Source organism: Nonomuraea turkmeniaca (genome assembly GCF_005889735.1).
Classification (GTDB): domain Bacteria; phylum Actinomycetota; class Actinomycetes; order Streptosporangiales; family Streptosporangiaceae; genus Nonomuraea; species Nonomuraea turkmeniaca.
This window is the reverse complement of record NZ_VCKY01000006.1, coordinates 1-57671: the sequence shown is the minus strand read 5'-3', so window position 1 is coordinate 57671 and position 57671 is coordinate 1. Positions and strand designations below refer to the sequence as shown.

Here is a 57671-nt window from a genome sequence, read left to right as displayed (position 1 = left end):
CACACGGCGATCAGCACCAGTGATGGCAGACCCCACGTCTCGGAGACCAGCCAGGCCGGTGGGGCGTCGATGCCGATCGCCCGCAGCCCGGCGTTGACCGGACCGCTGTCGGGGTTGAGGAGCAGCAGCCACACCAGGCCGATCGCGACCGAGGACACCACGTGCGGCAGGAAGAACACCACCCGCAGGAGGGTGCGGCCGGCGATGTCGCGGTTGAGCAGCATGGCCAGGCCGAGCCCGCCCATCATCGTCGCCGGAACCCCGATGCCCGCGTAGAGGAGGGTGCGGCCGACGGCCGCCCACAGCGCGCCGTCCCCGAGTGCCTCCGCGAAGTTCGCAAGACCGACGAAGGTGATGCCGGAGTAGCCGGACACCACGTTCCAACTGGTGAACGCGATGGCGATCGCCGCCAGCAGCGGCAGCAGCGTGAAGGCCAGGAAGCCGACCAGGTTCGGGGTGATGAACAGCCAGCCGACGCGGCCGGCCGCACTCAGCGACTCGCGGGTGTCACCACCCTGCCCGCCGGTGCTTGCCACGGCTCGCGCCACGGGTGCCTGGGTTGTGCTGGAGCTCACCCTGCCGCCTTTATGGCCTCGTCGGCCTCCTTGGTCGCCTGCGCCAGCATCTGGTCGACCGTGATCTGGCCGAGCAGCACCTGGTCATGGAGCTTCTTGTAGATGGTGTCGACCTGGTTGGACGCCGTGGTGATGGTGTCGACGGGGAATTTGTACTCAGTCCCGAAGATCACCTTCTCGAACGACGCGACGTCGTACAGCTTGTCGCGCTCCGGGCCGAGCAGATCCGCGATCGTCTGGGACTGCTTGCTCGGGTCGAGGATCGACGGCAGCCTGCCGCCCTTGGTCATGAGGTGGCTGTTGTTCATCCAGAACGACACGAACGACCACGCCGCGTCCTGCTGCTTGGACTTGGCGCTGATCGAGATGTGGTCACCGATCGGTCCGTCGTTCCAGAACTCCTGGCCCTTGACGGGCGCGGGGTTCGGCAGGGCGCGGACCTTGAAGTCGTGCGGGAACTCCTCCAGGTCGCTGATGTAGCGCAGGACGAAAACCTGCCCCGGCAGCATCGCCACCCGGCCTGTCAGCAGCGGTCCGTGGCTGAAGGTCTGCAGCTTCTCGGCAATGATCGTCCGCCGCGGCAGCACACTGCCTTCCTCTTGCATCGCCAGGGCGAGTTCGAGGTATTGCCGCCACGCCGGATCGCTGAACGACGAGGACTTGCCATCCTCGCTGTAGTAGTAGTCCGGGCCCAGGGTGTACCGGTGGATCGGCGGCGTGCTGAACGTCCCGAACACCTTGCCGGCCTTGCTGAGCTTCTTCGCCACGTCGCGATAGTCGTTGATGTCCCAGCCGTCGGGGATGGTGATGCCGGCCTCCGACAACATCGTGTCGTTGGCGAAGATCAACGTGGGCGCCTTCTGCGCCGGCACAGAGTAGATCTTGCCGTCGTACACGAGGTTCGCCGTCGGGGACGCGTCCGGCCCGAACTGCGCCAGGCCGGAGTCGTTCTTCACCCGGCCGGTGAGGTCGGCGGTCAGCCCCGCCTGGACTCGCTTGCCGAGGGTGGGGTTGTCGTACGAGAAGAACACGTCGATCGGCACGCCACCCTGCAGCGACGTGTCGAGCTTGAGTTTGCCCTGGTCGTCGTTGACGTACCGGGTGTAGGTGACCGTGATGCCGGGGTGTTGCTTCTGGAAGGCCTCGATCATGGCGTTCGGGCCGCTCTCGGGCGGGACGCCGCCCCACACGTTGAGGGCCCCGCCGGTTGTGGAGGTGCTGCCGCCGTCCTTGCCGCAGGCGGCAAGGACAGCGATCCCGGCGGCACCGGCGGCCGCTTTCAGGACGGTACGCCGGGAGAGGGGTGTGCCGATCACATCAGGCTCCTTTGTGGGACGCGCGATTCGTGGGAGGGGATGGGGCGGGCCTCGGGATGCCATCGCGCGTGCTTCAACGCGCGGCCAGGCTGGCTTCGACGACACGGCGGGCATCGTGCAGCCACAGTCGCAGGGTCGGTGGGTCGGCGATGCCGACGTCGCCGGTGAGCGCCAGGGCCACCGGGTGGTCCTCGTCGGTCTTGATGGGGATCGCGGCGCCGACCATGCCGGCGAAACCCCACTCCGACACCACGAGCACGTCGTACTCGACGTTGGCGCGGGCGAAGGCGAGGACTTCCTCCTCGGTCGCCGGCACCGCCGCGGTGCCGGACCAACCGTAGCGGTTTCGAGATTGCCGGAGGATCTCCAGCGCCTCGTTTTCGGGCAGGTCGACCAGCATCCGCAGCCCGGGGGCCGAGAGGTGGACCGGGAAGCCCGCCCCGAAGTCGACGGTGCCGATGGTGCTGCCGGTCCGCAGGAAGTAGATCATCTCGCCACGCCACAGGACACACAGCGTGACGTCGAGCCCGGGGTGGGCGGAGGAGATCGCCTCCATCGCCGCCCGCGGCTTGCGGATCAGCGGGAACCAGGTGGTCGCGGACATCAGCGACAGCACCCCGAAGTCCGGCGCGAACCGCCGATCCGGGGTCTTGCGGACGTACCCCACCTCCGTCAGCGTCGCGAGGATCCGGGACACCGAGCTCTGGTGCACCCCGATCCGCCGGGCGATCTCCGTGGCGGTCAGCGGTGATCCCTCGTCCACGAGCTCCCGTAGCACGTGCAGCCCTCGGGCGAGTGCGGAGGTGTTGGACGTATTGACAAGCGTACGACGCATGGAAGGGAACGTAGCGTGCGTCAGGCGCATGAACAATAGGTCACAGCCGTGTTATTGAACTGCTAGCAGCTAGCTGCTAGCTTACAGGCCATGCGGCCAGTTCACGGGGAAACGTTCCGGGTGGCGCAGCAACGGCTGCGCCAGTACATCGATGATCACAACCTGCGTCCGGGCGACCCGCTGCCGTCGGAGGCGAAGCTTGCGGAGAGTCTCGGGATCAGCCGGATCTCGTTGCGCGAAGCGACGCGCAGCCTGCAGGCGCTTGGCGTGATCAATGCGATTTCCGGGCGGGGACTGTTCGTGAGTGAGTTCTCGTTCCGGCCGATCCTGGAGCAGCTTCCCTACCGGGTCGCCATCGGTGGCGCATCGTTGTACGAGGTGCTTGTCGTGCGCGAGGCGCTCGAAGTCGGCCTCATCGAGATGGTCTCCAAGTGCCTGACGCCGGCCGACCTCGACGACCTGACGGGCCTCGCCGACGAGATGGAGCGCAGGGAGCTGGCCGGCGAGCCCCTCGGCGACCTCGACAAGGCGTTCCACGAGCGGCTCTATCAGCCACTCGGCAACGGGTTGGTGTCGTCGCTCATCGACCTCTTCTGGGAGCTCTTCACCAGGCTGTTCGACTCGCTACCCGGCGAACCCGGCCATCCCGCACGCGTGCACAAGGACATCGTCGCGGCGCTCGGCGCCGGTGAGGGGATGTCCGATGCGATGGTCGCCCACTTCAGCTACATCCGTCATCGGCTCGAGCCGCTGGCGTCCTCCCGTCATGACGAGAACGGTGACCCCGGCTAACCGTCTCCAGCCCTTGGGATCAGGTGCAACTCACCCCGCAGCCGGAACGGGCCGAGAGGCGGGAGTTCAGCGACGACCACTCGTGGGGTGACCACTTGATGCCAATGACCAAGCGCCCGAACATTCTCTGGCTCTGCGCCGACCAGCAGCGCTTCGACACCGTGGGCTGCTACGGCAATCCGTTCGTCGAGACGCCGAACCTGGACCGGTTGGCCGCCGGGGGAGTGATGTTCGATCACGCCTATGCGCAGAGTCCCGTGTGCACCCCGTCGCGGGCGAGCTTCCTGACCGGCCGCTACCCGCGCACCACCCGCGCCCGCCAGAACGGAGGGTCCATCCCGGCCGGCGAGAGGCTGATCCCCCGGATCCTGGCCGATGCCGGCTACACCTGCGGCCTGGTCGGGAAGCTGCACATCCGGGCCGCCCACCCTCGCCCGCATCGTCCGGTGGAAAGCCGCATCGACGACGGTTACAGCTGGTTCAGCTGGTCGCACCAGCCGCCGCCGAACGCCGCGCAGGCGGCGATGGACTGGCCGACCAATGCGTACAGCAACTGGCTGCGCGCCCGCGGCATCACGTTCGAGCGGCAGGCCCATCCGGACACCGAGCACGTCCAGATCGGTGTGGAAGAGCAGCACCAGCACACGACCTGGTGCGCGGAGACCGCCACGGAGTTCGTCGAGACGATGGCCGGCTTCCCGCAGCCGTGGCTGCTGTCGGTCAACTTCTACGACCCGCACCACCCGTTCGACCCGCCCAAGGAGCTGCTCGAGCGATATCTCGACCGGCTGGACGACATTCCGCTACCACGGTTCCGGCCTGGCGAGCTCGACAACAAGCCACTGCTCCAGCAGGAGCACTACGCCGGCGGACACAGCGCCGCGCGCACCTTCGTCCATTCCGAAATGAGCGAACGAGAGCACCGGGTGATCCGCGCCGCGTACTGGGCGATGATCGACATGCTCGACCGGCAGATCGGCCGCATCCTCGACGCGCTGGAGCGCACGGGCCAGCGCGAGGACACGATCGTCATTTTCCACGCCGACCACGGCGAGATGCTCGGTGACCACGGCATCTACCTCAAGGGCGCGTACTTCTACGACCCGGCCGTGCGCGTCCCGCTCATCCTGAACTGGCCACGTCGACTGGCGTCCGGGCGACGGGTAAGCGGCTTGGTCGAGCTCGTCGACGTGGCCCCGACCGTGCTGGAGGCGGTGGGCGCGGACCTGGAGCCCGGCATCCAGGGCCGGTCACTGATGCCGTTGATCGACGGCAGGGTCGCCGAGCACCGCGACGACGTCTACTGCGAGTTCTACAACGCCGGCGGTCCGCACCGCGGCCAGGGGACGTACGCGACCATGGTCCGTTCGGAAAGGCACAAGATCGTCGTATATCACGGTAGCGGCGACGGTGTCCGCGGCGAGCTGTACGACCTCGACGACGACCCAGGCGAGCACGTCAACCGGTGGGACGACCCGGCGTACCTGGCGGCCAAGACAGACATGCTGCAACGGATGACCGACCGCATGGCGATGACCGCCGACCCCCTGCCGGTACGAGACGACGTCTGGTGACCGCAGCCACGGGACTGAGGGTGCACTGTCGTTCGCCCCCGCAGCACGCTGCGGTCGACCAGGCAACGGTGAGAGAGATGAGCAACGATATGGCCGCATCGGTGATGGATGTCGACGGGCTGGTGCACTTATGCGCCGGTGGCGTCTCGATTGGGACGGTGGCCTGCCACGGATCGTGTACTGGGGCGCGGACCTCGGTGACCTCGACCGGACCGACCGCGTCTGGGCCGGCGACCGCATCGACGCACTCGAACGGCAGCAGATCGAGCCGTGGACCAGGCTGCTGCTGCCCCCCGAGCTGATCGGCTCGCACGTCGGTCCCCGTCCGTGCACACCACCAGGCGTACCCCAGTCCTCGCCTTCCGCGCCGGCACCGCGCTCTTCGGCCATCTCGGCATCGAGTGGGATCTGCGGTCCGCTTCACCCGCCGACCGGGCCGCCCTCGCCGAGCGGGTACGGCTGTACCAGCGGCACCAGGTGCTGCTCCACACCGGACGGATCGTTCGGTTCGACCCTCCCACCCGCCGTCCACGTGCACGGCGTCGTCGCCCCCCGACCGGTCCGAGGCGCTGTTCACCGTGGTCGCCGTCGCCACTTCGGAACTCACCCGCACGGGGCCCGTCCGCATCCGGGGCTCGACCTGGACGCGGGCTACCGGATCACGCCGCCGGACCTCACCGCGGATGTCGCGGCATTCGCCGGGCGTGCCTGCCCGCCATGGTGGACCGGCGGCACCACGCTGCCCGGCCGGGTGCTCGCCGAGCACGGAGTGCAGTTCCCGCCGCTCTTCCCTGAGCGGCTCACCCTCGTCCACCTCATTCAGCAAGCACAGTGACCGTCCACAGAGGACCGGCCGGCCGGGGCTCTGTTCGTGGGGTAAAGGAGGCGCTCGCCAGCACGCGCTTCGGGGATGTGACGAAGCTCGATCCGCCGTCCCGTCGACCAGTAGGAGGTATCGCACGTGAAACCGAGACAAGGATCCGGCCGGAGTCACCGACGGTTGTCGTCCGCCGTGGCTTCCGCGCCTTTCGAGATCGCCAGGGAGCAGATATGGTAACCCGCCGACTACTGTCCGCCGTGATTCGACCGATGGTGGTCGCGCTGATGGCCGCCACCGCCTTGGTGACCACCGGCTCCGCCGCCACGGCGGCCGAGCCGGTGGCCACCGACGACGTCCTGTTTAGCCGCGGAGAGGCGGGGTACTTCTGCTACCGCATCCCCACCCTGGTGAAAGCCACCAACGGTGACCTGCTGGCGATCGTGGAGGGGCGGGAGCGATCCTGCAACGACGACGCCGACATCGACCTCGTGCTGAAGCGCTCCACCGATGGCGGCGTCACGTGGGGGCCGGTGCAACTGATCGCGGAGGCCGGCGGGGACACCCTCGGCAACCCGGTACCGGTCGTGGACGAACGCACCGGCCGCATCGTGATCCTGGCCAACCGCAACGCCTACGGTGCATGCCCTCCCTGCGACCGGGACGTGTACCTGCTGACCAGCGACGACCACGGGGCGACGTGGACCGCCCCACGAGAGATGCCGCACCTCAAGCGGCCGGAGTGGGACCGGTTCATCGCCAACGGGCCGGTGCACGGCATCCAGCTCAAACGCGGCCCGCACGCCGGCCGGCTGATCGTCAGCTCCATGCACGAGATGAGCGACGGCGACGAGCTGCCGATCTTCGGCGCCCACCTGTACTACAGCGACGACGGTGGCGTCACCTGGCAGATCGGTGCCACCATCGCCGACGTGGAGGGACGGACCAAACCCACCGAGACCACGGTGGTCGAGCTGACCGACGGCCGGCTCTACGTCAGCGCCCGCGAGGTCGCCTCCGCGTCGGACGGGGTGCGGGCGTACGCCCACTCCAGCGACGGCGGCGAGAGCTTCGACGGCTACTTCCAGACGTTGCCGACCTTCTCCACGGTGCAGGTGCAGGCGTCGCTGCTGCGACTGACCGCCACCGACGAAGGTGACGCCCGCAACCGCATCATGATCTCCACAGTCGCGCATCCGGGCGCTCGCGAAGTCATGGCGATCCGGTCGTCGTTCGACGAGGCGCAGACGTGGCAGACCTGGGACCAGGGCAAGGTCTTCTGGTGGGGGCCGACGGCCTACTCCGACATGGTCGAGATCGGCACCGACGCCACCCACGGGATCATGGCGGGACTGCTCTACGAGGCCGGTGCCACCACCCCGTACGAGACCATCCGCTGGGCCCGGTTCAACGAGGCGCACCTCGGCACCCCGAACGGCACCCCGGCGGGCTTCCCACCGCCGCCGGTGCCGGGCCCGACGACCCCGGACGTGTCACCGCGGCACGACAACACCGCGTACGTGCGGGGCGACGCGAGGCTGACCGGCGGCCGGTACGGCAAGGGCCTGGCGCTGGACAAGGTCGACGACGGCGTCGAGGTGCCGTACACGCCCGCCGTGGACGTGGAGGACGGCGACTTCACGGCCATGACGTGGTTCCGGTACAACGCGGCCACCGGCTCGCACACCATCCTGTCGGCGTACCGGATCAATGCGGCGCCGCAGATGTGGCTGCTGGCCGAACCGGCGAGCAACCGCATCCGGGCGTTCCTCGGCACCGGCCTGGGCACCGCAGTGACGCTGGCGTCGCCGGCGGCATACAACGACGGGGCCTGGCACCACATCGCGCTACAGCGGATCGACCGCCGGCTCACGATGTACGTCGACGGTGTCCCGGTCGCGACGGGCACCACGCCGCCCGGCTCCGTCACCAACGGCCGCGAGTTCGGCGTCCACGGCCTGTCCGTCGGCCAGCGGCTCGACGGCGCCAACCGGTTCCTCGGCACGCTCGACGAGTTCCGGTTGTACGGTCGCGCGTTGACGGCCGAGGAGCTTTCCGAGATCCGTACCCACAATGTGCCCATCGCTGGCCAGCTGCGGCTGCGGCTGCCATTCGAAACGATCGATGCGAGTTGACGTGATGACACATCGGCGACTGTCCGTCCTGACAGTCGCCGAGGTGGCGACCAGCCTACTCATCAATCCTCGGCACGAAACATGATCTCGGGTGACCAGGATCAGCCACTCGGCGCCCTCGGCTCTGCCGCCCGGAACGAGGGTCTCTGCGCTGGAAGTGATTCGTGTCCCGCTCGGAAACACGGTTTCGTGCTGTGAGCTGGAGTTCTGCTGCGCGATCAGAGCGGCGGCCATCGCGGGGTGGTGCTGTCGCTTGTCTACCGGTTGGTGAGGGGCTTGTTCGGCCTGCTGGCGGTGCTGGTCCGGGCTGATCTCGGCTGGTTCACCGCCGGTGGGCGGAGGTGTTCCCGGTTCCCCCGGCGGCGATCTTGCTTGGCATCGTGACCTTGTGGTGCGTAAGTGGACCCTCACCGACAGGCGCCGCCCGGGACGGTCCGGCACCCGCTGGCAGGTCAAGGCGCTGATCGTTCGGATGGCGCGGGAGAATCCGATCTGGGGGCAATGGAGAATTCAGGGTGAGTTGGCGTGCCTGGGGCACACGATCGCGGCCTCTACGGTGTGGGAGATCCTGCATGCGGCCTGTATCGATCCGGTGCCTCGCCGGGCCGGGCCGACCTGGCGGCAGTTCCTGGCCGCCCAGGCGCACGCGATCATCGCGTGTGACTTCCTGGTGGTCGAGACGACACTGCTCAAACGGCTGTATGTGCTGATCTTCATCGAGCGTGGTACCCGGCGACTGCACCTGGCCGGAGTGGCCGCACACCCGACCGGAGCATGGACGGTGCAGCAGGCCCGCAACCTGGTGATGGACTGGGGGGAGCGTATCGCCGGGCTGCGGTTCCTGATTCACGATCGGGATCCGCTCTTCACCTCCGCCTTTGTACAGATGGACGTCGTAAAACGATTCATGTATAGGGCTTGTGGGAGCCCTCCTATGGCCTCCGATCGGCGCGACGCCGTACTGGGAGGTGGGCGTGCTGGCGGGGCCGAGGTAGGTCGTGCTGTCGGTGACCGTGGCGGTCGGGTGGCCGTCGAGGTAGACGCGGAAGTCGGCGCCGAGCATCCCGCTCGGACCTGCTCCGATCACCTTGCTCCCCGGGAAATGCCAGGTCAGGAAGACGCCTCCCGGCGTCGTCGTGGCGACAAGGCCACGGTCTAGGCACTCCCTCTTGATCCGGGGTTCGGCTTCGGTGGGCGAGGCCGGTAGAGGGCGCACGAGGGTGGCCGCGACGGTGAGGGCTGAGCGGGCGGGGTGCACGGGAAGCTCCTGGGGGGTCGGAGCCATTGAATCGATATAACGACTGCGAGCGTAGAAGCGTTAACATCGGCGCGTCAAGACTTCCGGTGGCGTTCGCGGGTACGGCGTCCGCCGCTGATGCGCTTGCAGCACTTGCGTCATTGCCGCGACGTCGGTCCCGGCGCTTGAAACTTTCAGACCGCTCCCGGGGTGTGCCGGAATACTCTGGGAGCGTTCACAGCGCAGATGACGGCGTTTTCCCCGTCGATCGAGATGGTGTTTTTGCCAGCGGCGCATGGACCTCGGATTTCGAACGGACTCTTTGAGCAAGGCATGTTGTGCATTACTGTGCACGTTCACAGAGCATCATCGAGTCTGTGAGGAGGACGCGTGGCCTCACCCCCCACCCTGCCTGCGGCTTCGCACCCGATCCCGGTCACCCCCCGTCGCCGCAGAACATGCGGCGACACGACATCCGCCTGACTGCGACTGCCTGCTCCGGCTCCCGGCGCAGCGGCATCAGGACGGCGCAAACGGACTGACCACCCACTCGTGCCCCGGGCCCGGGCGCCAGTCGGTCTGTCCGTGGTGCCCGTCAACCAAGGGACGGCCGACGGGCGCTGAACCCTGTGCATGATCAGCCGCGCCGCCCGCCCCGGCAGCTGCTTTGATCCACGTTTTCTGATCTCTGTCCTGAGGAGGATCCCATGAAAAGGATCTTGGTGGCACTGGTGTTATGCGCCGCCGCGACCGTCCCCGTCGGGCAACCGGCCCACGCCGCCGCATCGCTCAGCATGCTCGGCGCTGATGTCTCCTCCTTGCAACGCGCGCTGGATCTGGGCACGAAGTACTACGACGCCGGTGGCGTGCAGCGAGATCCGCTGGACGTCCTCAAGGGGGTCGGCGTCAACTACGCCCGCCTGCGGATCTGGAACAACCCGATCAGCGGCTACAACAACAAGGCCAAGGTGCTGCAGCAGGCCAGGGCGGTCAAGGCCAAAGGGCTGAAGCTGATGGTCGACTTCCACTACTCCGACACCTGGGCCGACCCCGGCAAGCAGTACAAGCCGGCCGCCTGGGCCAGCCACGGCATCAGCCAGCTGCAGGCCGACGTCTACGACTACACCTACGACGTGTGCACCAGTCTCAAGGCACAGGGCACCGTCCCGGACAGCGTCCAGATCGGCAACGAGATCAACACCGGCATGCTGTGGGACGACGGCAGGGTGACCAACAACGACTTCACGAACCTGAGCCTCCTGCTCAAGGCCGGTTACAACGCGACCAAGGCGTGCAACCCCGATACGCAGGTGATCATCCACACGGCATTGGCGGAGAGCCTGTCCTCTGCCCGCTGGTTCTACGACGGGATCCGGGCCAAGGGCGTGTCCTGGGACATCACCGCCCTGTCCTACTACTGCATGTGGCACGGCACGACGTCCAACCTGTCCACGGTCATCGCCGACATGCGGGCCAGGTACGGCAAGGACGTGGTGATCGCCGAGACCGCCTACCCCTTCACCGCGGACAACGCCGACTCCACGCGCAACGTGGTGACCTCGGGCTGCTCGGGGTACCGGATGACCTGGCAGGGGCAGGGCGCGCAGTTCGCGGCGGTGCAGAGCACCGCTCGTAACGCGGGTGCGATCGGGGTCTTCTATTGGGAGCCGACCTGGTACGCCGTGCCCGGCAACGGCTGGGACCCGGCGAACATCGCGAGCAGTGGTAACGAGTGGGACAACATGGCCGTCTTCAACTGGACCGGTCACATCAACCCCCACGTCCGGTGGACACCGTAAGCCGGAGCGAGGCAGCTCCAGCCGAGCCGCGTCCGTCTCCACCGCCTCACGAGAAAGCGTGGATCAGCATGGGTTCATCTCGGTCAGGTCGCCTCGTGCTCGGCCCACCGGGTTCTTCGAGGCTCGTCGTTCTCGCCTTCCTCACCCTCCTACTCGGCCTGCTGGCCGTACCGCTCGCGACGCCGGCCGGAGCGGTGACGGATCTGGCGCTGGGCAAGGCCGCGAGTGCCGACTCCAGCCAGTCCGGTCGCGGACCGTCCCTGGCCAACGACGGCGACAGCGCCACCCGCTGGTGCGCCGCCGACAACAGGACCGGCCACTGGTGGCAGGTCGACCTCGGAAGCGCGGCGACGCTGAGTGGCACCGAGGTGCGCTGGGAGTTCGCCCGCACCTACAGGTACCACGTCTCGGTCTCCACCGACGGCACGGCCTGGACGCGGGTGGCCGACCGGACGACCAGCACGACCGCCGCCCAGGTGCAGAGCGACGCCTTCACCGCGACCGCGCGGTACGTGCGGATCACGGTGACCGGGCTCGCCGCGTCGACGTGGGCGAGTATCACCGACTTCAAGGTCTTCGGCGCCGGCACCGGTACCCCGCCGGGGTCGGAGCCGGATCCGGCGCTGCGGTCGAGGTGCACCGGCACCTCGCCGATCACCTGCCACTTCGACGTCCAGCCGGGCGACTACGACGTGACCGTGGTCCTGGGCGACCCGGCCAGTCCGGGCGTGACCAGCGTGCAGGCGGAGGCCCGCCGTACCGTGCTGCCTGCCGTGTCAACGGCGGCGGGGTCGTACGCGCGGTATTCGTTCACGCTGAACGTGCGCCAGCCGGAAGGGCAGCCCACGGGACAGGGCGGCACCGGGACACCGGGGCTGGACCTGGTGTTCTCCGGGTCGACTCCGAAGTTGGACGGGATCGGGCTGGCCCCGGCGAGCGGGCTGGTGCTGTACCTGGCGGGCGACTCGACCGTCTGCGACCAGCCGGTCGCGCCGTACACCGGGTGGGGGCAGCAGCTCCCGCAGTACTTCAAGCGGGGCCTGTCGGTGGCCAACTACGGCGACTCGGGCGAGAGCTCGGGGAGCTTCCTGTCCAACGCGGCGCTGTTCCCCGCGATGAAGCCGCTGATCAGGAGCGGCGACATGGTGCTGATCCAGTTCGGGCACAACGACAAGTCGACGACGGCCTCGGCGTTCGCCTCGAACCTGACCAGCCTGGTCACCCAGGTGCGGTCGCAGGGCGGGACGCCGGTGCTCGTCACGCCTCCGGTGCGTCGGCTGTTCGCCGCCGACGGAACGCTGACTTCGACGGCGCTGCACGTCAACGGTGTGGGCGCCAATCTCCCGGCGACGATGCGGCAGGTGGCGGCGGCGCAGAACGCTCCGCTGATCGACCTGACCGGCGCGAGCGAGGCACTCGTAGAGGGGCTCGGCCCGAACGGCTCGGGCCGCCTCTACCTGCCCGAGCTCAATGACAACACGCACTTCTCCTCCTATGGAGCGAACGAGATGGCCAAGCTCGTCCTGCAGCGCATGCGCGAGCTGAACCTGTCGCCGGTGCCGTACCTGCGATAACCACCCCCGACCTACCTATTGGAGTTCCTCATGTCCTTACGTGGACCACGCACCGCGCTGCTGTCCGCCGGCGTCGCGCTGACGATGGCCGCCGCAGGCCTCGTCATGGCCGTGGAAGCCTCCGCGGCGACCCGCTACGAGGCGGAAACCGCACCCGCCACGTGTGACGGCTTCATCGAGTCCAACCACGCCGGCTTCTCCGGCAGTGGATTCTGCAACGGCAACAACGCGGCCGGCGCGGCGGCACAGTTCACCGTGACCGCGGCCGCGGCCGGCGATGCCACCATCGCGATCCGGTACGCCAACGGCGGGACCACGGGCCGTCCCGCGGACGTGCTGGTCAACGGCGCGGTCGCACATGCCGCCAGCGCGTTCGACCCCACCGGCGCCTGGACGACGTGGGTGACCAAGACGCTGACCGTGTCGCTGAACGCGGGCGACAACATCATCCGGTTGAGCCCGACCGCCGCCGACGGCCTGGCCAACATCGACTACTTGGAGACGGACCAGGGCGGCGGCCCAACCCCGACCGGCCGGCAGATGGAGGATCTCAACCGCGGCCTGGTCAGCGTCCGCTCCGGGTCGGGCAACCTGGTGTCGTGGCGGCTGCTGGGCACCGAGAGCGCCAGCACCGGGTTCAACCTCTACCGGGGCTCGACCAAGCTGAACTCCTCGCCTCTCACCGACGCCACCAACTACCTGGACAACGGCGCGCCAGGGGATGCCTCCTACACCGTCCGCGCAGTCGTGAACGGGGTGGAGCAGGCCGCGTCCGAGCCGTCGCTGCGCTTCACCGGCGGCACCTACCTGGACGTGCCGATCTCCCGGCCCGGCAGCAATTACACCGCCGGAGACGCGAGCGTCGGCGACGCGGACGGCGACGGGCAGTACGAGATCTTCCTCAAGTGGGACCCCAGCGACCAGAAGGACAACTCCCAGTCCGGGGTCACCAGCAACGTCTTCATCGACGCCTACCGGCTCAACGGCCAGCGGTTGTGGCGCGTCGACCTGGGCCGCAACATCCGGGCCGGCGCGCACTACACGCAGTTCCAGGTCTACGACTACGACGGCGACGGCCGGGCCGAGCTGGCGGTCAAGACCGGCGACGGCACCGTCTCCGGCACCGGGCAGGTGATCGGCAACGCCAGCGCGAACCACCGCAACTCCAGCGGCTACATCATCACCGGTCCCGAATACCTGACCATGTTCAACGGGCTCACCGGCGCCGCCATGTCCACGGTGAACTTCGACCCGGCCCGCGGCAACATCAACGACTGGGGCGACAACTACGGCAACCGCGGTGACCGGTTCCTGGCCGGCACCGCCTACCTGGACGGCCAGCGCCCCAGCCTCATCATGGGCCGCGGCTACTACGCCAAGAGCGCGATCGCCGCCTGGGACTTCCGCGACGGCCAGCTCACCCGGCGCTGGAAGTTCGACTCCAGCAGCGCCGGCAGCCAGTGGACCGGCCGCGGCGCGCACTCGCTGTCCATCGCCGACGTCGACGGCAACGGCACCGACGAGATCATCTACGGCGGCATGACCATCAACGCCAACGGCACCGGCCGCTACACCACCAGCTTCTACGCCCACGGCGACGCCCTGCACGTCGGAGACTTCGTGCCCGGCCGTGCCGGCAAGGAGATCTGGATGATCCACGAGCAGAGCTCCGGCGCCGCCGCCACGCTGCGCGACGCCGGCAACGGCTCGATCATCATGCAGAAGAACAACACCTGTAACTGCGAGGGCCCGGCTCGCGGCGTGGCCGCGGACATCCACGCCGGCAACGCCGGCGGCGAGTTCTGGGGCACCGGCACCGGCCTGGGCAGCCTCTTCAACGCCTCCGGCGGCAGCGTCGGGCGCAACCCCAGCAGCTACAACTTCCTGGCCTGGTGGGACGGCGACCCGGTGCGCGAACTGCTGGACGGCAACCACGTCGACAAGTACGGCACCAGCAGCGACACCCGCCTGCTCACCGCCTCCGGCGCGCACTCCATCAACGGCACCAAGGCCACCCCGTCCCTGTCCGGCGACCTGTTCGGCGACTGGCGTGAAGAGATCATCCTGCCCCGGGACGACAACGCCGCGCTGCGCATCTACGCCACCACTAGCGAGACCGACCGGCGGATCTACACGCTGATGCACGACGCCCAGTACCGCGTCGCCATCGCCTGGCAGAACACCGCCTACAACCAGCCGCCACACCCCAGCTTCTTCCTCGGCAACGGCATGAGCACCCCGCCCCAACCCAACATCTACGTCCGCTGACCGCCCAATGGTCTGGCGGCCCGGCACCACCGGGCCGCCAGACCATGAGCTGCGCCGATGGCGAGTTGTCCTCGGCCGGCCCAGACATCAACAACTCCGGCGACGCCTGGGAGAACCAGGCCGTCTTCGACCAGAACGGCCGCGTCAACCCCAACATCCGCTGGCTCCCCTGACAACGCGCACAACGCTCCTGCCGCCCCTCGCGGGTGGCAGGAGCAAGCCGCATGCGCTTTCGCGCCGCGCGTCCCGTTGACCTGCCGCCGACTGGACGCACCCGGCAACGGACCCAACCGAACTCCATCGCTACAGCCACCCCTGCACCCAAGGAGTCATCCATGACCATGCAACGGCGGACATTCCTCAGCGTGAGCGCGGCCGGAGCGGCGGGCCTCGGCCTGTCCCTGCTTGGCGCGGGGCAGGCGCTCGCCGGCGTCGGGCCGCTGGACACGGCGCCGACCACGCCGTTCGCGGTCGGCGTGCGCCGGTATGACTGGACCCGCGGCAGCCGCCCGTGCACCACCTACGTCTACTACCCCGCCACCGGCACCCCCGGCGGCAACCCGGTGACGAATGCCCCGGTCGCCAACGGTGTCTTCCCCGTCTACAACTTCACCCACGGCTTCCAAAGCAGCCCGCAGAACTCCCTGTTCATCATCCGGGCCCTTACCGCGGCGGGCTTCATCGTCCCCGCCCCGCACTTCAACCACAACTTCACCGACGTCAGAAACGGCAACACCTCCAAGGACGTCTCGCAGATCCTCACCCAGACCCTCGCCCTCAACACGAGCGGACCGCTGGCCGGACACATCAACACCGGCATCGGCGTCGGAGTCTCGGGCCACTCCCTGGGCGGCATGATCACCCATGGCCTGCTGACCTCCTGGCCCGACAGCCGGATCATCTCCGCCAACCCGCAGTCCTGCGAGGACATGGGCAACCCCGCCGCCTCGGTCTCCGCCAAAGTCCTGTTCGTCCACGGCGACCGGGACTCGACCACGCAGTACTCCTCGGCCCGGCAGGCGTACACGGAGATGACCTGGCCCAAGGCATTCCTCACCTTCGTCGGCGGCAGCCACACCAGCTTCTGGAGCGACAACCGCTTCCCGAACACCGTCGTCGACTGGGCCCGCTGGACCATGTACGGCGACACCGCCGCACGCGATCGCCTCCCGGCCGACGCCGCCGGCCCCAACACCAGGTGGGAAGCCCAGCTGGGTGACACGCCCGGCGGCCCGGCCGCCTACACCCTGGTGGCCCAGCACAGCGGCAAGGCCGCCGACATCAACGAGGCCTCCACCACCGTCGGCGCACGGCTCATCCAATACACCGCCAACAGTCGCCCCAACCAGCAGTTCGAGTTCGTGGACTCCGGCGACGGCCACGTCCGCCTCAAAGCCCGGCACAGCGGCCTGTTCCTCCAGCCCACGGACACCGCGACCGGCACGGACGTTGTCCAACAGGCCGACACCGGCGCCACCGGCCAGCAGTGGCGGGTGGTCGACCACGGCGGCGACGTGATCAGCCTCGTCAACCGGGAGTCCGGCCTGGCCGTGGACGTCTGGGAATACTCCACCGCCGACGGCGCCCGCATCTCCCAATACACCTACAACGGCAACCCCAACCAGCGCTTCACCCGCCGCCGCGCCTGACACGAGACCTGACGGGACACCGCACCGGCAACAGGGCGGGCAGTGCCCCCGACATAGCGCCGATACCCCTTCACCATCACACTGGACGGGTTCAATGACACAGCCTCTCCACGATCCGACCTCCCCGCGACGTCCGCACCGACGCCGCACCACATTCGTCCTCGTCGGCGCACTGATCGCGAGCTGCGCCGCCGCACTGCTCACGGGACCGCCGGCGAACGCGGCCGTGATCGACCCGGCGGCGTACTACCAGATCGTCTCGCGGCACAGCGGCAAAGCGGTCGACATCGCCGACCAGTCGACCGCTGACGGCGCCGCCGTCCAGCAACGGACCCGCGCCGACCAGGCGAGCCAGCAGTTCCAGTTCGTCGACGCCGGCAGCGGCTACCACAAGCTCCGAGCCCGGCACAGCGGCAAGGTGGTGGACGTCGCCTCGGCGTCCACGGCGAACGGTGCGAACGTCGTCCAGTGGACCGACAACGGCGGCACCAACCAGCAATTCCGAGTCGTGGATACCGACAGCGGATATGTCAAGCTCATCAACCGCAACAGCGGCAAGGCCCTCGACGTCTGGGAGCAGTCCACTGCCGACGGCGCGCGAATCTCCCAGTACACCGACACGGGCGCCGCCAACCAGCAGTGGCAACTGGTCCAGGTCGGCACGGCACCGGCCCCGAAGTACGCCGGCTATCTGTTCACCTACTTCACCGGCGAGAACACCTCCGCCGGCGAGCAGGTCTACTTCGCGCTCAGCCAGGGCAACGACCCGACCCGGTGGCGCCAGCTCAACGGTGGGCGGCCCGTGTTGACCTCGACCCTGGGAACCCGCGGCGTGCGCGACCCGTTCATCATCCGTTCCCCGCAGGGCGACAAGTTCTACCAGATCGCCACCGACCTGCGGATGTACGGCAACGGCAACTGGGATCAGGTCCAGCGGACAGGCAGCAAGTCCATCGTGGTCTGGGAGTCGACCGACCTGGTGAACTGGAGCGCGCCGCGCCTGGCACGCGTCTCACCGGACACGGCCGGCAACACGTGGGCCCCGGAGGCGTACTACGACGAGGGACTCGGCCAGTACGTCGTGTTCTGGGCGTCGAAGCTGTACTCCGCCGGCGACCCGAACCACACCGGCACCACCTACAACCGGATGATGTACGCCACGACCTCCGACTTCCGGACCTTCAGCACCGCGCAGGTCTGGGTCGACAAGGGCTACTCGACGATCGATTCGACGCTCACCAAGCACAACGGCACCTACTACCGCTTCACGAAGGACGAGCGGAGCTCGTCGCAGACGCCGTGCGGCAAGTTCATCCTCGCCGAGAAGTCGACGACCATGCTCAACCGCACCTACTCGTTCGTCGCGGACTGCCTCGGGAACAACGCGATCAGCCAAGGCGAGGGTCCGCTGGTCTTCAAATCGAACACCGACGAGCGCTGGTACATGTTCATCGACGAGTACGGAGGTCGGGGCTACGTACCGTTCACGACCACCGACCTGAACACCCGGCAATGGTCACCCATCTCCAGCTACACCATGCCCGGCCGGCCGCGCCACGGCACCGTCCTGCCGATCACCCAGGCCGAATACGACCGGCTACTGCAACACTGGGGCTGAGCCGCCCTGGGGCGGGGCCGCCAACCACTCGACACGCCGAGCGCCCCGTCAACGGCTCGACCCGCGCGGCGGCGCGTCGCCGACCCCCATCACCACGCCTACCCAGCGCAGATCCCCCAGAAAGGAGCCCCGATATTGGTGCAAAAGAGAAAACGGTGCGGCGGCTGCTTATCCTTGCCGTCGCGGACGTGCTGGGCGCGGTCGTCCCCGCCTCGCCAGGGCTCGCGGCGCCCGGTCCGTCGTTCACCAACCCTCTCGTCGGTACGCCCAACAGCGCGGACCCCCTCGATCGTGTACAGCGACAGCTCATGGACGAGAAGACCACGCCCATCTTCCAACGCAGCGACGTCAACGGCGTCCACGGCCCGGGTCGCGCCTCCTCTGTCAGGTCACCCGACAACGCCGAAACCTGGGTCGTCCACCACGCGAACTCCTCCGCCGGCCAGGGCTGTGGCACCACCCGCACCACGCGGGCTCAGAAGATCAACTGGAACTCGGACGGCTCGCCCGACCTCGGCGTGCCGGTCCGCACCGGCACCTCGATCGCGGGTCCCTCTGGGGACTCGTAACACCCCTTGTGGCGCGGTGGAACGCCCGCGGCAACCCGCTGTGCGCAACGAAGCGGCGACCCAAGTCACCGCCGCCGTCCCCACGTAGCAATGTCCCACAGCCGCCGGTCCTGCTGGGGGAGCAGCACGATGCGCGCGGCCCGGACGTGCGTCAGCACCATGATGTCTGCAAGTGAGGTTTGACCCAGGAATTTAGACCTAGTGATTGGACATTTCATGACACTGATCACGGCGTCTGATGGTCACTCATCAGGACCGTCGCGGAGCACCCGGTCGTCGCGCCGGTTACTGATCGCTATTGTGGTGACCGCGCTCACCGCGGTGGCAAGCCTCGTCGTCTCCGCGCCGCCGGCCGATGCCGCCACCAGCCAATTCCGAGGCATGAACTGGGCCGTGCTGGGTGACAACTTCAGCACCGGCACGCTCGTCGTGCAGGGCCTGAGCCAGTCCGACAGCAACGCGACAGTACGGGCCAAGGCCAACGCCCTCTACGACGACATGGCCTCCACCATGGGCGTCAACACCGTCCGGCTGCCTATCAACACGCACACCGTGGCCAACACGACCTGGTGGAACGCCTACCGCGGCGCCATTGACGCCGCCACCGCCCGTGGATTCAAGGTCATCCTCGCCTATTGGGAGGACGGCGCCGCCTCCGGCGGCAGGATCACGAACATCGCCGCATGGAACACGATGTGGTCCAGCGTGACCAACACGTACGGCTCGAACAGCAACGTCTACTTCGAGCCGATGAACGAGCCGCACGGCTACACATCGGCGGAATGGCGCAACGTCGCAGCGAACTGGCTCAGCTATCACACCTCGGCAGTGCCCGGCCGGGTGCTCATCGGCGGCACCGGCTACAGCCAGGACCTGCGGGACATCTGCAACGACAGCCGCTTCAACTCGACGCTGCTGTCCTTCCACCACTACGCCTTCTTCTACGGCGCGATGACCTACGACGCCTTCCGAAGCCACATTCAGACGCGTCTGGGCAACTGCGCCTCCCGCGCGGTCGCCACTGAGTTCGGCGCGCCGATGTCCACCGGCCTCAACTACGGCGACGCGAACAGCACCGACAACTTCGTGCGCCACATCCGCGCCATGGCCCAGGTCATGCGTGACAACCAAATGGGCGGCACCTACTGGCCCGCCCTCGGCGGCAAGCCGGGCGACATCGGCTACGACTGGTACTCGATGTACGCCCTGAGCGGCAGCGGCACCGATCTCAACTTGACCGTCCGCAACACCTCCGGCGCTGACCGGATCCGGTATGCCTGGGGCGACACCATCGGCGGCGGCGACTCCACCTACAGGATCAACGTGCGCCACAGCGGCAAGGCCATGGACGTCCAACAACCGAACACCGACAACGGTGCGCGCGTCGGCCAGTACACGTACGGCGGCAACGCGTGGCAGCAGTGGCAGTTCCAGGACGCCGGCAGCGGCTACTGGCGCATCATCAGCCGCCACAGCGGAAAGTGCCTCGATGTGGTGAGCGCTTCCACCGCCGACGGTGCCGAGCTCATCCAGTACACCTGTGGCACCGGCACCAACCAGCAGTTCCAGATGGTCGCCAACGGCGGCTACTTCCAGCTCCGGGCACGACACAGCAGCAAATGCGTGGACGTGCCGTCCGCATCGACCGCGGACGGCGTGATCCTCAAGCAGTATCCCTGCAACACCGGCACCAACCAGCAGTGGTCACGCACGGCCGTCTAACGGTCGTCTCGACGTGACCGCGGATCCGCGGTACGGCCCTCACGCCCCCGGTGCCGAGCTCGTGCTGTGTGCTCGGTGCCGGGGGAGCCGGACCGGCCAGAGTCCGCTGCACATCGCGGCGGCGGACGGCACCGGCCGCCTGGTGGAGGCAGAGCGGATGAGCGGGTGATGGACGGCGGGCAGGTCTTTCGCGTGGGCGTCGAGCAGCGCGGCGGCGTCCTGTTCGGACAGAGGAGAAAGGACCAGGTCCGCAAGCCCCGCCTCGTCCAGCCTGGGCGCCACGCCGGTGCGGGCCGAGGCGAGCAGCAGGATCGGCTCCGACTCCAGTCGCCGTCCGAGGAACGCGAGCACGTCGGCGGTGGACGGGTCGAGCCAATGCGCGTCCTCCGCGGTCATCACGACCGGGCCGGCCTCGGCTGTCTCGGTGAGCAGGTTCAGCACGGCGAGGGCGGCGAGATAGCTTTCCGGCACAGTCGCCTCGTTGATCCCGAGCGCCGCGGGTGCACCGTCCAGCCGGAGCCGATCGCGGTGGCCGGGCCGAACGTGTTGCCGCCTTGGCTGTTCCAGACAGTCAGCGTTCCGGTGGCGGCTGAGAAGATGTCGGCCACGCCGTCGGAGGTGAAGTCCGGCGTGGCCGATCCACTCATCGCGGCTTAGCGCGGGTTCTTCGCGTGAGTGAGGGTCTCCCAGGCCAGGAAGCGCGAGGCACCGACCGGGCGCTTCTGCTTCACCCACTTCGCGGCTTGGGGCATGTCGTATCCGAAACGCTGGTGCAGCGCGTTGTAGCCGACTTCGAGGTTCGGCCCGAGGCCGAGGGTGACCTTTCCGCCGCACAGCCACGATGGCACCGTCGCGCCCAGTTGCAGGCGAGCGTGGAACTCCATCGCGAATCGCAGCCGGTGCTTGGCCTCGGCGTACAGGTCCACGCCCTGGTGGCGGGCCGTCTCCGCGACGTGGGAGATGGCCGCGATGCCCCATCCGGTGTGGCCGAAGTCGCGGCAGGTTTCCTGGGCCAGGCCGTTCACGAACGTGGTCTGCCCGTGCCAATAGTCGATGATCTCGGCTTCGGTGTCGTGCTTGCTGTTCGGCGGAGCTTTGGGCAGCGAGCCGTCCGTCTTGAGGTAGATGTAGGCGGGCAGCCTGCCGCGCCAGGTCGTGACCGCTCGGTCGAAGGAGGCGCGGTCGTCCAGGTGCACGGCGATGCCGATGGCGGCATCGGTCATGATCAGTTCCCAGTTGCCTTGATTGTTGGGCTTTCCGGCGATCACGGTCGGGAGGTACACGGTGCGCAGCTTGTCGGCGAACCGGCCGGCCTGGGTCCAGCCGGTGTAGGTGTGCTTGATGAGCTCGGCGGCGCGGGAGAAGTTGGCGCCCGCAAAGCCAGTCTGTAGCGGCGCGTTGCTCCCGGTGTGCTCGGTGATCACGGCTGACCAGGCGTCCATGATCTGGATCGCCTTCTTGGCGTAGCGGGAGTCCTTGGTCAGGTACCACCGCAGGGCGTGTGTGTAGGCCGCATTGGCGTCCTCACGCTCGTCCGAGCAGCCGTGGTCGGGGTTCCCGTACATACCGCACTCCACGATGGCGCGGGGCTTGGCCGTGTAGGACAGCGAGGCATAGGAACTGCGTTGCAGGGCTTCCCAGGCAGACTTCCACGGTTCGTTGTCGAGGTTGGCTTTGACGAAGTCGAGCTGAGCACGGCTGACCAGGACGCCGGGATGCTTGAATGCGGCCGCCTGCGCAGGCTGCGGGGTGGATAAGGCGGCGGTCACGAGCATGGTGGCGGCGAGAGGGCGAGCGAGACGCACAGGTTTCCTTCCAGGCGCGGACGTCCATTCAGCCAGCCGCCGACTCAGCTGTCAATTTTCGCGCCGTGGACATCGGCCGCTATACCGCCGCATACCGTACCCACGGTTGGACACCCCGCCGGGCAATCGTGGAGGCCCAACGTGCTCAGCCGACAGCGACGGTGACGGTGCCGAAGACGATGCGGTGATCGGAGCAGGATCCCGCGCGGGGATGCTCCCCGCCGTCGTGTCGTCCAGTGTCCATATGCGCCGCCCTGTGTCGCGCACACGCGAGCAACCACCGGGCAACCATCTGTTCTTGGCCATCGGCATTATGTGTCATTTGTTTCCTGTGCAACACGGCTGTATCAGGCCCCGAGCAATCCCGAGTCCTGAAATGACGATGCTCCATCGTTCCGGGCTCATCTTGTTCGTACGCCTGCCAAAAGATCATTCCAAAGGATAGAAGACACCTTCTCCGGCATGCCTGCGACGAGCAGGACCAGATGCTGGCGCACAATCCGGGCGGTGAACCGTTCGGCGGAACCCGTCTGCCTCACACCTGCTGGAGCCCGATCACCCGCAGCATGTCGAGGGCCGTCGCTTCGGGGGATCCCGGCTCGGCGGAGTACACGAGCACGGTCTGGTGACCGTCCGGGAGCAGCATGATGTCGCAGTCGAGCGAGATCGTGCCCAGGCGGGGATGCCTGATGCTCTTGGTCGCGGCGCGCCAGGGGGAGGAGTGTCCCTCCCGCCAGAGCTCGTCGAATCGCCGGTTGCCACGACGTAGTTCCGCGATCATCCGGATCAGGTCGGGGTCATTAGGGTAACGGGCCTGTGCGGCGCGCAGCGTGCCGACCGAGGCGCGGGCGGCCGCGTCGTCCTCGTCCGTGCCTGCGGCGACCTGGCAGCGGCTGCTGCCGAGAAAACGTTGCCAGATGAGGTTGCGTTGCCGCCGCGGCCATGCGGACATGTCGCCTTGAAGCGCTGCTCCGAGGGGGTTCCAGGCCAGCACGTCGCCCTTGGCCGACAGCACCAGTACGGGTAGATCCGCCATGCGGTCCAGCAGCCGAAGCACGCTCGGCCGTACGACCATCGCGATGCGCCCAGCCTGTGGCGGCTCGTGTCCGGCGAGCCGGAACAGCAGGTCGCGATCGTCGTCGGCGAGCCGCAGGGCCTGGGCCAACGCGGCGATGACCTGACTCGAGGGTCGCGGTCCGCGCCCCTGCTCCAGCCGGACCACGTAATCGACGCTCAGGCCTGCGAGCATGGCCAGTTCTTCCCGGCGCAGACCCGGCACCTGGCGACGCGTCCCCGCCGGCAGTCCGACGTCCTGCGGCCGTACACGGGCCCGGGCTGTGCGGAGTATTTCGGCGAGTCCGGCGCGGTTCACTGTTCAATCATGCCCGTAGATCGCTTCGGCCGGGTGGTACCGCAGGTCCTATGCCTCAGCGGTCCTGGTGGGCCTGGAGCGCTTGCACCGAGGATCGGCTCCATGACAGAGATGAGGACGGTGGCGTTGGTCACCGGAGCGAACAAGGGGCTGGGTCAGGAGACCGTCCGCCAGTTGGCCGGCCGGGGATGGCAGGTCTTCCTGGCGGCGCGGGACCGGGAACGCGGTCTCCGGGCCGCGGGCACGCTGGCGGGTGAAGGGCTCGATGTGGAGTTCGTCGAACTCGACGTAACCTCGGACGAGTCCGTGTCGGCGGCCGTGAAGGCCGTCGCCGAGCGCGTGGACCGCCTGGACGTGCTGGTCAACAACGCCGGAGTCGGCGGCCCGTTGCTGGATCCGGCCGACATGGCCGCCGACGCGCTACGAGCGCTGTACGAGGTGAACGTCTTCGGCCAGGTCCGGGTCACCCACGCTTTCCTGCCGATGCTCCGCGGTTCGCAGCAGCCCCGGATCGTCATGGTGTCCAGCGCTCTCGCCTCGCTGACGCGCGCCGGCGACCCCGCCCGCCCCGAGCACGGCTTCCTGAGCCTGGACTATGCCTCCTCGAAGGCGGCGCTGAACATGGTCGTCTCCCAGTACGCCCGGGCGCTGCCCGGCTTCAAGGTCAACGCCGCGGATCCGGGCAACCCCGCCACCGACATGAACCACCACACTGGCATCCACACCGTCGTGGAAGGGGCCACCGCGATCATCCGGTTGGCTACCTTGGACCCCGGCGGGCCGACGGGAGGCTTCTTCGGCAACGACGGCCCCGTCCCCTGGTAGGAGTGAAGATGACCAAGATACTGACGATCGGGCTGCACCCGAGCACGATCGACTACACCGCGCACCCCGGCCTCGACGAGGCGACACTGACCGCACGGATCGAGCAGGGCGACGCGGCCCTGCGGGCGGCGGGCCTTGACGCGGTGCCGTGCCTGGTCGGCACCGACCCGGACGAGGCGGAGAAGACCGTCCGCGAACGGCTGGGGGAGGGGCCCTTCGGCGTGGTCATGATCGGAGGCGGTGTCCGCATGATCCCTGAGCACACCCTCCTGTTCGAACGGCTGATCAACGTTCTGGCGGTGGCGGCTCCCGGCATTCGGTTCAGCTTCAACACGTCACCGGAAACGACGATCGACGCCATTCGTCGCTGGGTCTAACCCGTGGGGATGAAGAACTCGAAACACTTCCGGTGCAGAGCCCTTCGCCGGATGCGGGGGCCGAGCGGGCAGAGCGGCCGGTCCGAACCCCTGGGATCTCTCGTCCAGCCGACCGCTGTGACCGGCGGCCCTCTCGCACCTGACCCCCGCCCCCAATAGGGAAGATGTTCCCGATAACCGCAGCCACGTTGCTGGCCTGACACCCCGAGCTCGTGGCGAGCAGGGGGACTACAGCAACGCCGCCGTCCCGGACGCCATCTACCTCGGCTGCGGTCAAGGCCCTCATCCTGCGTATGGCTGCGGAGAATCCCCGGGGAGTTCACCGTCGTGACCACGGTGACACCCGCCGCGGCCATGGGATCGCCCCCTTCTACGGTGAGGAACGGACGCCAGAGCAGTGCGGCCCCGGCGCCCGTTCATCACACGGCCGTCGCCAGGACGCGGCAAACTGTCTCTTCCCCCACCCGGCGCCCAAGTCCGAGCAGTTCGCTGGGATGCGCCGATGTCCCACCGTGGGTTCTCCCAGGCCAGCCGGAGCATTTGTTCGCGGATCTCCGCCGAGACCGGCCGTTGCTCGCATCGGCGGGGCAGGCCCACGTGTTGTGTGATGCCGTGAACAGAACTGGCCAGCCGAACATCCCCCCATCAGTAGACACAGGAGACGAACAGCATGAAAGCCGGGCCAAGAACACCAGGTCAAACCCTTTGTACGAGGTTCGGCACCGGACGGGCCTCGTACTCGGCGGAGCAGCGCACCAGCTCTCCTGCCCCGGCCGGCCGGCAACCATCCCCCATCGTGGGCGACTACCTCATAGACCCCGGCAGATCCACGATCCGGTTCAGGACCCGCGCCCTGTTCGGGCTGCTTCCGGTGCGCGGGACGTTCATGATCGGAAGGGGGACGATCAGCGTCCGGGACCCGCTGGAGGAATCGTCCGTCGTGGTGGAGATCCCCACGGACACCTTCACCAGCGGGCTGCGGATGCGCGACCGGCACGTGCGTGCGGCCGACTTCCTCGACGTGCACTCCCACCCGACGATGTCCTTTCGAGGGGGGCCGCCCGATCAAGGGCAAGCACCGACGGCGTTGCACGGGCACCTGACCGTGCGGGAGGTCGGTCGGCCACTCAGTCTGACCCTCCTCTCCGTGACAAGCACCGATACCCTCCTTACCGCCGACGCCACGGCCAGGATCGACCGCTACGCCTTCGGTTTGACGAAAGGTCGCGGCATGGCCGCCAGGCATCTCAGGATCGCCATCCAGATCGTCGCCACCCGCGACACCTGATGTCCCACACCCTGCAGCCGGAGACCGTCACGATGGCCGGCCTCGGCGGTGGCGGTGCGATAGCCGGGATTTCCCCATGATGGTGGGAAGTTGGACATGATGGCGGGATGAGTTCGCGTCCAGTCGAGGTGTCCGCACGCGAGGCCGAAGTGCTGGCGCTGCTCGGTCTGTGGCGGTCGAACGCCCAGATCGCCACCCGGCTCCACATCACGGTGCGCACCGTCGAAGGACACGTGTCGTCGCTGCTGCGCAAGTACGGTGTCGCGGATCGCAGAGCACTCGCCGACCTCGCCCAGACGATCAGCGACGAGGTGCCACTTCCCCTGGGCCGGCTCGCCGGTCTGCCACAGGCGCACACCTCGTTCGTCGGACGCGCCGAGGAACGCGATGCCGTCCTGGCCGCGTTGACGGACCACCCGCTGGTGACGCTGATCGGACCGGGAGGGGTAGGCAAGACCCGGCTGGTGACGGTGGCCGGTGAGGCGGCCGTCCCCGCGTTCGCGCTCGGCGGGACGTTCGTCGATCTGGCCCCGGTCGGGGCGGAGTTCGTCGTCCAGGCCGTGGCCGCCGCTCTGGGCGTGACCGAGAGGTCGCAGCAGCCGCTGGAGGACACCATCGCCGAACGGCTCGGCCGGGGCCGTTCGCTGTTGATCCTGGACAACTGCGAGCACCTCCTCGACGCGGTGGCCGGTTTCGTCGAGCGGATCCGGTCGGCGTGTCCCGACGTCACGATCCTGGCGACCAGCCGCGAACGGCTGGGCCTGCCCGGTGAGCGGGTCGTCAATGTCGGGCCGCTCCCGCTGGCCTCGGACGCGGAGCGGCTCTTCGAGGACCGTGCCCTGGCCGCCGACCCCGGCTACGCGGCCGATCCGGCGGTCGTGGCGGACCTCTGTGCCCGGCTGGACGGCCTGCCGCTGGCGATCGAACTCGCCGCCGCCCGCAGCGCCTCACTCGGTGCGACCGGATTGCTCACCGCGCTGGGCGACTACCTGCGCCTGCTGGCGGGCGGCCGCGGGCCGGCCGTCCGGCATCGTTCGCTGCGCGCCGTGATCGGCTGGAGCCACGACCTGCTGGACGAGGAGGAACGGATCCTGTTCCGGCGGCTGGCGGCCTTCACCGGGTCCTTCGACCTCGCGGCCGTGACGGCTGTCTGCGGGACCACACCGGCCGTGAGCGCCGACGTCCTCGGCCGGCTCGTGGACAAGAGCCTGGTGATTCATCAGCGAAGTCCGGCGAGCCGGTGGCGGCTGCTGGCGACCATCCGCGCCTGCGCCGCCGAACAGCTCGATGTCAGCGGCGAACGGCCCGAGACCCTGCGCCGCCACCTGGACTGGGCGGCGACCACGGCGGCGGCGCTGGAAGGCCGGCTTGCCGGCCGGTGGCGCGATGACTACGACGCCGTAGCGGCGGAACTGCAAACGGCACTGGTCGCCGCGCCGCCCGGACCCGACCCCGCGTCGTACCAGCTGGCGTGCTCGCTCGGCCGCCTCGCCTACGCGCGCCGGTTCCTGATGGAGTCCCTGGGCCACTACAGGCTGGCCGCGGAGCACGCTCCCACCCTGTCCGACGCGGCCCGTGCCCGGCTCAGCGCGGCCGATTGCGCGCAGGTCGTGCACGACACCGGTCAGGCGTTCGAGCTACGGCTCGCCGCGGCCGCCGACGCGCGCGCCGCCGGGGACGGTGACGCTCAGGCGGTCGCCCTGGCGCGGGCCGTCGAACTGGCCGGCCGGTTCCCTGCCACATTCCGCACCGAGATCCCCGGCGAGCGGCTGGACCACCTGCTCGACGAGGCAGCCGCCGCGGGCGACCCGGCCGATCCGGTCATCGCGGCCCGCCTGGCCTGCGCGGCGGCGTGGACCGCCGGCAGCGGGAAGCTCGCCCCCGACCCGGAGCTGGGAGAGCGGGCCGTGCAAGCGGCGCAGGCCACCGCCGACCCGGTACTGATCAGCGGAGCCCTCGACGCCGTGCGGACCGCGGCTGCCACGTCCGGACGGCTGCGGGACGCGCACCGGTTCAGCCTTGAACGGCTCGCCCTCCTGCCCTCCATGGACCCGGACGACCCCTACTCGGCACCCGAGATCGAGGACACCTACGGTGGCGCGTGCGCCGACGCGGTCGCCGCCGGAGCCCTGCCGGAGGCCATGTCCACCGCGCGCCTGCTGCTCGCCGACGACCTGCTCGGCGACCACCCCTACCTGTCGGCCAGCAAGGTGATCCCGGCACTCGTGCTCACGGGAGAGTTCGACGAGGCCCTGCGGTACGCCGCCACGATGTGGGACAGCTGGCAGCGGGCCGGGTGTCCGCCGGCGTTCTGGATGTCGGCGGCGGTGCATTTCACCGCGCTAGCGTACGGGCTGCTCGGCGACCGCGAGCGGTTCACGACGTGGCGAGCGCGCGTCGGCGCGGTCTCCGGCATCCCGAACCCCTACAACCCCCAGCTCGCCCCGCTCGTCGCCTTCGTGGACGCCAGGATCGCCGTCCACACCGGCGACCTCACCGATGCGCCGACCCGGCTGGAACGCGCGTTCCAGCACGTCAGCGGCGGACGCTACGAACCGTACGCCCATGCCGCCGCTGTCGAGCTCGCCGTGATGAGCGGACTGCCCGAAGCCGAGGAGCGGCTCAGCGCGCTGAAGGCCGACGCCGGGGAGAACGAATGGGTCGCCGCCTGCCTGGCACGCATCCAGGGGCGCCTGCACGGTGACCGCGTAGCCCTGGAAGCCGCCATCGAAGGCTGGGGACAGCTGGGCGCCCGCTTCGAACGCGCCTGTACGCTGCTCCTGCATCCGGCGAGACGGCTCGAAGGACAGGCCGAACTCGCCGCCCTGGGGGCTGAGCCGGACATCGCCGTCCACTAGGAACACCCGGCGCGTTCGCCCAGCGGCGTATCCGGCCGGGGCCGCCTGCTCCACCGGCAAGCCGGTCGGCCGGTCCGAGGCCTGAGTTAGTCGATCTTGGTTAGGGTGTAGGTCATCATCGGCGCCCACTGGTCATCGCCGATCGGTACGGCGGAGTCGACCGTGATGGTGCCGTCGGGGTTGAGGGTACGCACGATGCGAGCCGGCCCGGTCACCGTGAAGGCGTCCTGCTCGAAACCGCCGTGGTACTTGCTCCCCGCGTCGTCGTACGGGCCGAGACTGTTGAAGAAGTGGGTGCGATAGCGGCCCGTGGCGGGGTCGTAGTCGAAGAACTCGTAGCCGACGTCGGCCACCTCGGTCCCGGCGACCTCGAAGGTGCTCGTCCAGCGGTGGATCAGGAAGAAGCCGCCCTCCATCCACTCGAAGGCCTCCTCGCCGGCGATCTCGGTGGCCGGGCCCATCGGCCCCGCCACCGTTGCCCCGAGGGACTTCCAGCTGCCGACCAGGAAGTCCAGCCGCTTGAGGGCGGGATCGGGGGTCGGCATCTCGAACTCGGTGTTCTCCGACATGGTTTCCTTCTTTCGTCCGTTTGTTTCCGACTGCCCTTAGTTTGTGCCGAGACGTGGTGTTCAGGCATCCGTGGCGATCACCTGTTCACCACGTGCCGACCACGTGGCCGGTAGTGGCGCGTTTATCGGGCTCGTGCGGGGCTCACATCCGGGCTCGCAGCACGTCGAACTCGCAGCCTGGCAAGGACGGGTCGAAGCCGTTCTCGATCAGCCAGCGGATCGCCAGCAGGCTTCGCAACGACCACCATGCACGGATCACGTCGAGGTCGACGTGGGTGCCGTAGCCGGCGACGACGTCGCCAAGGTGCTCCTCGTGTCCGAGCGTCAAGATGGCGAGGTCGTACAGGGCATCGCCCTGGGCCGCCTCGGACCAGTCGATCACGCCGGTGATCTCGTCACCGTCGACGAACACGTGGCTGACCTGTAGGTCGCCGTGCATGAACACCGGTGTCCATGGCCGGAGCGCAGCCTCGGCAACCCGGCGGTTCCGCGTGACCAGGTCGGCGGAAAGGACGCCGTTCGTGACGAGCCACGCGCATTCGCCGTCGAGGCGCGATGCGATCTGGTCGAGGCTCCGGCCGGGCCAGGGCGGCAGGGGCGCGTCGTGCAGCAGCCGTGCGGCTGCACCCGCCGCGGCCCACGCCGCCGACGACGCGGTCGACGGCTCACCGAGGCGGCCGAGTGCCGTGCCGGGCAGGGCGGCGAGCGCGAGCACGGGCGGCTTGCGCCACAGCACCTCCGGAGTCGGGATCGGCACCATGGCCATCGCCTCGACCTCGACATCGGTGCGCGTCTGATCGACGTCGACCTTCAGGAACACATCACCGACGCGCAGGGTCGCTCGCTCGCCATGGGCGACGACGACCTCAATCTCCTCCATGCCGGCCATTATCGGGAGATGATCAACGATGTCACAACGGGTTTGTCGCGTGCCACTGCCCGGCTGACCAGGCCCCCTGGTCGGCGACCTCGTGCACGACTCACGTACGCGCCAGGCCGCGCCCGAACGGCGCCTGACGCGCCGAGAGCTCAGCGGGCGGACGTACCGGTACCGTCATCACGGCGGCCAAGGGGCGCCAGGGCGAACAGCCCGAACCTCCAGCGGGCGGTGCGGCGAGCCCGCGCGCCGTCTGAACGGCTACCTCGACCTGCCCCCCGCCCCCACCCATCAGTTTCCCGGCCTCCGCTGAGTCTCCCGAGGCTCCCACCCGAGCCAGGCGTCACGCCATGCCGGCGGGAAAAGCACGCGCGACTCCAGGTCCAGCCCCGCGTACGCGCAGTTCGTCCGGATGAGTCACCGATGCGGTTGGCGCGGTGAGCGGGTCAGCCGAGCTTGAGCAGTAGTTCGGTGAGCTCGATCGGCACGGTGATCATGCAGTCGTGGCCGGTCGCCCATTCCCGCACCTGTGCTGGGATACCGTGGGGCTGTATCGCAAGCGTGTCTGATCGGTAGCTGAAAGAAAGGGCTGGCCTGAATCGGCAGCGGAGGGGTGCCATGAGCGCCCAGTGCGTCAGTCCGCACCGCGCCGCATGCTGCGGACCGACGCGCCGGCCGCCTCGCCGCTCCATGCGCCGGGCCGTGCTTCACCCGTCGATGCCGCCCGCAGCGCGAGCGTTCTGGTCCTCGATGAGGATCGCCGCCGCCAACTGGATCTGCACGAGCCGCAACGCGCTCACTGCAAGCGAAAGGGCGCCACCGCCCCATCGCCTGGTGGCGGATCAGGGTGATGGCGCGGCGCTGCCGAGGAGCAGGACGGCGCGGGGAGGACCTCCTCCCCGCATGGAATCTCAGAAGTGCCCTGCCCAGCCCGACCCGCGGGACTGGGCGTCCCCGAACTGGTTGTCGCCCCTGCCGTTCCAGATGTAGAGGGTGCCGTCGCGGGTGGCCGCGAGATCGGCGCGGCCGTTGTGGTTGATGTCGCCGGGGGACATCAACGTGCTCGCGTACGGTTCCCAGCCCGGCCCGACGTCCTGGCCGGCGGTGAAGTTGTTGGCACCCTTGCCGTTCCAGATGACGAGGGTGTGGTCGGTCTTCCTGATCGCCGCCAGGTCGCCGATGCCGTCGCCGTTGAAATCACCCCCGATCGGCCGGGTGTAGGCGTCCCAGCCCGGCCCGATGTCCTGGGCGGCTCCGAACTGGTTGTCGCCCTTGCCGTTCCAGACGTACAACGTGCCGTTGTGCGTGGCTCCGATGTCGTCGTTGCCGTCCTGGTTGATGTCGCCGAGCGAGGTCAGGGTCGCCTCGTACGGTTCCCAGCCGGGCCCGAGTCGCTGGGCCGTGGTGAAGTTGTTGGCGCCCCTGCCGTTCCAGATATGGAGGGTGTGGTCGTCCTTCTTCGTGGCGGCCAGATCGGTGAGGCCGTCGCGGTTGAAGTCACCTGCGATCGGTCGGCTGTAGGCGCCCCAGCCGGGCCCGATCGGCACGGCAGTGGCGAATTTGTTGGCGCCAGTGCCGTTCCAGATGGTCAACGTCCCGGTGGCGGCCGAGAAGAGGTCGCCGGCCCCGTCGCCGTTGAAGTCCGTGTTCGCGCCGGTCATCACCGCGTAGTGCGAGCGGAGTTCGGCCGCCGTGAGTGCGCGGTTGTAGATGGCGAACTTTCCGATCGCCCCCTTGAAATACGACCTCAAGTCCCGGGTGCCCACCCGGACAGGGGCCGAGCCGGGCTTGGGCTTGACGATGACCTCGTCGGGCTGACCCGGGCGGAAGGTCAGGTCGCTGGCGCTGGCCGACACGCCGTTCTTGTAGATGCGCACCCTCCCGTAGGTGCCCTCGGAGGTGTCGAAGGTGATCGCGACATGCATCCACTGGTTTACCGTCAGCGGGTGCTGGAAGGCGGCGCCGGCCCCGAAGCCGCCGTCGAGGTTCCAGGCGTAACCGGAGATGCGGTTGGGGCGGTCGGGGTGGGACTTGTTGTACATGCGGCCAGCCCACTCCCGGTCGCCGTCGGCGCCGGACTTCGTGCCCTTGCCCATCCAGTAGACGTAGCCGTCCTGCTCGTCGTCGGCGAACTCCAGCGTGTGCGGCCTGATCCATGCCTCCACGGTGAACTTCCCGGTGGTGGAGATGTGGAAGGCGTTGGCGTTGGGGACCTCGAAATAGCCCGAGGAGCCGTTGAAGACGGCGGCGCCGTCCCTGTTAGGGAGTTGCACCGAGCTGGTGACGCCCCGGAAGGTGCCCTTGTGGCCATTGCCGGTGCGGTCGGTCTCCGTGCCGGACGACGGGTGGGACAGCCGCCAGTAGGCGGCCGGTTCGTGCGAGAGGACCAGCTGATCGTAGGGACTCAGCCCGCTCTGCTGGGCCGCGGCAGATCCCGGGACGGCGACGGTCGCCGATATCGCTATCATGGCGGCGCACGCGCCGATTCTTGTCCATGTCACGAACGAGCACGGTAGAGGTCGGCGGTATGTCGACGGTATGTCGCCGTTGACTGGGTGATTCGCACGTGCCCCATAGATCGGTTGCGTCCACGGACGCGGGGTACGAGTTTCGCCAGGTCCCAAGGCGTGGCGTCGTGAACTCACCCGGCGTCGCAGGAGCCCAGCACAGCGGACCTGAACCAGCCCTGCGGTGCTTGCTTGAGTCGTGTGCCGCGAGGAGTGGCCCGCACGGTTCTGAGGAGGCCTCGGTGCAGCAATGCACCGGGGCTACCCGGCGAGTGGGGAGCCGTTGGACGCGCCCGCCATGTCGTGCGAGACCGAGCCCTAGCCCGGGGTTGAGCTCCAGCTCAGCGCGGGCCTCGGCCGCGAGCCGCTCACCGATCGTGCGCCAGCGCTGGTGTACTCCGGTTTGGGCAAATGTGCCCTCGGCCACGTCAGGCAGCAACCCCGTCTCGACCTCGATGAGATGCCGCTCCAGCAACCGCGCCTTACGCAGCGCTCCCTCCGGCGCCGTGTCCAACAGCCCGAACGGCGGCAGCCCGGTCCCACCGGGCTCGGAGTCCAGCAGCTCAAAGCTCTCGGAGGCCATCAGATAGGAGAGCAACACCAGCGAGGCGATCCCCAGCTCGTCGACCGGCCCGCGACACCAACGTCCGATCGGACAGCGGCCGCGACAGACCAGCGCTGGGATCGTCACGCCGATGAGATCTCGCTGCACAGCGATGAGGCTTGTGGGCCGGCCGAACTGGCCCGGCACGTTCGCACAGGCGTACACGCCGTCTGACACGCGGATGAGTGAGCTTCATGCAGCCCAGGTGACCTTGCCGTCGGCGTTCAGCGTCACCAGGCGGCCCGTCTCGGTGAAGCTGGCCGCGACGACGTCCTCGCGCCGCTCGCGGACCTCCCCCTTGACGTCGAGCAATTCCAGCTCACCATCGTGGACCAGGCCGACCGCCGTACCGGACGGATCGGCGATCACACCGGCTCGAGCGGCGACATCGCGCGACCACGTCTGCCGCCCGCTCGGGTCGATGCCGCGAACCTCGGTGTGATGGGTTCCGCGCTGGTCGACGTAGCGGGACACCACCGCGCCCCCTCGCGTACCGGCAACGCATTCCCCGGGCTGGTCGAGATTGACCTGAAGGGGAACGACGGTCCCGTCCTTGAGTATCCCTCCGCGCTCGCCGGTCAGGACCGCCCAGTCTCCGCCGACGCAGCCACCCCAGAACCCCCCAGCGGGCACGCGCTCCCCTGTGGCCCGCCATCCGTGAGCGTCGCGCTGGAAGCGCAGGATCTCACCGCCGGGCAGCGTGGGGTCGGCGTAGAGCAGCAGAGCCGTCGTCCGGTCGGGGCTCTCCCGCCAGAGGACGTTCTCCACGCCGGCGACCTGATGGCTCTCCTTCTTGCCGTCCGAACGCTGGATCTGGAGCGTGCCTCCCTCGGCGACGACCGTGTCCGCATCGCCCCGCCGGCTCAGCACCTTCCGGGTAGCGGTGGAGAAGGCCGCTTCAGGGCACCGGGCCGCGCAGACGGCAGCCTGCTTGTCCGTCCACACGTGCCGCCCGTCCGAGGCGTACCCGAGGTGCGATTCGGTCTGCGGGTCGTACACGATCGCCCCCGTCGAGGAGGCGGCGACGAAGACCGGCGGAATTTCCTGCTCACCGCCGGTGGAACACGACGTGACCGCCACCAGCGCCAGCAGGGACGCGACAAGTGCGCGGTGGTTCATCGGCCGCTAGATCCGCTTGGTCTGGAAGCTGCACGTGGGGTCGAGGCCCGGAAGGTCCCAGCGCACCCAGAATTTCACGTAGACCTTGTCCTTCGCCGGGCCGATGATGTGGACGGTCTTGCTCTTCGTGCCCACCTTGGCGCTGTCGGTGCCCCAACCGCCGTGCCACTTGTCGACCGCGTTGTTCTTGTCCGAATAGACATCGATGGCCACGTCGGTCTTCGATCCAGCGCGACCGCCAATCGTGTACGTGAACTTGGTGAAGACGTCACCCCCTGCGCTGTTGTAGTAGTAGCGCGCCGAGCCGCTGAAGCCCTTGGGGTCCGACGAGCAACTGCCGCTGAGAGTCTTGTCAGCCGAGGCAGAGGCGGAAGCGCCGCCGGCGCCGACGATCGACAACGTCAGTCCCGCGGTCCCGACGATCGCCGCATGCCGAAGTATGGTGCTCAGTCGCATGATGCCCTTTCCGTTACCTTGACTTGCATCCGTCAAAGGATCGTAGGGAGCGGTGGTATGTCGGTGGTATGTCGGCGCTATGCCCGGCCGTAGATGATCATGTCTGTACGGATTTCAGGAATGCCCCAACCGTTCATCGCCTCCCGGGCGTCTTGTCTATATGAGGCCTTGCCTGGAAGTCGCGGGCGTGCCGCACGTGCGGGGTTCGGGCGAGTACTGCGACTGCGACGGGCGCTCCCTGTGACCCGGGATCACGTACATGAAGGCGCTTGCCGGTTCAGGGCGGATTCGGGCTTGACTCGAAGCCGAGGCACCCCGGCCAGAACTCGCCGCCACCAGAAGTAGCGAACAAGCTGTCCGGGGCTGCCTGGGAGGCGGGCTTCCCGTGCCGCTGCGCCGCCGATCATCAGACCCATGGGGTGGCGACCGAGTTCGCCAGCGGTACCCGCACTCGGGTGGCGGGCGTGCGTCTCACGACGTCGAGGAGCGTGGTGGCTCGCCGGCCGGCGCGCTGGTACTCGGCCATTACCTTGGCACGGCTCCAGTCCCGCCGTCGGTCGACGGGGTCCTCGTTCACCCGTTCGAGGCTTGCGGCGAAGATCGTGCGCAGCCCGGCGGGTGTAAAGAAGCTCCGCGCCGTCGCACCGATGTGGGCGACGACGTCGGCGATGCGCCATCCAGCCGCGGCGCTGGGCGCGGTCCATTCGTCGTCGGTGAGGCTACTGGTGAAGTTCGGCATTTCGGCGCGTTCGGCGCGGAGGACGGCGGCCATGTTCGGCAGGTCCGCCGCGGGCAGGCGATCGGTCATGTCATCTTCTCTGGTGGTGAGGCCGGGCGGCGGATCGCCTGCACCGCTGCGTCGTAGAGGTCGAACAGGTCGACCTGTCCGCCCAGGCGCACCCACTCCTCGTTCGCTGCCTGCAGGCACGTGATCGCCGCGGCCGCGATCGCGCGCGCCTGCAGGTTGCGGTGGTCGGAGTCGGGCAGTCGCGGCTCGATCAGTGGTGCGAACAGGTCTTGCCAGCGGGCCTGCTTCTCGGCGTGCCCGGCGCGCAGGGACTCGTTGCCGAACAAGAGCGTGATCATTTCGAGCCGGCGCTCAGGCGTGGTGTCGATGTCCTCGAGCACCTGGAACGCCGCGCGCAGTGACGTCCAGGCGTCCTCCTCGACCGGGCGCTCGGCGAGCCGCGCGGCGATCGCTTCACCCTGCTCGGACAGGCCGCTGAGCGCGAGGTCTTCCTTGTTGCGGAAGTAGTTGAACAGGGTCCGCCGAGAGACACCCGCCGCGGCGGCGACCTCCTCCAGCGTCGTGTTGTCGTACCCCTTGGCGGCGAACAGTTCGATAGCGGTCCGAGCCAGCAGCGAGCGGACCACCGAGCGGGTCTGTTCCCGAAGGGGTGTCGGTTTCTGAGCCATGCACCGATGGTACGGAGGATCACTCTATGTAGCAACTTGCACTGCGTGCATATCCGTGCGTAGAGTGAATGCCATGAGCAAAGTCGACTACCGCCGCCAGACCGTCATCGTCACCGGAGCGAGCTCCGGGCTCGGCGCGGAATTCGCGCGCCAGCTGGCCCGTCGCGGCGCGGATCTCGTACTCGTCGCCCGCCGGGCGGACCGGCTCAAGGACCTGGCCGACGAACTCACCCGCGCCCACGGCGTCACGGTGACCGTCGTCGCCCGCGACCTCGGCCTGCCCGACGCCGGTCGCACGCTGCGCGCCGAACTCGAGTCCCGCGGCATCTACGCGACAGGACTGGTCAACAACGCGGGCTTCGGCACCCACGACGCGTTCACGGACGAGGATCCAGACCGCGTGCAAAGCATGATCGCGCTGAACGTCAGCGCGCTGGTCGACCTCAGCCGCGCCTACATCGGCGCGCTGGCCTCCGCCGACACCGGCGTCCTGATCAACGTCGCGAGTCTGCTGGGCTTCCAGCCGACCCCGTACCTGAGTGTCTACGGCGCCACCAAGGCGTTCGTCCTCAGCTTCACCGAGGCGCTGTGGGAGGAGAACCACGACACCGGCCTACGCGTTCTCGCCGTGTGCCCCGGCGCCACGCGAACCGAGTTCTACGACGTCGCCGGCAGCCAGTCGGCCGACTACGGCACGAAGCGAGCCACCCCCGAGCACGTCGTCAGGACGGCCCTCGACACGCTCGACCGCCGCTCCGCGCCCCCGTCGGTGATCACCAACGGGCGCCCGCTCGCCCTCGCCAGCAAGATCCTGCCGCGCCGCCTGATCGTCCGGTTCATGGGCCGGATGGCCCGCCGCTAACCGGAGGCGGCCCAGGCCATCTCTTCCGACGACGGCGTAAAGAACACCTGCAGCACCCGTGCCGATGCCAGCCGCTTGAACTCCGGATAGGCAGTCCGCTCGATCCAGTCATTCCAGGGCCGTCCCTCGCCTCGATCCCGGGCGTCCAGACGCCGAAAACCGTAGCGGTGATCAACCCTGCCGAACCGCCGTGTTCATCAAGCCGCAACCAAACCCAAGCGGTAGGTCACATCGCCTGACAAACAACCCCTCTGAGCAGCACCTCAACACCTCACTGTCCCTTTCTCTCGTACTTGGTCTGCCCCCGTATGGACACCCGCCTTGCCCGACCTGGCCGACGACGGCCACGCCGACTTGGTGGGAGAGCTGACTTCTGTCATGCGGGACCTGTGACACAGTGCACTGACCTCCGCCGAGCGGAAGGCTCATGCTGAGCGCCATGACCATTCGTCGATTCGGCACGCTCGCCTCGCGGCTGGGAGCCGCGACCCTGGCCGCCGCGCTGCTCGCAGCGGCATCCGCGGCCGCCGCTGAGGACGGCGGCCTCGACCGGCAGCGGCTGCGCCAGACGCTGGACGCCGTGCACGAGGCCGGCATGTACGGCACCTATTCGAACGTCGTGGACGGCCGGCGGAGCTGGAAGGGCGCCGCGGGCGTCGCCGACGTCGAGACCCACCGCCCGATGCGGCCCGAGATGGTGCACCGGGCCGGGAGCATCACCAAGTCGTTCGTCGCCGTGGGCGTATTACAGCAGGTCGGCAAGGGGACGATCGAGCTCGACGCCCCCATCGGCCGCTACCTGCCGGATCTGATCCCGGGTGAGCGCGGGCAGCAGATCACCGTACGCATGCTGCTCAACCACACCAGCCACATCGCCAACCACACCGAGGTGATCTTCCCGACGATCGAGAGCCTGGACGCCAACCGCTTCCGCGCCTTCCCGCCGGAGGAGCTGGCGCGGGCGGGGCTCGGCGCCCCAGCGACCGGGCAGCCGGGGGTGACACCCGGGTCGTACTCGAACACGAACTTCGTCATCGCCGGCCTGCTGCTGGAGAAGGTGACGGGCACGAGTGCCGAGCGGTACCTCACCGACCATGTCTTCCGGAAGGCCGGGCTGCGGCACACGTCGTTCCCGCGCACGCCGTACCTGCCTGGGCCGAGCTCCAAGGCGTACGAGGCGCTGTTCGGCTACTTCGACCCGCCCAAGGACTACAGCGTCTACAACATGTCCTGGGCCTGGACGTCGGGTGCGGTCGCCTCGACGATGGAGGACCTCAACCGCTTCTTCCGGCTGCTGCTGCGCGGCGAGCTGCTCGACGCGACTCTGCTCGCCGAGATGCAGAAGACCGTGCCCATCCGGTCCTTCTCGGGCGCCGTGATCGACTACGGTCTCGGGATCTTCCCCCTTGACCTGCCGTGCGGCAGATTCTGGGGGCACGACGGGAGCATCCCCGGCATGCAGACCTTCGCGTTCTCCAACACCGGCGGCGGCCGCCAGTTCGCCTTCGGCACCAACCTGAGGAACTACCAGCAGCTCGACGAGGACGGTAGTCCTGTCACGCACGCCATCGACTTCGCGCTCGGGAACCACTTGCTGGAGGCGGCGTGCGGGCCTGACGAGGGCGCGGCGACCAGGGCGGCGCGGCCGCTCCCGGCGATCGGCGTGGACGGGGGCACGGCCACACCGTGACCGGCGGCGCGGCGCGGGCGGGTCACCGATCGGCGGCCCGCCACAGCGCCGCCGCCCTACCCCGGACGTTGAGCAGTCTGGCGGTGAACCGAGTGTCGGTTCCGGGTGGAGTGTGGTCGGCCAGACTGTCGGCGCTCGATTGTCTCGGGAGGATGCTGCGATCGCTCGACGTGGGTGGCTCGGCCGTACCGAGTGATGTGGACGAGGCCGCGGCCCGCTTCCGCTCCCTCACCGCGACGCGGGAGCTGCTGCTCATCCTGGACAACGCGCTGGATGCCCGCCAGGTGCGCCCGCTCATCCCGGCCGGGCCGGGGTGCTCGGGCGTGGTCACCAGCAGGCAGGTCCTCACTCAGCTCGACGGGGTCCACCACCTGGGCCTGACCGGGCTCGACGCGACCGAGTCCACTTCGCTCCTGGCCCGGATCGTGGGCCCTGAGCGGGTTCACGGCGAAGCCGAGGCGGCGGAGCGGATCGTGGCGCTCTGCGGGGGGCTCCTCGACCTGCCCACCCACACCGTGGCCGCCACCGCCGCGCTGACCGACTGGCATGAGCATCGCGTGGAAGAGGCGCTCGACAGCCTGCAGAACGTCCGCCTGCTCGAACCGGCGGGGCCGGCCCGCTACCGGATGCACGACCTGGTCCGCATCCACGCCCGCGAGCAGGCCGGGGACCTCTCCGGACCCGAACGCCACGCCGCCGCCGTACGCCGCGTGCTGCACCACTACCTGGCCACCGCCAAGACCGCCAGCCTGCTGCTCGATCCCGCGGCCGCCCTGGCACTGTCCGGCTACGAGGCCGACCGCCCAGGGATCGCGCTCGGCACCGCCGAGGAGGCCAGCGACTGGACGGAGCAGGAGCGCGACAATCTCGTGGCCGCCTGCCAGCAGGCCATGGCCGTCCAGGACGACCGCCAGACCGCGTTCGGTCTGGCCGCCACCGTCTACTGGCCCTTGGCCAGCAAGGGCCTCAACCACGAGGTGATCGAGCTTCAGACGCGCGCCCTCGAGATTGCCGTCGCGTGCGGTGACCACGCCGCCGAGGCGATGGGGAACCACCTCCTCGGGTGGAGGTACCAGGCGCTGGGACGGTTGCCGGATGCGACGCGGCACCTGGAGCAGGCGCTCATCTGCTGGGAACGCGCAAACCGGCCAGAACGGATGATGTCTACCTACAACGGCCTCGGCATCGCCTACGCCCAGATGGGGCGCTTCGACGACGCGCTCGACGCCATGGAGAAGGGCCGCACCCTGGCCGTAGCCAGTGGGAGACGGGAATTCCAGGCCGCCTTCCTGGGCAACACGGCCATGATCTATGTGAAGCTGGGCCGGCTCACCGAGGCCATCTCGACGGCGCAGGCAGGCGTGGCCCTGCGGGCCGGGCTCGGGCACCCGTTTCGCGAGGGAACCGCCGCGCAGACACGCATGACCGTCCGCTGGCTCGGGACGTTCCTCGGTCCCTGGGATCCGTCAACCCGCTGCGGGTGCCGCCGTGGGCGCACCTGGCGGGGCTTGGTCGAGCGCGTGACGGCGGACGCCGCGGATGAGCAGGTAGCCGACCATCCAGAGCTCCCCTACGGTCGCGGGGACGGTGAGAGCGTCTGCGATGCCCTGTGCGTCGGGGGCGAGGTATCCGATGAACGCGCTGAGCAGGTAGCCGATGCCGCCGCCGATGAGAATCCAGCCGAGCGGGCGGGGCATCCAGCCCGAGCGGAGCACGCACGAGCCCATGGGGATGAGCCACAGGCCGAAGAACACTGCTCCCACGCCCCACAGGTTGCCGCTGACCAGGTACAGGACCTGGACGACGGCCGCCGCGTCGCCGATCGGGGCGAGCGCGACCTGGAGCGCTGTGGCGAGCAGCGCCGCGCTGGAGAGAATCGCGACCGCGTTGACGAGGCCGAAGGCGGCGATACCGCCGGCGGCAAGCGGGTGTGCGGTGCGGAACAGGCGGTAGAACCATGCCGCTGTGAGGGCTTTGGTGACGACGATGAGCAGTTCCAAGGCGACCCCGGCGCGGGCGAGCGATTCGTGGTCGACCAGGTGGGCGAGCGTCGCGCCGGGGTCGTCGGCCGTGAAGAGCCGCGGCCGGATGAGCAGGAAGCCCAGTGCGCCGGTGACGGCGAGGCCGAGGTAGAGCAGCCCGGTCGTGCGGGCGGTGCGGATCAGCGCGTGCATGGTGGCTCTCCTTGAGGGCTGTGCCGGCGCGGCGGCCAGCGAGAGATCGACTGTGTACCTTACCTCGTAAGGTAACTTACGATGTAAGACGCCGACAAGGGGGTGGAAGACCGATGGCAGCGAAGGCATTCCGCGAGCCGCTCAGCCGCGAGCGCGTGCTGGCGGCGGCGGTCGTCCTGGCGGATGCGGAGGGGATCAAGGCGCTGACGATGCGCCGCCTCGCCGCCGACCTCGGCGTCGAGGCCATGTCGCTCTACTACCATCTGCCGGGCAAGGAGGCCCTGCTCGACGGCGTCGTCGAGACCGTGGTCGCTGAGATCCATGACGCGGTCGGCCGCCCCGACATGACCAAACCTGACGGAGACTGGCGTACGCGGCTGCGGCAGCGGTTCCTCGCGGCGCGGGAAGTGATGCTGCGTCACCCGTGGGCGCCCGGGCTGCTGGGCTCGCGCCGGACCATCCCGGCCGGCGTTGTCGCGTACTACGACGGGATCGTGGGCACGCTGGTCGGTGCCGGGTTCTCGTACCACCTCGCGCACCGGGCGCTGCACGCGTTCGGCAGCCTGCCTCTCGGGTTCGTGCAGGAGATCTTCAGCCCGGCGTCGGCCGGGGGAGGCATGGAGGTCGACGCCGCGGAAGCAGACCTGACCGCCATGGCCGAAGCCCTGCCGCACCTGACAGCGATGGTGGCGACCGAGATCCACGACGTCACCGACCCCACGCTGGGTTGGTGCGACGGCCAGGTCGAGTTCGAGTTCACCCTCGATCTGCTCCTGGACGGGCTTGAACGCCTCCGCGGCTAGGTCGGCGAGCCACGCCAAGTCCGACACAGACCGATCCCATGGGCCGCCTTCGGTGTCGCTGCTGCCGTACGGCAGCTCCTGGAGGTACTGCTCGTCGCCGAGGCGTGGTCGGCGCCACCCGGCTATTTGCCCTGCCCACCGGATGCCGACCTCGAGGCCGCTGCCGCCAAACTCCCGAGCGACCGGTGAGCCGGTCGGCGTGGACCCGCAAGAGGACCCCGGGCTCTGTGCCGAGTGCGGCGTCCTTGTCCTCGATGCCCCGCGTGCCCTGCGTTACGAGCGTTGGAGAGCCCCATGACGCTGTATCTGAAGCTGCCGAAGGACACTTGCAAGCTGGAGCACCTCAGCGCTTTGCCGGGCAGTGTCGTCTTGCCCGGCCCGCCACACGGCCTTGACGACGTCCCCCACGAAAGGCGCTCATTTGCGTGCTGGGCATGGGGGCTTACGATGCGGCCGGCTACATCATCACCGCGACCGACTTCCCCAATTGGATCAGTTCCACTGGCCGGCGCACAGCAGCGGCTCCGCGGCCGCTTGGACGCGGTGAACTCCAACCGCGTCGAAGACGACTTCTCCGACTAGGCCTGTCGGTAAGGTCGGTCCTACCAGCCGCCATCTGTGATGTTTCGGCCGATAGGAAGTGATGATCAGGCGGTTCACGGCCCTCCCAGCCGCCAGCCGGGCTACTGCCGCTGCGTGACCCGTTCCGATCGGACCGGGCGATGAGCCGGTTACCGACAGCTTCTCCTTCGTGCACCCAGCCGCTGGTCGGAACGGCAGTTTCACCGCCTCTGTCTCCGCGCTCAAGAGTAGCATCCCTAAGGGCCCCAGGGCCTGCGACCCGGCACCGTGCCGAGATAGCGGTAGAGGCCCCGAGTGTCGCGGCCGGTCATGTCGGCCATGAGGTTGGTCGGCCCGGTGGTTGCCGCCACCACATCGCCTCGGGGTGCGCCGCCCTGCGCGGCGCCGAGGGCGGATGGGCGGCGGGAGGTCAGATGGCCTGGCTACTGTAGAGTCTGGCCACTTCGTGGAAGGCTGCTTTCGGCTCCCAGCGATACGATCCCGCCGCGTCGTCCTGGATGACTTTGACGATGCCGTAGCCCGCCATGTCGAGATCATGCCGGGGATCGGCGGAATGTGGGTGATGCGGCTCGATGAACTCGAACACGTACGCGCCCTGCACGTTCTCCTCCTCGTAGATCCCGATCAGTTCGGCGACATGCTCGGCCTGGACTTGCTCGTTCCTGACCCACGAGCCGTTGATGACCGGCGTTGGCCCGCCGCGATCGATGATCGCGTGGCTGGAGGGGCCTTTTTCTGCGGCGCCGTTGTAGCCGCCGCAGCCGAACTCGACGATGACCACAGGCTTGCTGTACCGGTGGAAGCTGCGCAGGTTCTTGACGTATCTGGAACGGTTGTACGGCATGCGGTAGTAGTCCAGGCCCACGACGTCGAACGGTGTCCAGTCCACCCTCTCCCACAATCCCGAGCCGTAGGTGATACGGCCGCCGAAAGCGGACTTGGCGACTGCGGCGGCCCGGCCCAGGAGACGGTTCAGCTTCCTGTTGAACTGTGGGAACAGCGGCCAGTACAGCGGGGAGGCCAGCTTGGCGCTTCGGTCCTCGTGGGAGGCGCCGGGAATGATGCCCGCGGAGAAGACGGTGAGCTCACAACCCACGTTGAGGTCGATCGTCCCATACTCCTTTCTGAGGAGTTCGGCGGCTTCGGCCGTTCGCGTCAAATGGTCCAGCGTCTCCTGCGGAGCGGCGTCGATCAGCCGGGGTTGCAGCCATACGTGCAGCCCGTGCTCCAGCGCGACTGTTGCGGTCTGAACGAGCCGCTCGAGGTCGGTGCCGTAGATGCCGACGGAATTGGCGTGCAGTTGGTCACGGATGGCCCGGATCTCCTGACGCATCAGATCGGGCCGCCACTCTCCCCGGGACAGGACGCCATCGGGAAGATAGTTCGTACCGACGTCGTAGTTGACGCCTTTGTGGGTCAGGCCCATGAGGAAGTCCCTACTTCCGGGTGGCGCGGTCGAAAAGGGTGGTCAGCTCGATGGCATAGGCGGTCAGATCGACGGTTGGGTCCACCGCCCATCGGCCTACCGCCCCGATGAGGGCTTGGCCGACGGTCACGGCGACCACCTGGGGATCGAAGTCCCGGAACTCGCCGTCATCCAGGCCCTGGCGCAGGATGGCGGCCAGCAGCGTGATGACCGATTCGTCGGTGGTCGTCGCGAAGCGCGGCGTGCCGTCGGCTGCGCGGTGGCTGCCGACGATGTCTCCCACCGCCAGCACCCGAGAGCGGTGCGCTCGCATGTAGTCGAGGTTGGCCTGGATGTAGGTTCGGAGCCTGCCAGCCGCGGACGTCTCGGTTTCGAGCCGTGCCTGGATGAACGCCCACGTGTCGTCGTAGATCTGGTTGACCACTTGCTCTAGCAGCTCATCCTTGCCGGCGAAGTGGTAGGAGATGACGCTCTTGCTGATCTGAGCGTGCTGCGCGATCCGCGACAGCGATGCTTGCGCGTAACCGACGCTCGCCACCGTCTGGATGGCGGCGTCGATGATCTGTTTCCGGCGGGCCTCTTCGATGATGGGATTTCGTTTCCGGCCGCTCGGCCTACTCACAGACTGCATGGACTGATACTAGGCCGATCGGCCTGATTTATCAAGCCGCGCGTGTGGGTGCCGAATACTGTGTCACCTCATGCGACCTGGGCGTACTCGTGTAGGAGGCCGCCGAGTCGGTCTCGTCGGGTGACCTTGATGTCGGCGTCGACGGGTTCGGGTAGCGCTCGGAGCGGCTGGCCTGGTTCAGGGCACGGTGCGGACGGTGCTCGTTGAAGTAGGTTTCATAGTCGGCGAGGACGGTCCGAAGGTGGCGTTCGTTCGTGATGAGGATCCGGTCGAGGAGTTCACGGCGTACGCTGCCCACCCACCGTTCCATGATCGCGTTCATCTGCGGAGCCTGCGGAGCAGTGAGCACCACCCGGATGCCTTCGGTCGTGAACACCTCATCGAACAATGCGGTGAACTTACGGTCGCGGTCCCTGATCAGAAAGTGGAAGTTGCCGATTCGATCGCCCAGGTCGAGTATGAGGTTGCGTGCCTGCTGGGTTACCTACGTGCTGGTCGGGTTCGCCGTGACACCCAGCACGTGAACACGGCGGGAGGCATGCTCGACTACGGCGAAGCAGTACGGGCGGGCGAGCGTGATGGTCTCGACGTGGAAGAAATCAGCGGCCAGTATCCCGGATGCCTGGGCCTTCAGGAACTGCGCCCATGTCTGGTCGCCGCGCCGGGGTGCGGGATCGATTCCGGCCTTCCTCAAGATCGCCCACACGGTGGCGGGGGAGACCTTGCGGCCCGGTCCGGCGACCTCCCCGGCGATGCGCCTGTAACCCCAGGTCGGATTCTCGCCGGCCATCTGCAGGACCAGGGCTCGGATCGTGCGACGAATCGGTGGTCGTCCCGGCGCGCGGCCTGGGTAGGGCCACCGTCGCTTCACCAGGTCGGCGTGCCAGCGTAAAAGCGTCCGCGGCGTCACGAACAACCGGTGCCGGCCATGTCGCGGCAATAGCCGGGCAAGCGCGGACAGGATCGCCCGGTCTGCCCATGACGGGCGGGGTGCGCCGACCTGGCGGCGCAGGACTGAGAGTTGGTGACGCAGGACGAGGATCTCCATATCCTTAGACGCCTGTGAACGGGTGAGCAACACGATCCAGCCGAACACCCTCAAGACGATCAAGTACAGCAGTCGCAGGGCCATCCCACGAGCTTGCTGCAACCGAACCGTCTGGTAGTGCGAAATCCCAGATCAGACCCTGTGACATCTTGGGTCTCTCGCTTTGGCGCGTTTGCGCGCCACTCGTTGGCCGCCGTGCCACCAGCGCCATGTGTCGAACGCGCCTACGGGGACCCACTTGCTGTAGTTATCGCCGACGCTGTCCACGAACCGAACCAGCCCGCAGATCATGCGTGTGCGACCGCACAGCAGCGCGACCGCTTCCTCAGGCTCGACAGAGCGCAACTCGTTCTCCGGCTCGTCCGCCCATGACGGCAAAGCCAGTGACTCTCCGATGCACGCCAAACGGTTACCTCGGCGCCTTCGGGCCCGTCATGACCATGACGGAGTTCGCGCAAGGAAGGTAACAACATGGCCGGATCGGGTCCGCACGAAGCACTGGCGGGAGCCTTCGAACAGCAGCGCGAGCGCCTGGTCGCGGTCGCCTACCGGATGCTCGGGTCGCGGGCGGATGCCGAGGACGCGGTGCAGGAGGCGTGGATCCGGCTGGCGCGGCAGGACGCGGCCGCGATCGACAACCTGGCCGGCTGGCTGACCACCGTGGTCGGCCGGGTCTGCATCGACGTGCTGCGCTCGCGCACGACCCGGGCCAACCTGTCGTACGAAGACCGGCTGCCCGAGCTGGTGGTGACCGTGGACGGCGGGGCGACACCCGAGGACGACGTGATGCTCGCCGAATCGGTCGGGCTGGCACTGCTGGTGGTGCTCGACACCCTCACGCCACCGAACGGCTGGCGTTCGTCCTGCATGACATGTTCGCGGTGCCCTTCGCCGAGATCGGCGAGATCATCGGCCGGTCCACCGACGCGACCAAGATGCTCGCCAGCCGGGCCCGCCGGAAGGTGCAGGGCACACCGCCGCCGGAGCAGGAGCCGCGGCGGCAGCGCGCAGTGGTCGACGCATTTCTTGCCGCGGCGCGCAACGGGGACTTCGAAGGGCTCGTACGACTGCTCGATCCGAAGGTGACCTGGCGCACGTACCACCCGCAGGGCGTGCTGACCACGGTCGGGGCGGCCGAGGTGGCCGGTCCGATCCTGCGCGGCATCAAGTCGATGACCTCGGCGCTGGCGGTCCTGGTCAACGGCGAGCCCGGATTCGTGGCCTGGGGTGCGAACGGCAAGGTGCTCGGCGTGGTGGCGTGCACTGTGGTCGACGGCCGGATCGTCGAGCTCCTGACCGTGAGCGACCGCAAGCGCCTCGACACCATGGGTCTGCCCGCGCGACCCGAGTAGCGCACGTCCATCGCATGGGGTTGTTACGTCTTGGCGGGGGGCTTCGTCGTAGTGGTGCAAGCATCCGAAGACGAAGGAGATCGAGATGGAAACCCGGATCAACCCCATGGTCAACGAGGTCGGGTCGAAGTGGGCCAAGTACATCATCTCGTCGAACAAGGTCATCACCGACTCGGCACTGCCGAAGGCGGTGCAGGAGCTGGTGAAGATCCGCGCCAGCCAGATCAACGGCTGCGGCGGCTGCCTCGACATGCATACCAAGGACGCCGCGGCCGCCGGCGAGAGCATGGTGCGGATCAACTTGGTCGGGGCATGGCGGGAGACGACCGTCTATACCGAGGCGGAGCGGGCGGCGCTGGAACTCACCGAGCAGGGCACCCGCCTCGCCGACTCCAGCGGCGTCACCGATGAGGCGTGGGCGAACGCGGCCAAGCACTTCGACGAGGATCAGCTGACGGCCCTGGTGGCCCTGATCTGCACGATCAACGCCTTCAACCGGCTGAACGTGATCACGCGGACGCCCGGCGGCGAGTACCAGCCCGGTCAGTTCGGCTGACGCGGGCATTCCCCCTCAGGGTCACGGGCGGTCCCGGGACGACCCCGGGACGACCCCGGGTCCGTTCGTCACCCCCCGACATTGGGCCAAGGACAAAACTCATGAACATCGCACTATGGATCGTCGCCGGATTACTGGCCGCCGCCTTGCTGGTCAGCAGCGCCAAGCTGTTCGTGCCCAAGGAGAAGATGGCCAGCCTCGGCGCCGCAACCCGATGGGCCGAAGACTTCAGCCCCGGTGCTCTCAAGACCATTGGAGGCCTCGAGTTCCTGGCCGCGGTGGGACTGATCCTGCCCGCCGTACTCGGCATCGCGCCGGTTCTCGTTCCGTTGGCCGCTACAGGTGCGGTGCTGCTGTTTGTCGGCGCGATCATCACGCGCCTCCGTCGTGGCGAGAGAGCAACGGTCGTGGGCGACGTGGTCTATCTCGCCCTGGCCGCTTTCGTGGCGTGGGGCCGCTTCTTCGGCCCCGAGTCCTTCATCGGCTGATGCCCTCGCGTGCGGGGTCGGGGCGGCAGTCCCCGACCCCGCAGGCCGTCCCTGGGTGTGAGGTTCGTCGTCGGTGACGTGGTTGGTGCACACAAAAAACGAAACTAAAGGAGATCTCCACCATGATCCTGGTAACCGGTGCCACCGGAAACGTCGGTTCCCACGTCGTCCGCCAACTCCTGGAGGCGGGTCAGAAGGTCCGCGTCATCACCCGCAACCCCAGCGGCCAGGCATTCCCCGACCAGGTCGAAGTCGCGACCGGCGACCTGACCCAGCCCGAGAGCCTGACGGAGGCCCTGTCCGGCATCGAGCGGGCCTTCCTGTTCCCCTTCTTTCAGGGGGTCGACGGATTCCTCGACGTGGCCAAGCGAGCCGGCCTGCGCCACGTCGTGATGCTGTCCTCGATATCCGTCACATGGTCCGTGCCCAGCTGGGTCGGCGAGGCGCACCTGCGGCTCGAACGATCCGTCCAGCGTCCGGGTTGCCGTGGACCTTCGTGCGGCCTGACGGGCTCACGACCAACGATCTGGTCTGGGCATCCCAGATCATCGACGGCGATGTCGTCCGCGGACGGTACGGCAACGCCGCGACGGCCCCGGTCGACCCACGCGACATCGCCGCGGTCGCCGCCCGCAGCCTCCTCGACGGGCGCGCCGGCCAGGGGTACTCGGTGACCGGACCCCAGTCGCTGACCCAGATCGACCGCCTGCGCATCATCGCGGAGACCATCGGGCGGCCGTTGCGGTGGCAGGAGCAATCCGAGGACTGGTTCCGGGACGAGATGGCCCGCCTCGGCATGCCCGCCCAGGGGGTCGACGATTACGTCGACGCGCTCACCGCGAGAGTCGGCAAGACCGCGGAGGTCCTGCCGACGGTCGAACAAGTGACCGGCCGGCCGCCCTTCACCTACGCATAATGGGTCGCCGACCACACCGCCGCCTTCGGAACGGCGTCGACCTGACGGATAGGCGGCACCTGCCGGCCGCCGGGCACGTCCCGAGGGACGTGCCCGGCGGCGGTGTCCGCGGTCACTCAAGCTGTCGTCGCCGGCGAGGCCGACCTGATGATGATCAGCGCGTTGAGCGGGCGGCCGCGCTGGACGAATTGCGCCGGCCGGCTGAGGAGATTAATCGACACGCCTGGTGGGCGACGGTGGACAATCGGCACAGTGCTTGGATGACGCTACGGCGTGCCGCGGCCGACGGGTAGCGCAATGACCTCAACGAGGTCAGCAAGGTCGACGTGCTGGCGAAGGCCGTCGATGCTGGCGCTGTAGGCGAGGAAGTACCTGCGGCCGTTCAGCACTTGAGTGACCTTGAACAGTGGGGTGGTGTCGAGCACGATGATCTGGACTTCGACACCGCGGGGTCCCCGCCAGATGCTCGCCACCCCAGAACTATACAAATCGGACAAATAGTCATAATTCCGACGTCGCTGTGTGCTCGTTGACGTCGGCCTTTAGCCCGGGTTCAGAGGGTCGTGGAGGATCGTATCGGCGGGGTCGCCGAAGAGCGGGCCGGGAGTGGCGAGCAACTGGTCGACGGCCTCGGTGCGGGTGGCGGCGCGGTGCACGACGACGCGCCCGTCGGGAGCGAGGGCCTGCCAGCGGCGGCCGGAGCGATAGACACGCCCGAGCTCGGTGTCGTCGAAGCCGTCGTGGATGTGCACGCGGTAGGAGCCATCAGGCAGGCGCGGCAGGTTGTCGGCGAGCGCGGCGGCGGCCAGCTGCGCCGGGGTGAAGGGACTGATCGGCCGCTCGCGCGGCGAGCGAGCGCGCGGCCTGCGGGGCGTGCGGGCCTCGGGCCCGAGATCGCGCAGGGGCGCGGGTGCGACCAGCGCGGCCAGCAGCGCGGTCACGGCCTGCACGCGGTTGGTGCTGGCCGATCCGGGCACCAGGCCGTCGATCGTGCAGGCGACGTCACAGCCGCGATCGTCGCGCTGGAGCCAGCCGACGCAGCGGCTGCGCACGATGACGTCGGTGCGGCCGGGCACGCGCCGCCGGGTGCGGCGTGCACCCATCCCGCCCGTGCCCCCTCGACCAGGAGAAGGAAGTCCTCGCCGTAAAGCCGCGCCAAGTACAGCTCCGACACCGGGCTCCGCTCAGGACAGCACGCGACGACCCCCATCAAGAAGGCCTGATCTCGGAAAGATGTCTCGTTCGGGGCAGATGCCACCCACTGGCGGGCATCGCGACCGCCAAGATCAATCTCACCGATAATGGCTGTACCGCTGCTCCTCAGCCCCGAAGGACCTTGAGGTGGACCAGATTGAGCATTCATCAAGAATATCAATGCTATAGCCGCCAGTTTGGCATTAGACGTCATGCCTCGTCTGCCTCCATGCTGATACCAGACAGATCGTCACGAGGAGGACTGGGGCAATGACCACAGGTACGGGCAAGGTGACCTGCGATCTCACGATCACGCTCGACGGGTGCGCGGCCGGGCACAACCAGAGCGAACAGCGCCCGTTCGGCGACGACGGCGGCGACGGCTGGGGCGACAGGCTGCACGCCTGGTACGTCGAGGGTCCGGAAAAGCACCCCGAGATCTCCTGGATGATGACAGCCAAGGCATTCATCATGGGCCGCAACATGTTCGGTCCCGTGCGTGGCGAGTGGGACCGGGAGTGGAACGGCTGGTGGGGCGACAACCCGCCGTACCACGGCTCGGTCTTCGTGCTCACCAACTACCCGCGTGATCCGCAGCCGATGGACGGCGGCACCACGTTCTACTTCGTCACCGACGGCATCGAGGCCGCGATGAAGCGCGCACGCGAGGCGGCCGGCGACGGGGACATCTCCATCCACGGCGGCGCGACCACCGTCAACCAGTACCTCGCCGCGGGCCTGATCAACGAGATGCGGCTGCACATCGTGCCGTTCACCCTCGGCGCCGGTACGCGACTGTTCGACGGCGTCCCGCCGCTGAACCTCGAGCAGGTGTACTCGCGATCGTCGGACTCGGCTCAGCACGTGACCTACCGCGTCCTGCCCTGACCCGTACCGACACCACCGCCAGCCAGGTGGCCCCCTTGGACCGCTTGGACTGGCCGAAGTAGTGCGGGTTGGGCCGCCCGTACAGAGAACGGACCGGCACCACGAACCGCAGCCCATCGGCGGAGGCCACGAGCCCGCCGCCCCAGTCCTCGCGGGCGACATCGATGTCGGCCTTCCTGGCGATCAACCGGCCCGACGCCGCCCCCATCCCCTCATGCTGGAAGCAGCCCTTCTCCACCCCGATCAGCCGATGCGGGCCCAGGGCGGGATCGCCGGGCTTGACCACCGGCTTCAACCCGACATTGCAAGAACGAGCCACCATCAGCGCGGCCAGGCTGATGTCCAGATCCGCCCGCCGTGGCGTCGACCCGGAGATGTGCTCGAAGGCGTCGAACATGCCCGTATGACCGTGCACCTCCAGCAGCAGCTCGGGGTAGTCGATGCGCGGCAGCATCGCCTTGGCCGCCTGATGGACCGCCTCATATGCCTGCGGCAGCGGCGCGGCTTCCAGCTTGGCCAGATTCAGCTTCCCGCCCTTGATCGTGATGGCCGGGTTGGCCTCCAGTCCGTCGGCCAGGCCGCGGTACGCCTCATCCAGGTCGACCGCGAGTTTGCGCAGGTGAGTGTCCGGGTCGGCCTCCAGCCCGAGCGCGGTCAAGATGCTGGGCGCGCACACGCTCCACAGGGCGCCGGAGATGAGTTTGGCTCGGGGATCGCCGGACTTGTCCGCGCCGACCGCGTATACGTCCTTGCTGCGCAGCGCCGCCCACAGCGCCTCTAACACGCAGAAGGTGTAAGCGTGCCGATCGATCTGCTTGCCGCTCAGGTCGGGGTTGTCATACACCAGCCGCCGCCACGACCCCGACACCAGCTCCCGGTGCGCCTGCGCTGCCGTACGGCGTAGCCCCGTATCGGACCTCGGCGCGATAGCAGGCGGTGAACACCGCGCAGTGCCACACATGCCGGGTCAGGGGTCGGTGATGGTCACAGGCCGATCGAGGTGGCGGGGCCTGGTCGGTCAGTGAGGCTGTGGAGGCGGTGGCCGAGGCTGGGCGGTTGCACGCCCCTACAGGTAGAGATGATCGCCTGGGTGTTGAACCTTCATCCAGGTGTCCAGGAGATTCGACTGCTTGGTCAGGAATTTCTGGTGAGCAGTAGGCAGGTCGTCGCCGGTCAAGGAAGCCTCCAGGAGGGTCTCGATTTCCCATGCGGCGAGACAGCCACTGAAGTGGGCGACACTTTCAATCGCACTGTTCGCCGCCGGTCCACCGTGGGTCACGGAGTTGCGCACTCGTATGAGCCGGTCGAGCGCCTGCACCCACGGCCCCCGGTCGGTTTCGATGCCGATCAGCACCTGGCCGGGAGCTTCTTCGTCCTCAACAGCCGCGCCGAGCTGCTCGGCGATCATCGCGTGCAGCCGTGCCATGCCCGCCACACCCTCCGGCAGCCGGGCCTTGGCCAGTCGCTTGCCGGTGGCATCCATCAGCTCCACATCGTGATGGTCTTCGGCCCAGTCGTCTCCCACGAACAGCCGCACAAATCCTCCCGTCGATGTCTTCGTTCGCGCTGGTCAGCGGCAGCCCGCGGGAGAACCATCGGCGACCTAATGAAGCAGTGCTCACGCCACATGCGGGCGGGCACGACATCCCAGCAGCGATCAACTCTCCCGACCAACCGGCAGGAGCACGATCTTTCAGCAGGGCTCAAGGTCCAGGGATCACGAGTGCTCACCTGCCGGTCGCCACTATCCGTTACGGAGTCTGCCGGATGGCTTACTCCCAGCACTCATTAGGGGGTCTTGGTCCAGACGACCTTCTCCTCGCCCGGAACGAAGTCCGGCCCGCCAGGAGAGGGGATGTTGGTGAAGAAGCCCAACCCGGTATCGAGATGGCCCTTCAACGTGTCCCGGCCGCGACGACCGCGTCCTCAGCCGTCTTAGCGGGTCTCCGGATTTCCTGTCCACATGAAAACCCCGGCCGGGCGGGAGAGGCTGTGGCCGGACCTTGCCGAACAGCACGCCTTCCTCTCGGTTGCCCGACATGATCAGTGCCGGGCTCGCCATCTCCTTGAGCCGTTGCACCGCCTGGTCGTACATCGCGCGGCTGGCGCCGCCCATCTGGCGGGCCATGATCAAGTGCAGGCCGATGTCACGCGCTTGCGGAAGTAACTCGGCCAGCGGTTGCAGAGGGTTGTTCGAGGTGGCCACCAGGTCGTAGTCGTCCACCACGACATACAGATCGGACCGTTGCCACCAGTTGCGCCGGCGGAGCTGGTCGGGGGTGAGGTCGGCGGGCGGAAGGCGCTTGAGCAGGGCGTGGCGTACCTCCTGCACCAGTTCGGCCGCCGCCGTACTCGCCACGGCGTAGCCGATGCGGTGTTCGGTGGCCGCGGTGTCCAGGAGGGACCGGCGGTAGTCGATCACCACCATTCTGGCTTCCTTGGGCGTCTTGCGCGCCACGATGCCTTGCATGATCAGCTTGAGCACGTTCGACTTGCCGCATCCGGTGTCGCCGAAGACGATGAAGTGCGGGTCGGCTTCGAAGTCGAGCACGACGGGGGAGAGCGTCGCCTCGTCGATGCCGATCGCGATGCGGTGCTTGCCGATCTGCTCCGGACTTGGCATGTCGGTCGCGGGCAGCAGCGACGGCGACAGCCGCACTGGGGAGCGACGGGGCCTTGCCATGCGGTCTTGACGCTTTCCACGAGGGCACGCATCCGTCGACGAGGTCGTTGGTGCCGTGCAGCCCGTCGATTCGAGGAAGGGCCGACAGGAAGTGCATGCCGTCCTTGGTGAGCCCGCGCCCCGGAGTGCCTTCGGGCACCGCAACTGAAGCATTGCGGCCGATCTCCGACTCGTAGGCGTCGCCGAGCTTGAGCCCGACCCTGGTGCCGAACAGGTCGCGGATGCCCGGCCGGAACTCCGACCACTTGTTGGTGGTCGCGATGACGTGGACACCGTAGCCGAGCCCGCGAGCCGCGAGGTCGGTGATCTCCTGTTCCAGGGTCTCGTGCTCCTGCCGGATCGTCAGCCAGCCGTCCACGACGAGGAACACATCTCCCCAGCCATCGCCTTCGATGCTGCCGTCGGCCAGTCGTGTGCGGTAGGTGGCAATTGAGTCGACGTTATGCTGCACGAAGTCCCGTTCGCGCTGCTGGAGGATGGCCGAGATCTCGGCGACCGTACGGCGGATCTTCTCCGCGTTCTGGCGGGCCGCCACGCCACCCACGTGCGGGAGGTCCTCCAACGCCGACAGCGTGCCGCCACCGAAGTCCAGACAGTAGAACTGCACCTCACGGGGGGGTGTGCGTGAGCGCCATGCTGCTGATCAGAGTGCGCAGCACGGTGCTCTTCCCGCTCTGCGTGCCGCCGGCGATGCCGACGTGCCCGGCGGAGCCCGACAGGTTCAGCCAGTATGAATCGCGGCGCTGGTCGAAGGGTCTGTCGATGATGCCTATAACGGCGTGCAGCCGCCCCCTGCCGTTCCAGTCCGGCGTGGAGAGCCCAAGCTCCGGGGTCACCGACAATCGGGGAAGCAGGTCGGCAAGGGTCGGCGGCTTGCCCAGCGGCGGCAGCCAGATGTGGTGCGCGGCGGGGCCACGTCCCTGTAGCCGGCTGACCACGATGTCGAGCAGACTCGGCTGTGGCCCCTTTTCCTCCGCTTCTGCGGGCACCTTCGCCGCCGGCTTCTCGACGACAGGCAGCGGGATGTAGCGTGGCCCGTACTCGACGATCTCACGTGCCGCGGGCTGCCCATCTTCCGTCACACGCCTGGTGTCCGGCTGGAAGGCACCGGAGACATAGGCGGCCTTGAACCGGGTCATGCCGGTGGTGTCGAACTTGAGGTAGCCGTTGCCCGGTGCCGAGGGCAGCTCGTAGGCGTCGGCCACGCCCAGGACGGCACGGCTCTCCATGGCCGAGAACGTGCGCAGGCCGATCCGGTAGGACAGGTGCGTGTCGAGCCCGCGCAGCCTGCTCTCGTCCAGGCGCTGCGAGGCCAGCAGCAGGTGCACGCCGAGCGAGCGGCCAAGCCTGCCGATCATCACGAACAGCTCGATGAACTCGGGCTTGGTGGACAGCAGCTCGCTGAACTCGTCGAGTACGACGAAGAGCGTGGGCAGCGGCTTCAGCTCGGCACCCTACTCGCGGGCCCGCGCTCCTGGCGCAGGCGAACGACGCCGAAACCGAGGTGTTCGCCCAGTAGCCGCAATCCGCAGATGCTGGGCGCGCCGATCAGTGGCGCGCCCAGCGAGCTGAGCGGACGCCCCGGTTCATGGGGCGTCCGCTCAGCCGCGCGATCTGATCTTGTTCCAGTCGAGGAATGTCAGGTCAGGACCCGTAGACGCCATCTCTGGTGATCATCAAGAAGGAGTCATCCTCGCGTAGTGAGGCTGTCGGCGACTCCACACAATCGCCTGTGCCGGGCTTCTGTTCGCCATGGTGGTGGCCTGACGACGCCTCGTCACACTTGTGCGGAGGCTTCGGGGTCTCGTGCGGAGGCTTCGGGGTCTCGTGCGGAGGCTTCGGGGTCTCGTGCGGAGGCCTCGGCGTCTCGTGCCAGCGGTATGTGTCGGTGATGGACACCTGCTGGGCTTCGTAGGTCTCCACGGTGACGGTGGGCGGGTCGATGACGGTGGTCACGTCGACGGTCTGGTTGTCGCCGTTGGACCGTTCGGTGATTGTGCATACGCTGCCGGCTGGGATGCCGGTGATCAGCCGCCGGTGCTCACCCGGGGCGGTACCGGCGGGCAGAACCCTGGTGAAGCGGCGGTTCAGGGAGGAGTCCGGGGCCTGGCAGTCCACGACGATCGCGATCCTGCCTTGTCGCCCTGCCGCTTCGCCGGTGATTGTCTTGACGATCTCCAGGCTGCCTGCGGCGAACGGTTCAAGTGTGGCGCCGGCTCGCGCCACGAGTTGGGTCTGTTGCGCCAGGACGAGCTTTTGGGCCTCCTGGAGGCTGGGGTTCGTCCCGTCGTAGAGCAGGACCGTGCCCACGAGCACGGTGACGACGCGTTCGAGCACGAAGCCTTGCGGGTCTTCATCGGAGATGCTGCGGGCCCACAATCTCGCACTGGGCTGGACCACGTCACCGTCCCCGAGCCGGTTGTTCCCGTTGGGGTCGGTGAAGACCTCGACCCCCTGCGACCGGATCGTCGCCGGGCCGTCTGCGGTCACCGTGAACGGGCCGACGATCTCCCCGGTCGCCGGAGCCGCCATTTGCTCGGGAGTGACCGTTAGTTCCGGTTCTTCCGGCTCGGTATCCGGTCCGTTGGCCAGTGCGTCTGCGACGATGGCCTCGGCGTAGGAGCGGACGGGACTGTTGGTGGCCAGGATGAGGTTGTCGCTGAAGAACCAGATGGCGGCCTGGACGGCTGCGGCCCGGGTGTCGTCGTTGGAGGCCTGCGACGGTTCGTCGGTGGTGGGGAAGTAGCGTCTGAGGATGTATCCCACGTAGCCGAGGTTGGGAACGTTGGCTTCGCTCCAGTCGCCGATGACGTAGTGCACGCCGATCTCGGTGTCGGTGTTGAGGTCGATGCAGTAGGTGAGGCCGGTTCGGCCGCTGACCGGGTCGGTGATCTGGAGTGTCCCGGCGTAGGAGATGGCGTGTGCGGTGGATCCCGCAGGGATGGCGTCGGGATAGCCGCCGAGCGGATCGAATCCCTCGGGCGCGTCGTACCCGGACACCGAGAGACCATCACCCAAGCCGGTGAGCTCCGCCTCGGTGAACAGCCCTGCCGGGTCGTCGAGGCGGGGTATCGGATCGACCTCCGCAAATGCCGTCACGGGGGTGGTTAGCGCCAGGACGAGACTCCATATACCGACGATCACTACTGCAGTAGTGATCGCCGGGAGAGACCGGCGGGGCTTGAATGTACGGTTGTGTTGCCGTTGCACGGCGTATCCTCCGCGATGACGAACAGCCAAAGGCGTGACGCCAGGTCACACCGGCCATGATTACGCTATGTAGTCGAAGAATGGCATACTGTAGTGAAATGGCGAATGATGCTCAAGACCTCCGCGTGGCGGCTCGCCCGCACTTGGGGTGCCCCTCGGGTTAGCGCACCCATCTACCGCTGTGGGGATGTCCCGTATCAGGGCCAAGCGGCCCGCTCGCTCCGGCACCGCCCAGCCGGCTATCCGATAAGAGCCTCATCTACGGCATGCGTGCCACGGCCGCGGCACGGTTGTTAGACGACGTTTGATGTGACGACGATCTGGGGTGTTGGCGTCACGGTGGTGAGTATCGCCTGAGAGGACAAGGTTGGGCCTTGTCCTCGTTTCGTGTGCGGCGACAACGTGCGGATGTCCGGAAAGGAGACGGCCCTCCCGTCTCTCTTGGCCGAGTCGCCGGGAGGGCCGTGCGTTGCGCACGGAGGCGCTGTGCTCACGGTAGAGGCCGACACGGCTCGGGTCGAGACGCGACTGGTGGCGGGAAAGATCGTCTGCCGGGGATGTGGACGGGGGTTGCAGCCGTGGGGCTGGGCGCGCCGCCGGGTCATCCGCGGGCTG

At 68.1% G+C, this 57671-nt stretch carries 49 protein-coding genes and 5 pseudogenes (1 of these 54 running past the window's edge); 27 read left to right on the top strand and 27 right to left on the bottom strand.

All coding sequences use genetic code 11. The annotated features are described in order from the left end of the window. The 3 genes from ETD86_RS03035 to ETD86_RS03025 form a co-directional block, all read right to left on the bottom strand. Positions 1-575: the 5' portion of a carbohydrate ABC transporter permease gene (locus ETD86_RS03035; protein WP_138664527.1), read on the bottom strand. The gene continues 385 nt to the left of window position 1, outside the view; the window shows 575 of its 960 coding nt (coding positions 1-575); it begins with the start codon at positions 573-575; its stop codon lies beyond the left edge, outside the window. Next, positions 572-1891, bottom strand: a complete 1320-nt coding sequence (locus ETD86_RS03030; protein ID WP_138664526.1) for an ABC transporter substrate-binding protein — start codon at positions 1889-1891, stop codon at positions 572-574. The genes ETD86_RS03035 and ETD86_RS03030 overlap by 4 nt, the downstream gene beginning before the upstream one ends. 73 nt (positions 1892-1964) lie before the next feature. Next, complete coding sequence (locus tag ETD86_RS03025) at positions 1965-2726, bottom strand: IclR family transcriptional regulator (RefSeq protein WP_170222850.1); 762 nt, start codon at positions 2724-2726, stop codon at positions 1965-1967. 120 nt (positions 2727-2846) lie between these two features. On the opposite strand from ETD86_RS03025, the gene ETD86_RS03020 reads away from it, so the two are divergent. The 4 genes from ETD86_RS03020 (at position 2847) to ETD86_RS03005 (ending at position 8044) form a co-directional block, all read left to right on the top strand. Then, positions 2847-3518 carry a FadR/GntR family transcriptional regulator gene (locus tag ETD86_RS03020; RefSeq protein ID WP_170222849.1) on the top strand — a complete coding sequence of 224 codons (672 nt, stop codon included), beginning with the start codon at positions 2847-2849 and terminating at the stop codon, positions 3516-3518. A 104-nt stretch (positions 3519-3622) separates the two neighbouring features. After that, a complete protein-coding gene (locus tag ETD86_RS03015; RefSeq protein ID WP_138664523.1) occupies positions 3623-5092 on the top strand; it encodes a sulfatase family protein in 1470 nt (489 codons plus the stop codon). Positions 5093-5362: 270 nt separating this feature from the next. Next, on the top strand, positions 5363-5887 hold the full coding sequence (locus ETD86_RS03010; protein WP_425465609.1) for an alpha-galactosidase: 525 nt from the start codon (positions 5363-5365) through the stop codon (positions 5885-5887). Between the two features lie 294 nt (positions 5888-6181). Continuing rightward, positions 6182-8044, top strand: a complete 1863-nt coding sequence (locus ETD86_RS03005) for a sialidase family protein (protein ID WP_211369794.1) — start codon at positions 6182-6184, stop codon at positions 8042-8044. Between the two features lie 322 nt (positions 8045-8366). On the opposite strand, the gene ETD86_RS59900 is transcribed toward ETD86_RS03005, so the two are convergent. Beyond that, positions 8367-9329 carry a rhamnogalacturonan endolyase family protein gene (locus ETD86_RS59900; protein ID WP_425465608.1) on the bottom strand — a complete coding sequence of 321 codons (963 nt, stop codon included), beginning with the start codon at positions 9327-9329 and terminating at the stop codon, positions 8367-8369. Positions 9330-9988: 659 nt separating this feature from the next. On the opposite strand from ETD86_RS59900, the gene ETD86_RS02995 reads away from it, so the two are divergent. From ETD86_RS02995 to ETD86_RS02965, 8 genes are all read left to right on the top strand, one after another. Then, positions 9989-11080 carry a glycoside hydrolase family 53 protein gene (locus ETD86_RS02995; RefSeq protein WP_138664521.1) on the top strand — a complete coding sequence of 364 codons (1092 nt, stop codon included), beginning with the start codon at positions 9989-9991 and terminating at the stop codon, positions 11078-11080. A gap of 95 nt (positions 11081-11175) precedes the next feature. Continuing rightward, on the top strand, positions 11176-12654 hold the full coding sequence (locus ETD86_RS02990) for a galactose-binding domain-containing protein (RefSeq protein WP_170222846.1): 1479 nt from the start codon (positions 11176-11178) through the stop codon (positions 12652-12654). A 30-nt stretch (positions 12655-12684) separates the two neighbouring features. After that, positions 12685-14922, top strand: a complete 2238-nt coding sequence (locus ETD86_RS02985; RefSeq protein WP_138664519.1) for a rhamnogalacturonan lyase family protein — start codon at positions 12685-12687, stop codon at positions 14920-14922. Between the two features lie 44 nt (positions 14923-14966). Continuing rightward, positions 14967-15095 carry a hypothetical protein gene (locus ETD86_RS58975; RefSeq protein ID WP_281286864.1) on the top strand — a complete coding sequence of 43 codons (129 nt, stop codon included), beginning with the start codon at positions 14967-14969 and terminating at the stop codon, positions 15093-15095. A gap of 162 nt (positions 15096-15257) precedes the next feature. After that, positions 15258-16571, top strand: coding sequence for an RICIN domain-containing protein (locus ETD86_RS02980; protein WP_138664518.1), 1314 nt, complete (start codon positions 15258-15260; stop codon positions 16569-16571). Between the two features lie 94 nt (positions 16572-16665). Beyond that, positions 16666-18189, top strand: coding sequence for an RICIN domain-containing protein (locus ETD86_RS02975; protein ID WP_138664517.1), 1524 nt, complete (start codon positions 16666-16668; stop codon positions 18187-18189). A 155-nt stretch (positions 18190-18344) separates the two neighbouring features. Next, positions 18345-18758 carry a family 43 glycosylhydrolase gene (locus ETD86_RS56650; protein WP_211369793.1) on the top strand — a complete coding sequence of 138 codons (414 nt, stop codon included), beginning with the start codon at positions 18345-18347 and terminating at the stop codon, positions 18756-18758. A gap of 303 nt (positions 18759-19061) precedes the next feature. Next, a complete protein-coding gene (locus ETD86_RS02965) occupies positions 19062-20480 on the top strand; it encodes an RICIN domain-containing protein (RefSeq protein ID WP_211369792.1) in 1419 nt (472 codons plus the stop codon). A gap of 39 nt (positions 20481-20519) precedes the next feature. On the opposite strand, the gene ETD86_RS02960 is transcribed toward ETD86_RS02965, so the two are convergent. The 3 genes from ETD86_RS02960 to ETD86_RS02950 form a co-directional block, all read right to left on the bottom strand. Further along, complete coding sequence (locus ETD86_RS02960; protein ID WP_138664514.1) at positions 20520-20951, bottom strand: ATP-binding protein; 432 nt, start codon at positions 20949-20951, stop codon at positions 20520-20522. 182 nt (positions 20952-21133) lie between these two features. After that, positions 21134-22285, bottom strand: coding sequence for an alginate lyase family protein (locus ETD86_RS02955; protein ID WP_211369791.1), 1152 nt, complete (start codon positions 22283-22285; stop codon positions 21134-21136). 535 nt (positions 22286-22820) lie between these two features. Beyond that, positions 22821-23657 carry a helix-turn-helix transcriptional regulator gene (locus ETD86_RS02950; RefSeq protein ID WP_138664513.1) on the bottom strand — a complete coding sequence of 279 codons (837 nt, stop codon included), beginning with the start codon at positions 23655-23657 and terminating at the stop codon, positions 22821-22823. 102 nt (positions 23658-23759) lie between these two features. On the opposite strand from ETD86_RS02950, the gene ETD86_RS02945 reads away from it, so the two are divergent. From ETD86_RS02945 to ETD86_RS02930, 4 genes are all read left to right on the top strand, one after another. Further along, positions 23760-24482: an SDR family NAD(P)-dependent oxidoreductase gene (locus tag ETD86_RS02945; protein WP_138664512.1), complete on the top strand. Its 723-nt coding sequence runs from the start codon at positions 23760-23762 to the stop codon at positions 24480-24482. A gap of 8 nt (positions 24483-24490) precedes the next feature. Beyond that, positions 24491-24859: a hypothetical protein gene (locus ETD86_RS02940; protein WP_138664511.1), complete on the top strand. Its 369-nt coding sequence runs from the start codon at positions 24491-24493 to the stop codon at positions 24857-24859. 796 nt (positions 24860-25655) lie between these two features. Continuing rightward, on the top strand, positions 25656-26147 hold the full coding sequence (locus ETD86_RS02935; RefSeq protein WP_211369790.1) for a YceI family protein: 492 nt from the start codon (positions 25656-25658) through the stop codon (positions 26145-26147). A gap of 107 nt (positions 26148-26254) precedes the next feature. After that, positions 26255-29005 (top strand): ATP-binding protein, encoded by a 2751-nt coding sequence (locus ETD86_RS02930; RefSeq protein ID WP_138664509.1) that lies wholly within the window; start codon positions 26255-26257, stop codon positions 29003-29005. An 86-nt stretch (positions 29006-29091) separates the two neighbouring features. Here the strand turns inward: ETD86_RS02930 and ETD86_RS02925 are convergent, their stop codons facing one another. The 7 genes from ETD86_RS02925 to ETD86_RS02890 form a co-directional block, all read right to left on the bottom strand. Then, entirely contained in the window at positions 29092-29574 is a 483-nt protein-coding gene (locus ETD86_RS02925) for a DUF1579 family protein (RefSeq protein WP_138664508.1), read from the bottom strand. A gap of 142 nt (positions 29575-29716) precedes the next feature. Beyond that, positions 29717-30454 carry a phosphotransferase family protein gene (locus ETD86_RS02920; RefSeq protein ID WP_138664507.1) on the bottom strand — a complete coding sequence of 246 codons (738 nt, stop codon included), beginning with the start codon at positions 30452-30454 and terminating at the stop codon, positions 29717-29719. A 908-nt stretch (positions 30455-31362) separates the two neighbouring features. Further along, positions 31363-32919, bottom strand: a complete 1557-nt coding sequence (locus tag ETD86_RS02910) for an FG-GAP-like repeat-containing protein (RefSeq protein ID WP_138664506.1) — start codon at positions 32917-32919, stop codon at positions 31363-31365. 835 nt (positions 32920-33754) lie between these two features. Further along, positions 33755-34681, bottom strand: a complete 927-nt coding sequence (locus ETD86_RS02905; protein WP_138664505.1) for a hypothetical protein — start codon at positions 34679-34681, stop codon at positions 33755-33757. Between the two features lie 6 nt (positions 34682-34687). Continuing rightward, positions 34688-35137, bottom strand: a complete 450-nt coding sequence (locus ETD86_RS02900) for a hypothetical protein (protein WP_138664504.1) — start codon at positions 35135-35137, stop codon at positions 34688-34690. Positions 35138-35543: 406 nt separating this feature from the next. Next, positions 35544-35945, bottom strand: coding sequence for a maleylpyruvate isomerase N-terminal domain-containing protein (locus ETD86_RS02895; protein WP_138664503.1), 402 nt, complete (start codon positions 35943-35945; stop codon positions 35544-35546). Further along, positions 35942-36553: a TetR/AcrR family transcriptional regulator gene (locus ETD86_RS02890; protein WP_138664502.1), complete on the bottom strand. Its 612-nt coding sequence runs from the start codon at positions 36551-36553 to the stop codon at positions 35942-35944. Before ETD86_RS02890 ends, ETD86_RS02895 begins: the two co-directional genes overlap by 4 nt. Before the next feature lie 73 nt (positions 36554-36626). Between ETD86_RS02890 and ETD86_RS02885 the strand changes: the two genes are divergently transcribed. The 3 genes and pseudogenes from ETD86_RS02885 to ETD86_RS59895 all read left to right on the top strand — a co-directional run. Next, on the top strand, positions 36627-37415 hold the full coding sequence (locus ETD86_RS02885) for an SDR family NAD(P)-dependent oxidoreductase (protein ID WP_138664501.1): 789 nt from the start codon (positions 36627-36629) through the stop codon (positions 37413-37415). A gap of 439 nt (positions 37416-37854) precedes the next feature. Then, complete coding sequence (locus tag ETD86_RS02880) at positions 37855-39105, top strand: serine hydrolase domain-containing protein (RefSeq protein WP_211369789.1); 1251 nt, start codon at positions 37855-37857, stop codon at positions 39103-39105. A gap of 152 nt (positions 39106-39257) precedes the next feature. Next, positions 39258-40463: pseudogene (locus ETD86_RS59895) on the top strand (tetratricopeptide repeat protein); the annotation flags it as partial. A gap of 108 nt (positions 40464-40571) precedes the next feature. Here the strand turns inward: ETD86_RS59895 and ETD86_RS59890 are convergent. Continuing rightward, on the bottom strand, positions 40572-41279 hold the full coding sequence (locus tag ETD86_RS59890; protein WP_425465610.1) for a DUF4386 domain-containing protein: 708 nt from the start codon (positions 41277-41279) through the stop codon (positions 40572-40574). Positions 41280-41392: 113 nt separating this feature from the next. Between ETD86_RS59890 and ETD86_RS02870 the strand changes: the two genes are divergently transcribed. Further along, a complete protein-coding gene (locus tag ETD86_RS02870) occupies positions 41393-42082 on the top strand; it encodes a TetR/AcrR family transcriptional regulator C-terminal domain-containing protein (RefSeq protein WP_138664498.1) in 690 nt (229 codons plus the stop codon). Positions 42083-43073: 991 nt separating this feature from the next. Here the strand turns inward: ETD86_RS02870 and ETD86_RS02865 are convergent. The 4 genes from ETD86_RS02865 to ETD86_RS56640 form a co-directional block, all read right to left on the bottom strand. Further along, entirely contained in the window at positions 43074-44090 is a 1017-nt protein-coding gene (locus tag ETD86_RS02865; RefSeq protein WP_138664497.1) for a glycoside hydrolase family 113 protein, read from the bottom strand. Between the two features lie 10 nt (positions 44091-44100). Further along, complete coding sequence (locus ETD86_RS02860) at positions 44101-44721, bottom strand: TetR/AcrR family transcriptional regulator (protein WP_138664496.1); 621 nt, start codon at positions 44719-44721, stop codon at positions 44101-44103. Between the two features lie 31 nt (positions 44722-44752). Next, complete coding sequence (locus ETD86_RS56645) at positions 44753-45109, bottom strand: integrase core domain-containing protein (protein ID WP_211369788.1); 357 nt, start codon at positions 45107-45109, stop codon at positions 44753-44755. 96 nt (positions 45110-45205) lie between these two features. Next, positions 45206-45853, bottom strand: a complete 648-nt coding sequence (locus ETD86_RS56640; protein ID WP_211369787.1) for a hypothetical protein — start codon at positions 45851-45853, stop codon at positions 45206-45208. Positions 45854-46240: 387 nt separating this feature from the next. On the opposite strand from ETD86_RS56640, the pseudogene ETD86_RS59570 reads away from it, so the two are divergent. The 6 genes and pseudogenes from ETD86_RS59570 to ETD86_RS57835 all read left to right on the top strand — a co-directional run. Further along, positions 46241-46411: pseudogene (locus ETD86_RS59570) on the top strand (sigma factor); the annotation flags it as partial. Between the two features lie 230 nt (positions 46412-46641). After that, entirely contained in the window at positions 46642-47121 is a 480-nt protein-coding gene (locus ETD86_RS59565) for a sigma-70 family RNA polymerase sigma factor family protein (RefSeq protein ID WP_342779219.1), read from the top strand. Between the two features lie 85 nt (positions 47122-47206). Further along, positions 47207-47677 (top strand): carboxymuconolactone decarboxylase family protein, encoded by a 471-nt coding sequence (locus ETD86_RS02845; RefSeq protein ID WP_138664495.1) that lies wholly within the window; start codon positions 47207-47209, stop codon positions 47675-47677. Between the two features lie 101 nt (positions 47678-47778). After that, positions 47779-48165, top strand: a complete 387-nt coding sequence (locus ETD86_RS02840) for a DoxX family protein (protein WP_138664494.1) — start codon at positions 47779-47781, stop codon at positions 48163-48165. A gap of 122 nt (positions 48166-48287) precedes the next feature. Continuing rightward, positions 48288-48548: pseudogene (locus tag ETD86_RS59885) on the top strand (SDR family oxidoreductase); the annotation flags it as partial. A 113-nt stretch (positions 48549-48661) separates the two neighbouring features. Continuing rightward, positions 48662-49081 carry a Rossmann-fold NAD(P)-binding domain-containing protein gene (locus ETD86_RS57835; RefSeq protein WP_246147556.1) on the top strand — a complete coding sequence of 140 codons (420 nt, stop codon included), beginning with the start codon at positions 48662-48664 and terminating at the stop codon, positions 49079-49081. A 266-nt stretch (positions 49082-49347) separates the two neighbouring features. Here ETD86_RS57835 and ETD86_RS02825 read toward each other — a convergent pair whose 3' ends face one another. Continuing rightward, positions 49348-49554, bottom strand: a complete 207-nt coding sequence (locus ETD86_RS02825) for a transposase (protein WP_138664491.1) — start codon at positions 49552-49554, stop codon at positions 49348-49350. A gap of 69 nt (positions 49555-49623) precedes the next feature. Further along, positions 49624-50184 carry a hypothetical protein gene (locus tag ETD86_RS02820; protein ID WP_138664490.1) on the bottom strand — a complete coding sequence of 187 codons (561 nt, stop codon included), beginning with the start codon at positions 50182-50184 and terminating at the stop codon, positions 49624-49626. 361 nt (positions 50185-50545) lie between these two features. Between ETD86_RS02820 and ETD86_RS02815 the strand changes: the two genes are divergently transcribed. Beyond that, on the top strand, positions 50546-51163 hold the full coding sequence (locus tag ETD86_RS02815) for a dihydrofolate reductase family protein (protein WP_138664489.1): 618 nt from the start codon (positions 50546-50548) through the stop codon (positions 51161-51163). Here ETD86_RS02815 and ETD86_RS02810 read toward each other — a convergent pair. The 6 genes and pseudogenes from ETD86_RS02810 to ETD86_RS54775 all read right to left on the bottom strand — a co-directional run bounded on the left by ETD86_RS02810 (position 51048) and on the right by ETD86_RS54775 (position 56945). Further along, positions 51048-52031 carry a Tn3 family transposase gene (locus ETD86_RS02810; RefSeq protein ID WP_170222845.1) on the bottom strand — a complete coding sequence of 328 codons (984 nt, stop codon included), beginning with the start codon at positions 52029-52031 and terminating at the stop codon, positions 51048-51050. The genes ETD86_RS02815 and ETD86_RS02810 overlap by 116 nt on opposite strands. Before the next feature lie 438 nt (positions 52032-52469). Beyond that, positions 52470-52646, bottom strand: a pseudogene (locus tag ETD86_RS02805) (IS110 family transposase); the annotation flags it as partial. A 261-nt stretch (positions 52647-52907) separates the two neighbouring features. Continuing rightward, complete coding sequence (locus ETD86_RS57830; protein ID WP_246147562.1) at positions 52908-53822, bottom strand: FtsK/SpoIIIE domain-containing protein; 915 nt, start codon at positions 53820-53822, stop codon at positions 52908-52910. Positions 53823-53973: 151 nt separating this feature from the next. After that, positions 53974-54453, bottom strand: a pseudogene (locus ETD86_RS58970) (FtsK/SpoIIIE domain-containing protein); the annotation flags it as partial. A gap of 1 nt (position 54454) precedes the next feature. After that, the gene (locus ETD86_RS58965; protein ID WP_281286863.1) at positions 54455-55204 is read right to left on the bottom strand and encodes an FtsK/SpoIIIE domain-containing protein; all 750 of its coding nucleotides are present in this window, start codon (positions 55202-55204) and stop codon (positions 54455-54457) included. 286 nt (positions 55205-55490) lie between these two features. After that, the gene (locus ETD86_RS54775) at positions 55491-56945 is read right to left on the bottom strand and encodes a thioester domain-containing protein (RefSeq protein ID WP_170222844.1); all 1455 of its coding nucleotides are present in this window, start codon (positions 56943-56945) and stop codon (positions 55491-55493) included. Positions 56946-57671 lie beyond the last annotated feature (726 nt).

Coding starts and splice junctions, on each gene's coding strand:
- ETD86_RS03025 (WP_170222850.1), bottom strand. CDS start 2,726: ATGCGTCGTACGCTTGTCAATACGTCCAACACCTCCGCACTCGCCCGA.
- ETD86_RS03015 (WP_138664523.1), top strand. CDS start 3,623: ATGACCAAGCGCCCGAACATTCTCTGGCTCTGCGCCGACCAGCAGCGC.
- ETD86_RS03005 (WP_211369794.1), top strand. CDS start 6,182: ATGGTGGTCGCGCTGATGGCCGCCACCGCCTTGGTGACCACCGGCTCC.
- ETD86_RS59900 (WP_425465608.1), bottom strand. CDS start 9,329: ATGGCTCCGACCCCCCAGGAGCTTCCCGTGCACCCCGCCCGCTCAGCC.
- ETD86_RS02995 (WP_138664521.1), top strand. CDS start 9,989: ATGAAAAGGATCTTGGTGGCACTGGTGTTATGCGCCGCCGCGACCGTC.
- ETD86_RS02985 (WP_138664519.1), top strand. CDS start 12,685: ATGTCCTTACGTGGACCACGCACCGCGCTGCTGTCCGCCGGCGTCGCG.
- ETD86_RS58975 (WP_281286864.1), top strand. CDS start 14,967: ATGAGCTGCGCCGATGGCGAGTTGTCCTCGGCCGGCCCAGACATCAAC.
- ETD86_RS02980 (WP_138664518.1), top strand. CDS start 15,258: ATGACCATGCAACGGCGGACATTCCTCAGCGTGAGCGCGGCCGGAGCG.
- ETD86_RS02975 (WP_138664517.1), top strand. CDS start 16,666: ATGACACAGCCTCTCCACGATCCGACCTCCCCGCGACGTCCGCACCGA.
- ETD86_RS02945 (WP_138664512.1), top strand. CDS start 23,760: ATGACAGAGATGAGGACGGTGGCGTTGGTCACCGGAGCGAACAAGGGG.
- ETD86_RS02940 (WP_138664511.1), top strand. CDS start 24,491: ATGACCAAGATACTGACGATCGGGCTGCACCCGAGCACGATCGACTAC.
- ETD86_RS02930 (WP_138664509.1), top strand. CDS start 26,255: ATGAGTTCGCGTCCAGTCGAGGTGTCCGCACGCGAGGCCGAAGTGCTG.
- ETD86_RS02925 (WP_138664508.1), bottom strand. CDS start 29,574: ATGTCGGAGAACACCGAGTTCGAGATGCCGACCCCCGATCCCGCCCTC.
- ETD86_RS02920 (WP_138664507.1), bottom strand. CDS start 30,454: ATGGAGGAGATTGAGGTCGTCGTCGCCCATGGCGAGCGAGCGACCCTG.
- ETD86_RS02910 (WP_138664506.1), bottom strand. CDS start 32,919: ATGATAGCGATATCGGCGACCGTCGCCGTCCCGGGATCTGCCGCGGCC.
- ETD86_RS02905 (WP_138664505.1), bottom strand. CDS start 34,681: ATGAACCACCGCGCACTTGTCGCGTCCCTGCTGGCGCTGGTGGCGGTC.
- ETD86_RS02900 (WP_138664504.1), bottom strand. CDS start 35,137: ATGCGACTGAGCACCATACTTCGGCATGCGGCGATCGTCGGGACCGCG.
- ETD86_RS02895 (WP_138664503.1), bottom strand. CDS start 35,945: ATGACCGATCGCCTGCCCGCGGCGGACCTGCCGAACATGGCCGCCGTC.
- ETD86_RS02890 (WP_138664502.1), bottom strand. CDS start 36,553: ATGGCTCAGAAACCGACACCCCTTCGGGAACAGACCCGCTCGGTGGTC.
- ETD86_RS02885 (WP_138664501.1), top strand. CDS start 36,627: ATGAGCAAAGTCGACTACCGCCGCCAGACCGTCATCGTCACCGGAGCG.
- ETD86_RS02880 (WP_211369789.1), top strand. CDS start 37,855: ATGACCATTCGTCGATTCGGCACGCTCGCCTCGCGGCTGGGAGCCGCG.
- ETD86_RS59890 (WP_425465610.1), bottom strand. CDS start 41,279: ATGCACGCGCTGATCCGCACCGCCCGCACGACCGGGCTGCTCTACCTC.
- ETD86_RS02870 (WP_138664498.1), top strand. CDS start 41,393: ATGGCAGCGAAGGCATTCCGCGAGCCGCTCAGCCGCGAGCGCGTGCTG.
- ETD86_RS02865 (WP_138664497.1), bottom strand. CDS start 44,090: ATGGGCCTGACCCACAAAGGCGTCAACTACGACGTCGGTACGAACTAT.
- ETD86_RS02860 (WP_138664496.1), bottom strand. CDS start 44,721: ATGCAGTCTGTGAGTAGGCCGAGCGGCCGGAAACGAAATCCCATCATC.
- ETD86_RS56640 (WP_211369787.1), bottom strand. CDS start 45,853: ATGGCCCTGCGACTGCTGTACTTGATCGTCTTGAGGGTGTTCGGCTGG.
- ETD86_RS59565 (WP_342779219.1), top strand. CDS start 46,642: ATGTTCGCGGTGCCCTTCGCCGAGATCGGCGAGATCATCGGCCGGTCC.
- ETD86_RS02845 (WP_138664495.1), top strand. CDS start 47,207: ATGGAAACCCGGATCAACCCCATGGTCAACGAGGTCGGGTCGAAGTGG.
- ETD86_RS02840 (WP_138664494.1), top strand. CDS start 47,779: ATGAACATCGCACTATGGATCGTCGCCGGATTACTGGCCGCCGCCTTG.
- ETD86_RS02820 (WP_138664490.1), bottom strand. CDS start 50,184: ATGGGTGCACGCCGCACCCGGCGGCGCGTGCCCGGCCGCACCGACGTC.
- ETD86_RS02815 (WP_138664489.1), top strand. CDS start 50,546: ATGACCACAGGTACGGGCAAGGTGACCTGCGATCTCACGATCACGCTC.
- ETD86_RS58965 (WP_281286863.1), bottom strand. CDS start 55,204: ATGATCGGCAGGCTTGGCCGCTCGCTCGGCGTGCACCTGCTGCTGGCC.